Here is a 57,671-nt window from a genome sequence, read left to right as displayed (position 1 = left end):
AATAACCATGATGCCGGAAAGCTATCGGTATAAAACACAAAGATAGTTTGCAGCAGAATAAACAGTGCCTCTAAACCCATAATAGACGGGGTAAGAATTTTGTTATTCGCGATAGTCTGGAACAGAACCGTCGAAACACCTGAGCCAAACGCCACAATAATCATCGTCAGTACGATATAACCACGATGAGGCAGAATGTAAGCTAAATTGCTGCCCAAATTAATGGTCATATACAGAATGATCGACAGCACCGACAGCGCAGCCAAAAGACCAATACGCTGCATGGGTGAGAAGGTTCTCTTCACGGGCAAACTTAATGAATTAACTTTTTCCATAACGCTGATGCTTTAACAAGAGATAAAGGAAGATAACCGCACCCACAACACCTAAAATCACGCTTGCAGGAATTTCAAACGGATAGCGAATTAAGCGACCAATAATGTCGCATAACAGCACCAGTCCACCACCAGCTAAGCAGATCCATGGGATAGTTTTACGAATATTGTCCCCCATCACTAAGCTGATAAGGTTCGGTACGATCAATCCTAAGAAAGGTAATGCGCCAACCACCACCACCACGACACCACTGATCAATGCAATGATAGATAACCCGATGGTCATGACTTTTTGATAATTTAAGCCGACGTTAACAGAAAACTCACGCCCCATACCTGCCACAGTGAAGCTATCTGCGATTAAACAAGCAGCCAGTGTCAAGCCACCAACCAGCCATAGCAGCTCATAGCGACCTTGCAAAATACTAGAGAAATCGCCACTCATCCATGCACTAAGAGACTGAAGCAAGTCAAAATAATACGCGGTAAAAATAGTGAGTGCGCTGATCACAGCCCCAAGCATAATGCCGACTAAAGGGACAATCAGGGCGGACTTCAGAATAATCCGTCGTAAAATCAGCATGAACAATGCGGTACCTAACAACGCAAAACCACTCGCAACCACCATTTTGGTCATGATAGAGGCCGTTGGATAGAGGATCATCACGAACAGTAAGCCAAGGCTTGCGGATTGTGTTGTACCGGCAAGGGAAGGTTCAATAAAGCGGTTTTGCGTGAGTAACTGCATAATGAGCCCCGCGACACTCATGGCGCTCCCAGCGAGGATCAGCGCGGCAGTGCGAGGAATTCGGCTCACAAAAAAGATATCTTGCATCTCGGGATCGGTGAAAAGCGAAACGGGTGACACGTCACCCGCTCCAATAAACAAGCTTAATACCGCTAATACCAATAACGCGAGAATACCAAAAGAAAGATAAAGCGTTTTCATTGATTAATTCGTTTTGTTCTTCTCTAAAGCTTTGTTTACATCATCCATTAACTGGGAATAAGTTTGGATACCACCCGCAATGTAGACTGATGAGGAATCTAAATAAGCTACTTGTCCTTTTTGCCATGCAGACGTTTTTCTCACTAATGCGTTGTCTAATACATCCGCAGCAGGTTGTGCATCTTTTGCACCGATAGCGCCATCACGGTCAATCACAAATAACCAGTCTGGGTTCAGTTTTAATAACAATTCTGAATTCACGATATTACCGTGACGACCAGTATCTTCTGTGAAGACATAAGCTGGTTCAAAACCTAATACATCAAAAATAAAGCCAAAACGAGAACCTGGACCGTAAGCAGAAATTTTACCGCCACTGACTAAGATCACCATGGCTTTACCCGCACTTGGGGCTTTACCTTTGATATCATTAATTTTGTTTTTGAAGTCAGTCACGACTTTATCCGCTTCGGCTTCTTTACCAAATAAAGAACCCAGCAGAGTCGTACGTTCAATCAGGCTATCAATAAAATGTTTGTTATCAATATCCAAAGAAATAGTTGGTGCGATACCGTTTAATTTATCGTAAGCATCACGAGCACGGCTACCACCTAAGATCACATCAGGCTTTGCACTGCTGATCGTTTCATATGCAGGTTCAAATAAGCTTCCACCATTAACATATTCTGAGGTGCTATATTTTTCTAAAAATTTAGGAAAATGGGCGTTAGTTTGTGGGACACCAATTACCGGAATACCTAGCGCATCAATGATATCTAGCGTTTCCATGTTCATCACAAATGCACGTTGTGGGTGGCTAGGAATTTCAGTCTTGCCTTGAGCATGTTCTACGACAATCGTTTGTTTTTCAGTTGATTGCTTTTCTGTTGTTTGCTGCTCAGTTGTTGGTGCCGCACCTTGTGTTTGCTTAGCGTCATCACAGCCAGCTAATGCAACAACAGATAATAAGGCAAACCCTGAAACTAATGATTTTGCGAACATCTAAATTCCTCCACCTTTCAATGTGATTATCGTTAGCCACGTCACTCATGACCCGAAGATGGCGGATATCTTACATGAAACATAGCGCTAATGATATTAGTTTGCATTTGCATTTCGAAAAACAATGATGTATCGCACAAAAACACACATTGCCTATATTTAAATCATCTTACTGTTACCTCGTTTTGATTAAGGAGAACGCAAATGACTCAAGCATGGTGGAAATCCGCTGTGGTATACCAAATCTATCCAAAAAGCTTTTATGACTATAATGGCGATGGCATCGGCGATCTGGCGGGTATCACCGCCAAGCTCGATTACATCCAATCCTTGGGCGCTAACGTCATTTGGTTATGCCCTATTTTTGAATCTCCAATGAAAGACAATGGCTATGACATTGCTAACTATGATTGTGTCGACCCCATTTTTGGCGATAACGACGACCTTGATGAACTGATACGCCAAGCCGCGCAGCGAGGGATTAAAATACTATTAGATTTGGTGCTCAATCACTCTTCTAACCAACACCCGTGGTTTAAAGCCGCACTTGCCGATCCTCAAAGCCCGTATGCAGATTACTATCAATTTATCGAGTGGGATCATCCTACACCTCCGAATAATTTACGGACATATTTTGATTGCCCTGTTTGGACGCAGGTTCCCAATAGCACGCGCTGGTACTTTAATTCGTTTGGTCCTGAGCAGCCTGATCTCAACTGGGAAAATCCACAATTACGCAAAGAAATTATTCAGATGATTAATCGTTGGATAGCTAAAGGTGTTGCTGGGTTCCGTATTGATGCCATTGGAAATATTAAAAAATCCACTGAAGCACTTTCACCTCATCACTTCCCTGCAGATCGCGAAGATGGTTCCGCCTCTTTAGTTCCTTGGGTCGTCAATCAGCCAGGGATCCATGATTTTTTAAAGGAACTCGCCAGCCAAACGTTCCATCCCGCCAATGTCATGACCGTTGCCGAAATTGATGTTCCTCCACATGACTTAGTCGACTATATCGGTGAAGATGGCGCATTTTCCATGGTATTCGACTTTAGTATTGCAGACCTCGATATTGCAAAGCAGCCTCCTTTTTCCATTTCTCCAATCACCGCTGAGCGTTTAAAACCCGTATTTTTCAACAACCAGCTAACAACTCAGCAAGTAGGCTGGGGTGCGCCTTATTTAGAAAATCATGATCAGCCACGCTCACTGAATAAGTTTCTAAACCAGCATGCTAAAAATCCATTTGCGGCGAAAATGTTGGCCACTTTCTTACTGACTCAGCGTGGAACACCATTCATTTATCAGGGGCAAGAAATTGGCATGACTAACTGCCCAATGACTTTAGATGAGCACGATGACCTCCACCTCTTCAAACTTTACCAATGGGGCAAGCATCAAGGGTACAGCGAGCCCACTATGATGAGGTATTTTGACCAACGCAGCCGTGACAACGCACGAACTCCCTTCCAATGGAATAACGCATCACAGGCTGGATTCACGACGGGAACCCCATGGCTAAAAGTCAATCCTAACTACCCTGAAATCAATGCCGCAGCTCAGCAACAGGAGCCGGATTCACTGTTTGCATTTTACCAACAGTTAATTCACCTTCGCCGCCATTCCGTCATTAGCCCCATTTTAGTAGACGGTGAATTTTCAGCGATTGATGCCCCCGCATCCGTGATAGCTTATCGTCGAACGCTAAATTCGCACTCGATTAATATCTATTGTAATTTTAGTGATAAGCCTCAGCCTATTCGCCAAAATTACGCTAAGGTACATTTAAATAACATGGCGACAATTAGCGACCACAATCAGCAAATTATCTTACAACCCTATCAATCAATAATTTTTGAGGTAGAGAAAAGTGAATAATTAAATACCCCACTCATAATCAGTGTAATTAAAGATATATTTTCACCCGTAAATTTGAAATAGCGCATAGTCGGGTGATATATCTAAAATAATAATTTTAATTACGGTGAATATTATTAATTGATAACTTAATAATACTATTAAAAAACAAATTAAATTGTTGTTATTTAAGGAATTAAATTCAACTCAAAGCTAAATATGTGAAGCCTATCAAATACAAATCAAATAATTTAAGTAAAGTCTAAACAGCTCACTTTACTTTTTTAAGGTTATTTATTTGCCAAATAAAAATTATGACGTTATTCCAAGAATAACTTCACGGTGTCGTACTGCGAATATTTCAGACGCAGAGACCCAAACAATTCACAAGCACACTGATGGCTTTGGCACACTCATTCGAGACATAGATGGTTGGCTACTGGCAGAAGGCACCCATCTACGTCCCTATGAATGTCTTGGTGCCCACCCTATCAACTTCGACGGTGTTGATGGGGTGATTTTTTCTGTTTGGGCGCCCAATGCCCAACGTGTTGCTGTTATTGGAGAATTTAACCAATGGGATGGTCATATTCATCCAATGGTATTGCGTCATGAGGTGGGGATTTGGGAACGGTTCATCCCAGAGGCTCAGATTGGGCAATCTTATAAATATGAACTGCAAGATAGCCGAGGCTATCGGCGAATAAAAGCAGACCCTTACGCGATAAAAAGTGTGCTGTTTCCCCATGTAGAATCCGTGGTGACCTCACTGCCTAAAAAATATATTCAGCCACAGTCGACCTTGGCATCAGCACCATTATCAGCACCAATTTCTATTTATGAAGTTCATTTAGGCTCATGGCGTCGACACAAGCACAATAATGGCTGGCTAAGCTATCGACAATTGGCGGAACAACTCATTCCTTATGTCGCCGAAATGGGCTTTACCCATCTTGAGTTTTTGCCCATCAGCGAACATCCCTTTGATGGCTCTTGGGGTTACCAGCCTATTGGATTGTATTCCCCAACTTACCGTTTTGGCAGCGTGGATGATTTTCTCTATCTGATTCAAACTGCTCATCAATATCACCTCAAGGTCATTCTTGATTGGGTACCTGCGCATTTTCCCACGGATGAATATGGATTAGTGCAATTCGATGGCACCGCACTCTATGAATACGCTGATCCTCGTGAAGGCATTCATCAAAATTGGCATACGCTGATTTATAACTACAGCCGCTATGAAGTGGCTAATTTTTTGGCAGGTAATGCCTTGTATTGGATTGAACGTTTTGGGATTGATGGGTTACGTGTTGATGCTGTTAGCTCGATGATTTATCGAGATTACAGCCGCAAAGAGGGAGAATGGATTCCTAATAAATGGGGAGGGAAAGAGAACCTCGAAGCTCTCGATTTTTTACGCTATACCAATCAAATCATCAAAGAAAATTGCCCTCATGCGCTAATGATAGCGGAAGAATCGACGGCATTTCCCCTCGTCACAAGTTCCGTAAAAAAACAGGGCTTAGGTTTTGATTTTAAATGGGATTTAGGTTGGATGCACGATACGCTCAGCTATATGTCCCTTGACCCAATCTACCGCCAATACCACCACCAACAAATGACCTTTGGTATGTTTTACGCCCACAATGAACACTTCGTTTTACCCCTTTCTCACGATGAAGTGGTACATGGAAAAGGGTCACTGCTGAACAAGATGTCCGGTGATACATGGCAAAAGTTTGCCAATCTACGAGCTTATTACGGGTTTATGTGGGGGCATCCGGGTAAAAAGTTGTTGTTTATGGGAGGCGAGTTCGCACAAGAGCGAGAATGGGACCATGACACAGGTCTTGATTGGCACCTATTAGAGCCCGAACATGATGGCTGGCACACGGGTGTACAACGCCTTGTTCGTGATTTAAACCATTGCTATCGCCGCTATCGCGCACTGCACCAGCTCGATTATTCTTCATGGGGTTTTGAATGGTTAGTCGTTGATGATCATCAAAACTCTGTATTTGCTTTCATACGCCGAGATGCCAACAACCATGAAATTCTGGTTGTGGCAAATTTCACCCCGATTGTTCGACATAATTACCGTATTGGCGTGCACCATCCGGGCCATTATCAAGAGATCATCAATACAGATTCCCATTATTATCGCGGCAGTAACGTGGGTAATCGAGGCGCCATTTCAACCCAAGCAATTGCCTCTCATGGCAAAGAATATTCTCTGAATTTAGTTCTCCCTCCTCTCGCCACCTTGTACTTAAAACGGGAGCAGACTAATGACGACATTTAATTTTCACCAAGGTCAGCCTTACCCTCTTGGTAGCCATGTTGATGAGCATGGTGTGAATTTTGCGGTATACAGCGAGCATGCAGAACACATTGATCTTTGTGTATTGAACCCTTTCGGCGACGAAACTCGATATCCTCTCCATCAAGGGGATAACCACATTTGGCACGGTTATTTAGCAGGAGCAAAAACGGGTCTGCATTATGGGTACCGTGCCAGAGGAAAATGGGTGCCGCTAATAGGATTACGTTTCAATCATCATCGCCTACTGGTTGATCCTTACAGCCGAGCCCTAACCGATAAGCAATCCCCTTACTCCATCGTTAATCACGAGCCTTATGACTGGCGAGATGATATTCGCCCCAACACCCCGTGGTCTAACACCGTCATTTATGAGGCTCATGTTCGCGGGCTCACGCAATTACATCCTGATATTCCCTCAACATTGCGTGGTAGCTACGCCGCGATTGCTCAACCTTGCATTATTCAGCATTTAACGAATCTCGGGATCACCGCACTTGAACTACTTCCAGTGCAATTTCATCTTGATGAACCCCATTTACAAGCCCGTCAATTAACGAATTATTGGGGTTATAACACTCTCGCGCCATTTGCCATTGAACCTCAATACTGGTCTGGGCTCGAAGGCTCTACACCCTTAAGTGAATTTCGCAATATGGTTAAGACGTTACACCGCGCAGGTATCGAAGTTATCCTCGATATCGTCTTTAATCATACTGCCGAACTCGATGACTCAGGACCCTGTTTATCTTTTAGGGGATTAGATAATCCCACCTATTATTGGTTAAATCATCGTGGGGAATATCTCGATTGGACGGGCTGCGGCAATACCCTGAAATTAGACCATTCCGCTGCCATTCAATGGGTATTGGATTGCCTGCATTTTTGGGCTATTGAATGCCATGTTGATGGATTTCGCTTTGACTTAGCCAGCGTGCTTGGAAGAACACCAATATTTAACTCACGCGCTTCATTACTCAATGCCATCACTCAAGATCCTATACTCAATCAGCTGAAACTGATTGCTGAGCCGTGGGATCTCACCAGTGATGGCTATCAATTGAGTCAATTTCCCAGCCCTTTTGCTGAATGGAACGACCGCTTTCGCGATGATATCCGACGCATTGTTCTGCATCAGGATGTTCCTATTGGCATCTTGGCAAGCCGATTAGCCGGTTCACGGGATTGCTTTTTTCAACCTCACCATTCTAGTTTTGTCTCCATTAATTACATCACCGCACACGATGGCTTTACGCTACGGGATCTTGTCAGTTTCAATCACAAGCATAACGAGGCTAATCATGAAAACAATCAAGATGGTCACGACCACAACAACAGTCACAATCATGGTTTTGAAGGGCTCAATGCCCCAGAGGAGATTCTTGTTGAGCGCCAACAGAGTCAGCAACATTTGTTAAGCTTGCTTTTATTGTCACTCGGAACCCCCATGTTACGCGCAGGAGATGAACTAGGGCACAGCCAACAAGGCAACAATAACGCCTATTGCCAAGATAACCCAATCAGTTGGATCAATTGGCAAGAAGCCGATAAGAACCTGATGGCATTTACGACTCAATTGATCGCCTTACGTCAACAAATTCCCGCACTTATATCAGGGGAATGGTGGCACTCTTTAGCTCCCAACAAAACCGTTGAATGGCTGAATGCACAAGGTATGCCGGTCACTCTTGAGCAGTGGCAGCACTCGTATCCACTACAAGTATTACTGTCAGGGCAATGGCTGTTACTCATAAATTTTACTGAACAACCTCATGAGATGACGCTTCCCCAAGGGGATTGGCAAATTGTTGCCCCTTTTCATCATCATTCGCTCAGCCCCATTCCCCCAAAAACCTTCGTGGTTATGCAACGCTACAGATTTTTGCCAAGCGCTTATTAAGGAAGTGATATGCCTGAGAATACGCCATTTTATTCCTACCCAAACTCTATACCGCGTCAATGGTTAGCCAAGGAGCTCCCTAACAATACTGTGGCGCTCATATTGGCTGGCGGTAAAGGAACTCGCCTCAAAGCCCTCACGCAAAAACAACCCAAGCCTTCACTTCATTTTGGGGGGAAATTTCGAATTATTGATTTTACTTTATCCAATTGTATTAATTCAGGTATTTATCGAGTGGGTATCCTCACACAATACTATTCCCATTCTTTAATTCAGCATATTCAACACAATTGGTCATTCCTCCATGGCAAACCCAATGAATTTATTGAAATCCTTCCTGCACAGCAAAAACAGCACACCAAAGGTTGGTATCAAGGTACTGCAGATGCCATCTTTCAAAATTTAGATGTGATTAGTCACTACCAAGCCAAATACATCATTGTATTAGCGGGAGATCATATCTATAAAATGGATTATTCTCGCATGCTACTCGACCATGTCGAAAAAGGCAGCCAATGCACCGTTGCCTGTATTGAAATCCCGTGTAGCCAAGCTTCTGAATTTGGCATTATGGATATTAATGACGACGAGCAAATCCTTAATTTTATTGAAAAACCTCAAATTCCCCCTTCTATTCCGGGTAAACCTTATGCCGCGCTAGCTAGCATGGGGATTTATGTCTTTGATGCTCAATATTTGTACCAACTACTCGCTGAAGAGCAAGACCAACAGAACACCGAACATGACTTTGGCAAAAACCTGATCCCAAAAGCGGTACAACAAGGTAAAGCTTGGGCACACCCCTTTAGTCGCTCCTGTGTCTACTCTGATTTTAATGCAGGCACATCCCCCTATTGGCGGGATGTTGGCACTATCGATGCCTATTGGAGAGCCAACATTGATTTAGTCTCTGCCAAACCCGCCCTTGATATGTATGACCCTAATTGGTCTATTCAAACAGGTCATTCTTCCCTTGCCCCTGCTCGATTTATTCAGGGAGAAACACACCATTCCCCCATGCTTATTAACACATTGATTAATGCAGGATCCATTGTGGAGGATGCCAAGATAACTAACTCAGTGATCTTTCAAAATGTCCGCATCAACGCTCACAGCCAACTCGATGCCTGTGTGATCCTGCCTGATGTCTCTATCGGGCATGCTTGCCGCTTACAACGCTGCATTGTCGATAGTGGCTGTATTCTGCCAAATCAGTTAATCGTTGGCGAAGACCCACTATGGGACGCTCAGCATTTCTATCGTTCGGAAGGAGGCGTGGTCCTGATTACCCAAGAAATGCTTGACAATCTTGCAGCCTAAAGGAGGTTTTATGCGCATACTGCATGCTGGCTCAGAACTTTTTCCGCTGCTCAAAACGGGCGGTTTAGCCGATGTGCTCGGTGCACTACCTCAAGCTCAAATCGCCGAGGGCGCCGATGTGCGCCTCGTCTTGCCCGGTTTTCCTGCGTTACTCGATGCCATTCCTCACACAGTAGTGGGTAGTCAAATCCACACGTTTGCTGGTCCTATCACATTACGTTTTGGCACCTATGATGGTGTAGGCATCTATTTAATTGATGCGCCTCATTTATATCAGCGGGCAGGAAGCCCCTACCACGATAACAACCTGCATGAATATCAAGACAACTACTTACGTTTTGCCCTATTAGGTTGGATAAGCAGCGAACTTGCCTGTGGATTTGATGTCACTTGGCGACCTGAACTTATTCATGCTCATGACTGGCATGCAGGGCTTTGTGCGGCTTATCTCGCCGCCAGAAATTACCCTGTGCCCTGTGTCTTCACGGTACATAATCTGGCATACCAAGGGCTATTTTCTGCCAACCATTTTCCAGAATTGCAGCTACCTCATACGTTTTATTCTCCCGAAGGCTTAGAGTTCTATGGGCAAATTTCTTACCTCAAAGCGGGATTGTTCTACGCCTCTAAAATTACCTTTGTTAGCCCCACCTATGCAAAAGAAGTGACGATCCCTGAATATGGTTACGGGCTTGCCAGTTTACTCAAACAAAGACAATCTCAAGAGGGTATCTTGGGGATCTTAAACGGTGTGGATTACCAAGTTTGGGATCCTCAACTTGACCCTCTGATCCCGCACAATTACGGTCGTCAAAACATGCTGGGTAAAGCCATCTGTAAAATGACTCATCAACGTGAAAATCAGCTCAGCGTCACCGACAAAGTGCCACTCTTTGGCGTCGTTAGCCGTCTAAGTACCCAAAAGGGACTTGATCTGTTGCTAGAGGTGATCCCCGACCTATTACACCAAGGCGGGCAACTTTCGGTATTAGGCAGTGGCGATACCAATTTACAACACGCATTTGAACAATTAGCCCGTCAATATCCCAAACAGGTTTCTGTCTTGATTGGCTACGATGAACTTCATGCCCATAAACTGATTGCAGCAGCTGACGTGATGGTGGTTCCCAGCCGCTACGAACCTTGCGGACTCACTCAACTGTACGGCCTGAAATATGGGGCTTTACCACTCGTTCGCCACACAGGTGGGCTGGCTGATACGGTCACAGATTGCTCCCTCGAAAATTTAGCCGACCGGACGGCGACAGGTTTTGTGTTCCATGACTACCACGGTTATCGCTCACACCATGGAAAAACCACTGAACTCCATGATGCTATTCGCCGTGTCTTTGCACTTTGGAATGAACCCACTCGTTGGAAGCGCGTTCGTCGCCAAGGCATGCGGATGAACTTTAGCTGGCACGCTTCTGCCCAAAAATACCTTGCACTGTACCAGAGTTTAATCGCCCCACAGGTAGGAGGATCTGAAAATGAATGACCCATTTATCATCAAAAATCGCGAACAACGAATCAATGCCCTCGTCGATTCAATTCAAACTAAATTAAAGTTTATGATTGGTAAAGATCCGATTATTGCGACACAACATGATTGGCTCAATGCGATTTCCTACGCCATTCGCGATTTAACGGTCGACCGTTGGTTACGTGCCATTCGCCGTTCACTATCCCAATCTGACCGCGCCGTCGCGTATCTATCCATGGAATATCTAATAGGTCGAACCCTCTCTAATACCTTATTAAATTTAGGCATGTATGACGATGTTGCTGGTGCCTTGAAGAAAATGGGCTTTGAACTGAATGCCATTTTGGAAGAGGAAGATGACCCTGGTTTGGGAAATGGCGGTCTAGGACGTCTTGCCGCCTGTTTCTTAGACTCGCTGGCAACCTTAAAGATCCCATCGGTCGGGTTTGGAATTCGCTATGAATATGGCATGTTTCAACAGAACATTATTGATGGACAACAAGTGGAGTCCACCGATCGCTGGTTACAATACGGAAATGCATGGGAATTTCCCCGCTACAACCTTAGCTACAAAGTTCGCTTTGCGGGGCGTCTCCAGCAAGAAGGCAAGGTGACTCGCTGGATAGAAACCGAAGAAGTACTCGCTCGCGCCTATGACCAAATCGTGATGGGCTACGGCTGTGACGCCACAAATACCCTACGGCTGTGGTCAGCCCACGCCACAAATGAAATGAACATCAGCAAATTTAATCAAGGGGAATACTCCGCGGCATTTGAAGATAAAAATTTTTCAGAGAATGTCTCTCGCGTGTTGTACCCCAACGACTCGACAGAATCAGGCAAGATTTTACGCCTTGGGCAAGAGTATTTTTTAGTTTCGGCTACCTTACAAAACATCCTTGATGTTCATTACCGAGTCCATGGCACCTTGCATAATCTTGCGGATAAAATCGCTATCCATCTCAATGATACACATCCTGTTTTAGCCATCCCTGAATTAATGCGCTTACTGATTGATGAACATGAATATACATGGGAAGCCGCATGGCAAATGAGTGAAAAAATCTTTTCTTATACGAATCATACATTGATGAGTGAAGCGCTAGAGCGCTGGTCGGTGGAACTTCTTGGGCGCTTGCTTCCCCGACATTTGCAGATTATTTTTGAAATTAACGACCATTTTCTCACTAAAATTAAACAGCGTTACCCTAATAATCCAGAATTATTAACTCGGCTTTCCTTGATTGATGAATCCCATGGACGCTATGTACGCATGGCATGGCTCGCCGTTGTTGGCAGCTACCGAGTGAATGGCGTTTCTCAACTGCATTCTGAGCTAATGACCCAAGAGATCTTTGCTGATTTTGCCAAAATATTCCCTAAACGTTTTTGTAATATCACCAATGGCATCACCCCGCGCCGTTGGCTGGCGCTATGCAATAAACCGCTTGCCAGCCTGATAGATGAAACCATCGGCGAGCACTGGCGAGAAGATCTCACTTTACTTTCACGCTTACAACAACGTACCGATTTCCCGTTATTTATTGAACGATTAAAAACCTGCAAGTTAGAGAACAAAGTAGCTCTCGCCAGTTATATCGCGAATCACTTAAATATTATCGTTGATCCTCACGCCTTATTTGATGTGCAAATCAAACGTATCCATGAGTATAAACGTCAGCTACTCAATATTTTACAAGTGATCGGGCGCTATCACCGTATGTTGCGACTTCCTGAAAAAAACTGGGTGCCTCGCGTGGTGATCTTTTCGGGAAAAGCAGCCTCATCCTACGTTAACGCTAAAATGATTATTCGATTAATCAACGATGTCGCACAAGTGATTAACCATGATGCTCGCATCAAAAACCGCTTAAAAGTGATTTTTATTCCGAATTATAGCGTGAGCTTAGCCGAACTCATTATTCCCGCGACGGATCTCTCTGAGCAGATATCCCTTGCAGGCACAGAGGCGTCAGGAACCGGCAATATGAAATTTGCCCTTAATGGAGCACTGACGATCGGGACATTAGACGGCGCTAATATTGAGATCCGCGAACATGTCGGCGAAGAAAATATATTTATATTTGGACATACCGCAAAACAAGTTGAAGCACTCCGTGCGCAAGGTTATGACCCTCGTAAAATTTACCAAGAACACGAAGATCTCCATGATGTGCTGAATTCGCTAGTCTCCGGCGTTTTCAGTCCAAATGATCCAAATCGCTATTATGCTCTCTACGATTCTCTTATTAATTTCGGGGATTATTACCAACTTCTCGCCGATTATCATTCCTACGTCCAAGCCCAAGATGCCGTTGATAAGTTATATCAAACACCTAACTTATGGGCTCAAAAAACCCTGTGCAATATTGCCAATATGGGCTATTTCTCTTCCGATAGAACCATCAAAGAATATGTCGAGAAAATATGGGACATGAAACCAAACCCATAAGAAAAGCACCGCCACACGGGAAAATGCGCGGAAATGGTGAAAATATCAACCTTAGCGAGAAGGCAGAAATGGCGGGAATACGAATAGTATTCCCTTGTTGCTATGGTTATTCGCTGTAATCGACTTCCTCGTCATTTAGCTCTACCATCACGTCGAAATGTTCCATGATGTCCATAAAGGGCTCGAAAATACCGGAAGGAATTAATATTTCATGGTAAGCATCGTTACCGGAAGTCAGACCCAATAAATAGTAACCAAGAGCTTGTAGCTGCTGATTAGCACGAACAAAAATTTGGTCTGGTCTTAAATCGTTTTTAGGGTCTTTAACGGCAAAATCTAACTGAATATCCAATCCTTCACACTCAAGCGCGCTGTCCAAAAAACCCACCGCAGACTCGCTGTCTTTCCAGTCGATCCAAAAACTATTTCCCATATTTGATCTAACAATCAGGTCCGCCATTAAATAGCCAACCTCACCCTCTTCAATACTTTCCACAAATCCCTCCTCATCTTCGCTGATCCACTCGTTGAGTTCCTCCTCAAACGAAGAGATATCCGTGGCAGCATTCTCTGCTGAATGGGGATTTAACAGTGCAGCCAACTTGGTGATCATTGGCATAATGTCATTATAGTGGTCGACAGTTTCGGGGTTCATGCCCTGCATAGAGGATCCTTATTTTTAGCGTAATTAGCTGTATTTTCACTAAAATAGGTTATTCAGTATATCGACTAATTCCGATATTTATAGTGAGTTAACCCTGAACTAGCGTGCAGATTTCAATCAAGAAGCCATTAAGGTCGTGCACATAACCGATGGTTTGCCCCCACGGCATGTCTTGCGCATCTTGAACTAACTCCGCACCTGCGTTCACGGCTTGATGCAACGCTTTTGGGACATCATCTGTCTCAAAAGCCAGCTCAAAAACCGGGGCGCTAGGGTTAGGTGCGACCGCGCCTTTACCGAGTTGATTCATCAATGCTAACGAAGAAAAAGAAATTGTCGTGCTGCCAGTATCCAGCTCCCCATAATCACCGCTTTCATGGAGAAACGATTTTTTAAAACCAAAAGCTCGTTGGTAAAAATCGAGGGTTTTCTCAACATTCTCGACATACAAAATAGCGTATTTGAATTTCATGTTTTTTGCTCCGCTAATAGGCTATTCAATCATCAGTTTCGTACTGTGGCATGAATTCCCGTTAACGGCTATACCGCTGCTGAATATATTGTGCGCATAGCATCAAGACCAAGCTTATGAGTACAGCAAGACATGCCATCGCCATGCCGCTACCAATCGAACCTTGCTCAAATTGACGCCACACAAAAATCGATACCGTTTGCATGCCCGCAGGAGCCAGTAACAGCGAGGAAACTAACTCTCGCGATGCCACCGCAAACACCAACATCATCGCAGCCACGAGACTTGGCAAGACTAACGGAAACAAAATTAATCTGAGTGAGCGCATCACTCCCGCGCCATGAACCCGTGCCGCATCGGATAAGCTACCGCTAATTTGCGTCAATGCTGCACTGCAATAACGTACAGGGTAAGGCAATAATAAGCAGCTGTAAGCCAGCAATAAAATCCCCCACGTATGGTATGGAGAGACAGGCCAAAACGGTTGATTCCATGCAAGAATAAGCCCAACAGCAACCACAATTCCTGGAATAGCAATCGGCAGTAACGAAAGCCCATCGAGTAATGAAGCACCGCGAATACGCTGTGCGACCACCAGCCATGCACACAAAAATCCAAGTACGCCTGTCAATATTGCCGTTGCTGTCGCAAGAGACACGCTTGTCAGTAATGCATCAAGTGCTTCTGTGTGGCGATTCAGTAACCCAGAAAAATGTCGTAATGTCAGGTTATCGAATGTTAAGCCCCCCGATACTGTGTTGGAAAATGCCGTGCCCAACATGGCGAGTAATGGCATACCAACCGCACAAAGCGCTACGAAAGAAAACAAACATACAGCGGGAATGCGCCAAATACCCAGAGAGCGTGTCACCAATGCCGCGGCTTTGCCCGTATTAGTCGCCACATTACGCCCAGACACTAAGGCGCGTTGCAGTGTATAGGCCAATAGCGCCAAACTGGCTAACACCAACGACAGCGATGCCGCTCCCGGTAAATCAATCGGCCAATCAGCAAGACGTTGTTCAATATCGGTTGTCAAAACTCGGATACCATTCGGTGAGCCAATTGCTGCGGGGATCCCATATTCTTCAATCGCTAAGGTGAAAACCAGCAATAAACCTGCGGCAATCGAAGGCAAAGAGAGCGGCAATGTCACCCGTAGAAATGCCTGCCATGCGGATGCGCCATGAACTTGTGCCACATCCGCCAGACGGTTGCCATTTGCCGCCATACTGCGGGAGACGGCAAAGTAGAGAACAGGAAATAAATTCAATGACATAATCACCACCATTCCCCCAAGGGAAAACAGTGCGCTACCGGGGCTAATGCCAAACAATTGTTGAAAATAACCATTCGGTTGCAGGGTTAACATCCATGAAAGCCCTGCGATATAAGGCGGAATTAAAAATGGAATCAAAAACAGTAAATCCCAAACACGAGCAAAAGGCAGATTAAATAAGCCACGCACAGCCCCTAATGGGATGGCGATAACAGCACTCACCAGCGCCACGCCTAAACCCAATAAAAAGGTATTTTGTAGCAAGCTTGCCAGTTCCTGCTCATTAAATAGATGGATAATCGGCTGGAAAATCTGGCTGAAATCCCCTTGTCCAAAATGCGGAAATAGCGCTTGTAACACAATAAAAATCAAAGGAATAACCACTAAAATCGCCAAAGCGATTAATACCGAAAATGGCAATAAACGACGTGTAATCATCAGTAAATCAGCTCCTGCTGGGTCGCTCATTGCCACCCAGCGGCGAAGAAGAGAAAACCGTTAGCGGAAAATGCCGCTAAAGTGAGATAACACGCTGCTGCGCTCTGTACTGTCCGTTGTCGGTTCAGGTAACAGTTTTAGTGTCGAGAAATCAGGGCGTTTCCCTGCAATATCCGTTCTTGCTGGCATTAACCATGCATCTGCCACAATTTTCTGACCGTCTGGGGAAAGTACATAATCAATGAATGCTTTCGCTTCTTCTTGCTGCTTGCTGCTCTTTAAAATCATCATTGGACGCGGTGCGATTGCCGTTCCACTACTTGGGAAAATCACCTCGATAGATTCTCCCTCAGCAATACTGCCATAAGCCACATAATCCACGGCTCCAAATACAGCCGCTTTTGCACCTTGTAATACCGGCGTCAATGCCTGAGCGTTCGGTCCTGAAATCACCATGCCATTGGCTTTTAATTCAGAAAATAGTGTCCATGCTGCTTCTGATTTTGCATTTTGTAAGCCCAATAATAGATCTAAAGATGCTCCAGATAACGCAGGATCGGGCATCGTCACTTTATCTTTAAAAGCCGGCTGAGCTAGATCTGCCCAATCTTTTGGTGTTGGCGTACCACTTTTACTGTTCCAAACGATCCCCAATGCGGAGATCCCTTGCGCCACATAGTATGGTGTTTTGAATTGCGCAGGCACCTTTTCGGCATTCGGACTTTCATAGGCCAATAGCCACCCTTTTTGCTGAAGATCCAATGCCGTATCCCATGAGGCAGAAATCAACACATCGGCACGAGGATTAGCTTGTTCTGCCTCTAAGCGCGCCATCACTTTGCCCGTGGTTGCCTGAAAAACATCCACTTTCACGCCTGTTTGTTTTTCATATCCTGCGGCTAGCTGTTTTGCCATCGCCCCCGGACCCGCGGTATAGACGGTCAATGCCTGAGAAGAAACGGAGAATAGTGCACAAGATAATCCTAAACTCATTGCGATACCTTTCATGAAAAAATGGTTTGATAACATCAGCTTTTGCATAACAGAGTCTCTCTTCATAAGGTGGTCAAACTGTCTATTTTGCCGTTTTGCATATGGGCGATTTGATGCGCCAATGCATGGGCTTCAGCGGGATCATGAGTGACATAAACGGCAGTAATTTCTAGTGCACGAAGTAGCTGCGCCATCTCATCACACAGGGCACAGCGTAAGGCAACATCAAGGTTAGAAAGGGGTTCATCAAACAATAAAATTTCGGGTTCCGCGATAATGGCGCGGGCTAACGCGACACGCTGTTGTTGACCACCGGATAAATCCGCAGGTTTACGTTTAGCAAACCCTGCCAATCCAACACGTTCCAGTGCTTGATTAACTCTTTCTTCGATCTCTTGGCGTGTAACTTTACGCATGCGTAAGGGAAAAGCGACGTTTTGAAATACCGTCATATGAGGCCAGAGTGCATAATCCTGAAAGACCATCCCAAGATTACGCTGTTCTGGCGGTACAAGATGCTGAGCACTCGCTACCCGCTTTTCATTCAGGAAAATCTCGCCTGAGCTTGGTTGCAATAACCCTGCTAACAGTTTCAATAACGTGCTTTTACCGCAACCCGATGGACCAAGTAGCGCCAAGATAGTGCCTTTCATCACCGTCAAATCGATGCCGTCCAGTACGGTTTGATGGGCAAAAACCTGAGAAAGTTGATGAATGGAAATCATCGGACGTCGCAGTGCTAATTGTGTACTTGCCACGCTAGCATGTTGAAAAGCATCCGAACTCCCATTCAATGAAGAGAGTGTGTTTAACATACATTGTTATCCTCTTTGGGACTTAATCGTTATCGAGGATGCTACGAAAGGAATGGGTCAGAGAGATGACAAATTTGTGATGGAATAATGACAAGACAAATAATTGGATTGGAATGGATAAAGTCACGAACTCAATAAGAAAGGGTGAGTTTCCCCACCCTCCTCATCAACTTATTCTTCAGTCTACTTGTGGGCTTGGTGTACGGCAATATAACGCTGATAACGCTGCGGTTTCAAGCGACTTAAATCCACCAAAACCAAACCATCAATACAGTCGTTAAAGGCGGGATCAGTCCCGAAATCAATAAACTGTACGCCTCCTGGCTCACACAATTCAGTGTACTGCTTATACAGCGTCGGGATAGAACAGCCAATATTGCTCAGTAAACTTTTTAGCTTCACCAAATCCTCTTGGTAATTATTGCCATCGAACTGCGCTAGCACCTGAGGTAGCGAAGCTGGATATGGCTTGCGGGATTGTGCCATCGCGAGCTCAGATGAAAAATAGAGACGGTAAAACGCAATCAACAAATCACGCGCAGCAACCGGCATGCTGCCAGAGATAGACACAGGACCAAATAGATAACGATATTGAGGGTACTTCGCTAAATACGCACCAATACCTAACCAGAGGTAATCTAAACCACGTTTTCCCCAATAAGTAGGCTGGATAAAACTGCGACCTAATTCAATACCTTGTGCCAAGATAGGCATCATGTCTTGGTTATAGTGAAACAGGCTATTGCTGTAAATTCCCTCTAATCCTTTTTTCGATAACTGCTGCTCTGTCGGCACAAATCGATAAGCGCCAACCACTTCTAAATCATCTTCATCCCATAAAATAAGATGGTAGTAATCATCGTCAAAGCTATCGAGATCGCGGCGTTTACCTGAACCTTCACCAACCGCACGAAACGCGATTTCCCGCAAGCGTCCTAGCTCGCGTAGAATCGGCGTTCGCTCTTCTTGCTGACGCTGGTAGAGATAAATAATTTTGCCATCTGGCGTCACCCCTAGCTTTTCACAAGCGGCTAACGCTTTTTTCAGCTCGATACGATCTTCAGGGAGTGCAATGGGGGCTTCACACGTAAATAACCCCGCTTTACCTTTCCCCAAGAGATAGACATGGCGACGAAAACGCTCTGCCAGTTCATTATCGTTGGTGCGCCCGTCATACCATTGCGAGAAGGGAATTCGCCCGCCGATCCGCAATTTGATGAGGTTATTGCGCTGTTTGAACATTTCGTTCACCAACATCAATGCTGACAATGGCTTATAAACTAAGGAGGTAGTGTAAAACAACAGACTGTTACGCGCTTGGACATGAACAGGAACGATCGGTGCGCGAGATTTGGCGGCTAAACGTAAAAATCCCGTGCGCCAATGGCTATCGCGAATGCCTTTAGTTCCCCATCGAGACACTTCCCCAGCAGGGAAAACCACCAAAGCCCCTTGGTTATCCAAGTGGGATTGCATGCCAACCACTTGCTGGCGGTTGGTGCGATTACCAACATTATCAACAGGAATAAATAAGTTTTGCAGTGGCTCAAGGTAACTGAGCATTTGGTTGGCGACGATTTTAACATCCGGTCTTACCGTTGCAACCGCACGTAAAATCGCGAGTCCATCAAGGGATCCAATGGGATGATTCGCCACGAATAGCACGGGTCCTTGGCTGGGAATATTTTCTAAATCTCCCTCACCGAGTTCGCAACGCACATTTAAATCATTCATAAATTGCTCAACAAGATCGAGCCCTTTTAAGTGCGGGTAATCTTCAGCAAGCTGTTGGAAATCTTTTTCATGTAATAAACGCTTTAATAGCTTCCGTTTCCAAGCGGGCAGTGTTTGCTGCGGAAAAGCACTTTCCAGTAAAGCATCAACACTAAACATAATGAAATCCTCTCACATGCGCGTTATTGGCAAATTTAAGTCACAATAATGACTAATAAATATCCATTTTGTGACAAGATTATGAAATAAATTATTTAAAACCTATGCGACATTGTCCGAGAAATTCTCGACACTTTTGACGATCTCACTTCCATTTAGCTTTTGTTTATTTCTCGATTAAAAATATTTTCTTTTTATTCAGCTAATTACAAATTCATTATAGGCTAAAAAAACTGGCACAAACCCTGCATTAGCTCTTATGAAAGAGCGGGAAACCGCTACACAAAAATAGAGGAGCAATGTTGATGGAAAAAGTCATCACCGTCTGCCCGTATTGCGCCTCAGGCTGTAAAATCAACCTGAAGGTGGAGAACGGGAAGATCATTGGCGCTGAAGGCGCAAATGGTCACACAAATGAAGGAGAACTTTGCCTGAAAGGTTATTATGGCTGGGACTTCATTCATGACACTAAAATTTTAACGCCGCGCTTAAAAAACCCGATGATCCGCCGTCAACGTGGTGGCAAATTAGAGGTTGTTTCTTGGGAGGAAGCCATTGAATTTGCCAGCTCCCGTTTACTAGCCATAAAAGAAAAGTATGGCCCAAAAGCCATCATGACAACAGGTTCTTCCCGCGGTCCGGGTAACGAAGCTAACTTTGTGATGCAAAAATTTGTTCGTGCAGCAGTCGGTAGTAACAATATCGACTGCTGTGCTCGTGTCTGACACGGCCCTTCGGTTGCAGGTCTGCAGCGTTCGGTCGGTAATGGCGCAATGAGCAACTCAATTGTTGAAATTGAGGATACCAAATGTATTTTTGTCTTCGGTTATAACGCCGCGGACTCACACCCTATTGTCGCTCGCCGTATTTTAAAAGCGAAAGAAAAAGGGGCACAAATTATTGTCTGCGACCCGCGTTATATTGAAACCGCGCGTATTGCAGATATTCACTTACCACTGAAAAACGGTTCAAACATTGCGTTATTGAATGCGTTTGCTCATGTAATCATCGAAGAAAATCTGTATGACCAAGCCTTTATCGATGCTCATACCGACAAGTTCGACGAATATCGCGTATTAGTCGCACCGTATACACCTGAATCAGTTGAAGAGATCACCGGCATCAAAGCCGAGGATATTCGTAAAACAGCGCGGATGTATGCAAAAGCGGAAACCGCCACCATTTTATGGGGTATGGGTGTGACTCAGTTCTACCAAGGTGTGGAAACTGTTCAGTCTCTAACTAGCTTGGCATTACTGACGGGTAACCTTGGTAAGCCACATGTGGGCGTAGGTCCTGTACGTGGTCAAAATAACGTGCAAGGTGCCTGCGATATGGGGGCTCTGCCAAATACTTTACCGGGCTACCAGTATGTTTCGGATAAAGCGGCACTGGAGAAATTTGCCAAATTCTGGGGCATTGACGCAATGCCGGATGAAAATGGTATTCCTCTTAGTGAAGTTCCTCACTTTATCGATGAAGGCATTCTGAAAGCACACTATGTCATGGGTGAAGATCCACTACAAACTGAGCCAGATTTAGCGACAATTCGCCGAACCTTCGACAAACTTGAGTTATTGATTGTTCAAGACATCTTTATGACGAAAACCGCATCCATTGCTGACGTCATTTTCCCTGCAACATCTTGGGGAGAACATGAAGGTGTGTATACCGCTGCTGACCGTGGTTTCCAACGTTTTTATAAAGCCGTGGAACCAGTGGGTGATGTGAAAACTGACTGGGAAATCATCAGTTTAATGTCAACAGCAATGGGCTACCCAATGCACTACAACAACACCAAAGAGATTTGGGACGAGCTGCGCGAGCTTTGCCCAATTTATTTTGGTGCGACTTACGAGAAAATGGCAGGCTTGGCGTATATTCAATGGCCATGCCGTACATTAGAAAGTGAAGGCACTGAGTACCTGTATGAAGGTGGAAATTTTGATACGCCAAATGGTCGTGGTCAGTTCTTTACTTGCGAATGGCGTCCACCCATCGATCAAGTGAGTGCGGAATTCCCAATGGTACTGGCAACGGTGCGCGAAGTGGGTCACTACTCTTGCCGCTCGATGACGGGTAACTGTAAAGCTTTAGCCTCCCTTGCTGATGAACCAGGTTTTGTGCAAATCAATACCGCAGATGCAAAAGCGTTAGGGATTAAAGATCAGGAACTGGTCTGGGTGTGTTCACGACAAGGTAAAGTCATCACTCGTGCTAATGTCAGTGATCGCCCAAATAAAGGCGCGGTGTACATGACCTATCAGTGGTGGATTGGCGCGTGTAATGAGCTGGTCGCAGAAAACTTAAGCCCGATAACCAAAACACCGGAATACAAATATTGTGCGGTGCGTGTTGAGCCAATCGCGGATCAACATAAAGCTGAGCATTATGTGGTTCAGGAGTATACGGGGATCAAGCGTAGGCTTCGCGAGGCAGCTGAAGGCTTATAGTTTATTTTGACTCTTTGCACTGTAGGAATGCGTATTTAAAGCAAACCTACAGTGCAAGTTATATTAAAAACTACCTATATTAAAAATCACATAACGATAATAAACATCGCTATTCAACAAGCGATTAAAATAAAATATTAATCGTCATTAAAAACTATTTAATAAAAAAATAACCTTCCAACAAAATAATTAACATCCTTTATTTTCATTATTTAAAAGGTTTTTCTTTTATCTTTATTCCTTTCTAGCAATCTCTAAATAATTCGCGTTGTGGCTAGGCGGCAGACGCAGCTAAGCCCTAGGAGCATACATAAGTATGTGACTAGGGTTAGTAAGGATAGCCAACAACGCCACAGCGTGAAGTATGACGAGATTAAGTATGTGACGAAGGTTAGCAAGGCCAGCCAACAACGCCACAGCGTGAAGTATGACGAGATTATTGGAAGAGGTCTTGAACATTAATCCCTAATCGTTGCATCCTCGACAGTAACGTCGTGCGTTTTAACCCTAAACGAGCTGCCGCCCCTCTTACACCTGCAACCACTCCATTCATCGCTTTCAGCGCTTCAATAATGCGGTTTCGCTCTTCGTCGTCACTCTCTGGCGCATCAGTCTGCATTTTTCTTTCTAAAGAACTCGGCTTTTTTAGCGCGTCTTTAATACGAGATGGCTTAGGAATATTTAACTCATGCAACTGAATATTCAGTGTATTTCCACGGGTTAAAATCACCGCTCGCTCAATTACATTTTCCAATTCCCGCACATTACCGGGCCATGGATACAGTGATAACTGCGCCAGTGCATCACGAGGAATACAATCAATTTTACGGTTCATTCGCTGCGCCATTTTTTGGGTAAAATAGGTCGCAAGTAATGGAATATCTTCAGGTCGGTCTCGTAATGGCGGGATCACGATTGGGAATACATTTAAACGATAATAGAGATCTTCACGAAACTCTCGGTCTTCCGTCATCTGTTTAAGATTACGGTTGGTTGCTGCCACTAAGCGCACATCCACCGGAATCACTTTATTCCCACCAATACGCTCAATTTCACGCTCTTGCAAAACACGCAATAATTTTGGTTGTAAATCCAATGGCATATCGCCAATTTCATCTAGAAATAACGTGCTTTTATCTGCCATTTCAAAACGACCAATATGCGTACAGGTCGCCCCAGTGAATGCGCCTTTATCATGCCCAAACAAGTCACTTTCTAGTAACCCTGTCGGGATTGCGGCACAGTTCATTTTAATCAATGAACGCTGATGGCGGTCGCTTAGCTGATGAACGGCTCGAGCAATTAATTCTTTACCTGTTCCCGTTTCTCCCAAGATCAATACCGTACTATCGCTACGAGCCACTAAATCAACCTGCTCGAGGACTTCACGCATAGCTTGGCTTTGGAAAATAATTTCGCTGAAGTTATTGGTATTTTGGATCTGCTCATTCAGCCATAAATTTTCATTTTTCAGACTATCTTTAAGGCGCGTAATTTCACCGTAAGCCGCGGCGTTATCGACGGCAATGGCAAAACGCGCCGCCACCTGTTTCAGTAAATTGCAGCTATCTTCGGTAAAAAGATGGTCATCTTCATGGGATAACACCAAAACGCCTAATGGCTTATGGTTAAATGCTAACGGTAACAATAACGTTTCCGTCATCCCTTCTGCACACAAATTTTGATATAACAAATCTTGGCTCTGTTGATCCAACGTTAAACGCAAAGGTTTGTTGCTCTCTAATACTTGAGCGAGGTCAGCATGTAATTCATTCAGCGGATATTGGCTTTTTTTAACTGGCTTTGAGCGCTGATAATGGCTTGAATAGCAAAGATAAACCGCTGAACTGACATTATCGCAAAGGGCGACGCTGATTTGGCTAATACCAAAAAAGCGGTATATTTCGCGTGAAACTTCAGCCACTAACCCATCCATTTCAAGGTGAGAAAGCACTGAGTTCGTGATATCTACAAGGATCCTGAATTGGTCTCGTTCATGACGAATTTGTTCGGTGGTTTCGGATATGCTCACAAAATCTCCAATCTCGTCCTAACCTGCTGCATTGCTCAGTTATCATCTTTATTCAAATAACTAACAATAATGAGAATTAGTTAGAGTTTAAAATTTTCATTTATAAACGACTTATTTATCAATAATAAAAATAAAAAAGTTTAATAGTGTGATTAATGCAATTGCTGTTTTAGATTTAATACCAATATTGTAGTCATTATTTGAAAAAATAATATCGTAGTCTGATTTAAGTTTGATCCATTCACCTATTTTAGATATTAGATAATTTAACTCAATATTCGTTTAATATCGTTTTCATGCCTATCGACAATAATGACGAAAACGATGTCGAATATTAAAATCTCATTTCTTCATGATTATTTAATAATAGTTAACAAACTGATTTTTAAGAATTAATTTATTTGGTGGATTTGGCACGATCCATGCTTATCTCTCAGTATTGTCAGCATAAGACGAGGCTACCGGAATAGACCGAATGGAACGCCCGTTTACGATCATTCAGGAGAATATGATGAACCGTTTCATCATTGCAGACCCAAAGAAGTGCATTGGCTGCCACACGTGTGAAGTGGCTTGCGTGGTTTCCCATCAAGAACAAGAAACCGGTATTGCGACCGTGGTAAAAGATGAATTTTTCCCGCGTATTCATGTCTTAAAAGGCTATACCATCAGTACCGCCGTGATATGTCGCCAATGTGAAGACGCTCCGTGTGCCAATGTGTGCCCTAACGGAGCCATCAGCCGCAAAGATGATTTTGTGTATGTGGACCAGTCAAAATGTATTGGTTGTAAAACCTGTGTTATCGCATGCCCTTACGGCACAATGGAGGTTATTATCCGCCCTGTTGCCCAGCAAACCACGGCTCTTAATACCATTCCACAGTATCGTGCCGAAGCGCACAAATGCGATTTATGCCATACCCGAGAAGGCGGACCTGCATGTGTCGAAGTTTGCCCGACGGAAGCCTTAATGATTGTCGACAGAAATAAAATGGATGAAATCATTAAAGAGCGTCGTCGCCGTGCTGCCTTTGAAATGCCAGCAGATATTTTGTCTTAAAGGATAACCCATGCATGAAGTTGCCTTATGCCAAAGCGCATTTGAGATCATTGAGCAACATGCCAAGCAAAACCATGCTCGGCGAGTCACTGGCGTGTGGCTAGAACTCAGTGCCGTATCTTGCGTGGAAGAGTCTGCGGTACATTTTTGCTTCGATATCATTTGCCGCAACACCCTCGCCCAAGGCGCACAGTTACATATCTTAATTTCCCCTGCGCAAGCGCAATGCAGAGATTGTCAGCATCAGGTAAAAATAACTCAATTTGGTGCTGGCTGTCCCCACTGTGGCAGCCAAAATTTAATTGTCGATAGCACCAGTGCCATGCAAGTGAAACAGATTGAAATTGAATAACTCGTTTAGGAGTCAGTTATGTGTTTAGGCATCCCTGGTCAAGTTGTAGCCGTTGGTAAAACCCCAATGGATTGCGCCCAAGTTGATGTTTGTGGTGTAAAACGGGAAGTCAATATTGCCCTCGTTTGTGAAGGGGATACTGAAAGCATGGTTGGTAAATGGGTACTCGTTCACGTCGGTTTTGCCATGAGTATTCTCGATGAAAAAGAAGCGAGAGATACCTTAGAAGCGTTAATGGCAATGGAAGAAGTTGAGGAAGATGTAGGGTATTTTTTACGGGGAAATGCGTGATAGCGCTCATTGATTACAACAACTGATTTCGTCTCCCGTTCTCCAAAGTAAAAGCCTGACACACCACTGTGTGTCAGGCTTAATTAAACCTATCTTACCCAGTTAAATTATCAGTCATCGACCGTAATTAGATAGCTTCAACTGGCACATAAACCGGCCACCACGATTGTGTTCTCACCATTTCGACTTCGGAGTCATTAGCATTAACACCCGATACACCTTGGCTTTTCGCCATACGTAAAACCGCAAGAGCAACGATACTTGAAGTAATTCGCAAGTCTTCATTCGATGGCAATAATGACGCACCTTCTGAGCCTAATGTTGCTTGGCTTGCTACCGCCTGTACAGCAGCAAAAATCATTTCATCTGTGATTTTCGTCGCTTTAGAGACAATGGCACCGAAACCTAGTCCCGGATAAAGTGCCGCGTTATTCGCCTGACCAATCTTGTAGCAAACACCGTTATAAACCACATCATCAAATGGTGCTCCTGTAGCCACAAACACTTTGCCGTCAGTCCATTCAATTAAATGCTGTGGTGTTGCTTCATGCAGTAATGTTGGGTTCGATAATGGGAAAATAATTGGGCGCTCAACATGGCTTGCCATACTGCGAACGATATCCTGAGTGAAAGCACCCGGTGTTGTTGATGTACCAATTAAAATCGTTGGTTTTACATTCTCGACAACCGTAGCTAAATCAATAATACCTTTAGCTTTATTCTGTTTCGCAAGGATATCTGCCATATCCGGCCAGCGGGTTTGTGCTTCAACAGAAACATCAACCATCTTTCTTGGATAATTGGCAACATCTTGGCTGTTTTTCGCATAATCTTTTTGGAAATACAGTAAGCTGTCTACCATGTCGGTTGTCAGTAACCCCGGCAAGTCAATTAACCAAATACGAGAAATGGCTTCTTCACGAGACAGACCACTGCGGATCATTTGGTCACGAATTTGGTCTGCAATACCACAGCCCGCAGTTCCGGCACCAAAGATAACCACTTTTTGCTCAGTCCAAGGCGTTTTACTTAATTTCACCGCATTCAATAAGCCCGACAATACAATGGCACCTGTGCCTTGCACATCATCGTTAAATGTCGCGAAATTCGCTCTGTATTTATCCAAAATGCGACGCGCATTTGTTGAACCGAAATCTTCCCAGTGCATAACCGCATTTGGAAATAGCTTTCTTGCCGCTTTGACATAAGCATCAACAAAATCGTCATAGACTTTGCCTTGAATACGCTCATGACGATTACCCACATAGGATGGGTCATTTAACAGTTTTTCATTGTTAGTCCCGACATCAAGAACCACAGGAATAACACTGTGAGGATCAACACCAGCGGCAGCGGTATAAACAGCCAGCTTACCGACTGAAATATCGATACCATTGGAGCCCCAGTCACCGATGCCTAAAATTTCTTCTGCGTCAGTGGTCACGATCAGTCGAATATCACCACCTTCAGCACCGAATGCACGCAGCTTTTCTTCGATTAATTCAGGTTCATTAATACTGAGAAAGATCCCGCGAGGACGAGTAATAATCTCGCTATAGTTTTCAATGGCATCGCCGACAACTGGGTCATAAACGACTGGCAGCATTTCCAGCATATGACGTTGTAATAACGCATAAAATAATGTCACGTTATTATCATGCAAGCGCCACATATAAATATGCTTATCTAAATCAGAATGGCATCCACGGTAAGCGTGATAAGCGCGGTTTAATTGTGTTTCCATATCCTCAGTCACAACAGGAGGAAGAATACCATTTAAATCCAGCGCTTTTCGTTCTTCTTCAGTAAAAGCGGTTCCTTTATTTAAAGATGGATCGCGTAATACTTCATATCCTCTTGCCGTCGTTTTAATTTTACGAACATTATTTTCCACAACAACTTTAGCTTGTCGATTATACATAATTAATACCTTATAATTTAAATATTCTAATTCAGGGAAAACTACGCGCCAGATAAACCATTTCCGGTCATATCAATCGGATTGACATATTTATTAAAATCTTCTTCACTTATTTTCCCAGAAGCGATTGCGGATTCTTTTAGCGTGATATTTTTAGCGATTGCATTCTCAGCAATATGTGCGGCATTTTGATAACCAATAATTGGAGATAATGCCGTTACTAACATGACACTATTGTCCACATACTCAGTTATTTTCGTATTATTTAATTCAGTGCCTTCTACGGAATATTCCATAAATTTACGACAGCCATCAGAAATAATACGAATAGAATGCAGGAGGTTATTAATAATTACCGGTCTCATCGCATTTAATTCAAAGTTACCTTGGCTACCCGATATTGCAATCGCAGCATCATTACCCATAACCTGAATGCCAATCATGACCATCGCTTCACATTGCGTCGGATTCACTTTGCCCGGCATGATAGATGAACCAGGTTCATTCGATGGCAGTATTAACTCGCTGAAGCCACAACGAGGACCCGAAGCTAACCAGCGCATATCATTCGCAATTTTGATAAGTGCAACGGCAAGCCCACGAATAGCAGCATGTGTACGCACTAACGCATCAAGGGAGCCTTGAGCGGTAAATTTATTGGGCGCAGTAATAAACGGTTTTTGGGTTAATTCAGCTATCTTATCTGCGACATCTTTTGAAAAGCCTTTTGGCGCATTTAACCCCGTGCCAACTGCAGTACCGCCAACGGCGAGTTTATACAGGTCTTGCTGACTGCGTTTAATATCATCGAGCGCATCACGTAATTGACCCGCCCAACCGTGCCACTCTTGCCCGACCGTTAACGGCACCGCATCTTCTAAGTGCGTACGACCAATCTTAACTACCGACATCCATGAGTCAGCTTTCTTTTCAATAAGTTGAATTAAATCTTCAATAGCTGGAATCAGCTGTTCATCAAGTGCAAAAATGGCAGCAATGTGCATAGCGGTGGGGAATGTGTCATTAGACGATTGCCCCATATTGACATCATCATTCGGCCCAACCGGTAATTGAGTTCCTAATGTGCCACCTAATAATTGAATTGCGCGGTTAGAAATGACCTCGTTCACATTCATATTAGATTGTGTACCAGATCCCGTCTGCCATACATAAAGCGGATAATGCTCATCCAATCGACCCTGAATAGTTTCATCAGCGGCGATAACGATCGCCTCTTTTTTCCATTGTGCTAACCGACCTGCTTCGCAGTTAACCAACGCACAGGCTTTTTTTACATAGCCATACGCGTGGTAAACCGATTTTGGCATTAAATCATCGCCAATATTAAAGTGCTGTAATGAACGTTGAGTTTGTGCCCCCCAATAACGATTTGCAGGAACCTTTACTTTTCCCATACTATCGAATTCTTCACGGGAGCCTGTTTCATTAATACCAATAGGGATGCTCTTATTTAGAATATAATCAGTCATTACAATAACTCCCTTATAAATATAAAACACATGACCAATATCCATACTAAATTAAATAGATTAATTAAACATCAAATACTGCAAATACATTAAAATAAGAGATCATCATTATATATATAATTAAAATTCAGTTTAAAATATAAGCGATAAATTAATTTGCAATTTTTTATAAATTTAAATTATCAGAAACAGACGGTCAATTTCATACAGAAAATAGATAAAGACTAAAGTATTAAGATATACTGAAAAACAATATTATATATTGTGAGAATTATCTTTTAATGACAACTCAATTAAATTAAAAATTTAAATACATAAATAAATAATTAAAGCACTGATATCAAAAATAAACAACACATGTATTGAGTGAAAGATTTAAATTAATGAAACTTGAATCTTAAAATAAATTAATAAAACAAAAATAGTCACTAAAATATAAATCAAATAATATCATTTAATATACATAACATTATAAAATAGAGCTAAAACCATGTTATTCATTTAAAATACAAGGCGATATCCCCACTGAGTTTCTCTTTAATTTAATACGCATTAATTCCAAAAAAATCATCCTTAATTATGCTTATACAAAAACAAAAGTCATCACAACTCAATAATACTGAAGAGAAGCACTCGATAATAGTGATCACTCCCACCTTGATTGGTCACTGAACCCAATTCCACGCACAAAACGAGTACTGAGTTTAATAATCATATCGATGCCATATTAAACACTGGGTTTAGACAATTTTGGAGAAATTGCCGAACTTGCAGGGTGCGATACCGTGATTTTTCAGTAAAACCGCACTGCATCCCTGTAGCGCGGTCTATTTATTTCCTTAAAATTTTATCCTTTAACTAAAGGCTTCCAGTCTGTTGTTACTCACCCTCAAATAACCGGAATCCCCCTAATCCTTCCCACGTTGGTAAAGCTTGATAAACCTGCTCGACAGCGGCGATAACTTTGTCATTCATTGGCATGTAAAAACCGACTAAATCAGGTTGAATGCCTAAGAAAATAATCTCTCCAACATCCGCTTTTAACTGGTCGATAAGAAAATTAAGGGGCAGATTGTGCGTGCTCATAATAAACATCTCAGCGATATCATCGGGGTCGATAACCCGAATTTCCCCCGGTGCTAAACCAATATCTGCCGCATCGACAATTAACAAACGTTGAGGTTTTAAGGCTCGAACTTGATGAGAGACACTTTCAGGACTACTTCCCCCATTAATAGCGACCCAACCATCAATCGGGGTCTGTTGCATGAGGTCAAATAGCATCGGACCTGCGCCATCATCCCCCATCATACTATTGCCCACCGCCAACATCAGATTTTGCACGGGTGATGGGTTTTCTGAAAGTAATAAATTTTCTGTTGAAGACTCTGTTTCCATTGAAAAAGACGGTTGAGTTTGTCTGGCGACATCGCTCATCGGCTGCCTTTTCACGATCAAATAAATTGCGGGTTCTTGCTCAATTTCCCCGAGCAATTGAATTAGTGTGGCGCTCCATGCCTGATAGGGCGAGTCACTGTCTTTAGCAAAATCATCTAATGCTAACGCCAACATATTGGTGTGGGTGGAATCGATATTAATCTCGCCAAAGGTGATCAAGCCCTGTAATTTGCGCCGCGCCTCCCCTTCAGGAAGCGCATTCACCCATGCTTGGTAGCCATCCAATGGACATTCCAATTCCGTTTTTAAGCAGTCAATCATGCCGACATGGTGCCCAATGGCCAGCGAGTAATACATCACCTGCTGCGCGTCTTCGGGAATATCATCATCGCTATCGACGAACTTTTGGCGTAGTGACCAAAATATCACTTTGCCCGTTTCTATGGATGATTCACTCATTTATGCCCCCTTGTTGCAGCACGGTCACCAAGCGGTTCACAATCTCACGCAACCGTGGGTCTTGCTCCTCGTCCATCCATGCTTGCATGGTGACTTTCACTTGGCTTGGGGTTGCCCCATCCAATAGCGTCAAGAAGCGATCACTGATTTCACGACCTTGGAAATACCCTGCTTGGCGGCGAGCTTCACGCTCGATCATCACGCGAGTAGCCAGAGGGATTGATGGCAACAACAGCTCCACTTTTTCCCCGTCGGCTTCACGGTGATCCTGTCCCACCAATTTCTGTTTCAATAACCCTAATGCCACCGCAAAACCATAAATCGTGGCAGCTGGAGTTGGTGGGCAGCCAGGGATCCACACATCGATCGGCACGATATGTTCACTGCCTCCCCACACACAGTACAAATCATGGAAAATCCCACCACCACAGCCGCAAGCGCCATACGAAATACAGATTTTAGGATCTGGTGCTGACTCATACGCTCGCAGTGCAGGCATGCGCATCGCACGGGTGACCGCACCAGTAAACAGCAAAATATCCGCATGGCGCGGAGAGGCAACAACCTTGATACCGAAACGCTCCGCATCAAAAACGGGTGTAATCGCCGAGAAAATTTCAATTTCACATCCGTTGCAGCCACCACAGTCCACACGGTACACATATGCCGAACGTTTAATATCTTTCAGCAAGGTGCTTTTCAGTTTTGCCACCTGCTCATCAAGAACGATAGGTTGGCTAACATGATGATTAACGGGGATATCTGGCAAACTCATGATTTATCTCCCTGAATATGCAAACGGAAGTTCTGACGATCATTATTCAATAAGTTGTTTTTTTGCTTACAGGATGGGCAGGTTTCATACATCGGACGCAATGCCTCAATACTAGCTTCTTCTATGCCCGATGCCGCCAGCAATGCCATGGCGTATTCCACCGATTTTTTCGGTGCAAATGCTTCACCACATTGGCGACAATGCTGTAAGCGAAACGTCCCTTTCATATAGAGATCCGCTTTATTCATCACTGCGGTTTCAAACTCTTCCGTCAGATGAATAGCACGAGTCGGGCACACTTCTTCACAGCGCGCGCAATAGATACAGCGCCCTAAAAACAGCTGCCAGCGGCGTTCACCACTTTCTAAGTCCGTTTCCATGGTTAACGCATTGGCAGGGCAAGCGGAAATACACGCGCCACACGCGATACATTGTTGCGGATCGTATTCGGGTTTTCCGCGAAAACCATGCGCCACTTCTAGCGGTTTGAACGGGTATTTCACCGTTGCAGTACCCGCATTACGAAGGGTTTTGAAAAGTTTAAACATGATGTCCCTCCGTTATTTCATAATCGAGTGTTTACGCTCGATGCTGTACTGTTCGAGCTCTTTGTACGCCACGGTTTTGGCTTTGCGTTTTTTCACATCCACCAGCGTGACGCGGTCTGTACAGGAGTAACAAGGGTCAAGGCTACCGATGATCAGCGGTGCATCGGACACAGTATTGCCTTGCAGCATATAACGCAGCACTGGCCAATTCGCGTAAGTGGCAGCGCGGCAGCGCCAGCGATACAGTTTTTGGTTATCGCCGAGCATGCTCCAGTGAACATCTTCACCTCGCGGCGCTTCGGTATAGCCTAGTGCAAATTTATGAGGCTGATAGGTAAAGCCTTCGGTCAGAATTGGGCCTTCTGGCATATTGTCGAGGGCATATTCAATCATCGACAGGGAATCCAACGTCTCTTTGATACGCACCATCACGCGGGAATAAACATCGCAACCATCTAAGGTGAATAATGTTTTTGGTAAATTGCCATAATCCGCAAATGGGTGGTCGAAACGCACATCGCGCTTGAAGCCGCTGGCACGGATCATCGGTCCCACAGGGCTGTAATCACGGGCAACTTGTGGATCAAGGCGACCGACACCGACGGTGCGTTGCTCCATATTTGGTGTACTGAGCAACATATCCACCAGCTGGGTTACATCTTGGCGCATCTCTTTAACCAGCTGAATAGTTTTGACGCGCTGCTCTTTTAAGAAGTCACGGCGAACCCCGCCAATTAAGTTGGTACCGTAGGTTTTACGGGCGCCTGTCAGTAATTCCGCCATGGTCATGGATTTTTCACGCACACGGAAAAATTGCATGAAACCAGTATCAAAACCGGTGAAGTGGCTCGCTAAACCGATATTCAGCAAATGGCTGTGTAAACGTTCCACTTCCAGTAACACACTGCGAATGGTATGAGCGCGCTGAGGCACATAAATACCGAGCGCATTTTCCACGGAGGTGGTATATGCCACGCTATGAGTGAATCCGCAAATACCGCAAACACGGTCAGATAAGAAAGTGACTTCGTTGTAACCCATGCGGGTTTCCGCTAATTTCTCCATCCCACGGTGAACATAGAACATACGGTAATCTGCATCCACAATGCGCTCGCCGTCAACAAACAGACGAAAATGTCCCGGTTCATCCGACGTGATATGCAAAGGACCAATTGGCACCACGCGGCTTTGGGTTTTGCTATCATTAATAAACTCGTAGGTTTCTGTATCGGTAGTCGGTGCTGGGCGCTGGCGGTAATCCATGGTGTCTTTGCGCAGTGGATACAGGTCTTCCGGCCAGTCATCCGGCAATACTAAACGACGCTCATCCGGCAAGCCCACTGGGCGTAAACCGTACATATCACGGATTTCACGCTCACCCCACACAGCCGCAGGCACCCGTGGCGTTACAGATGGGAACTCTTGAGTGATTGGGCTGACATACGCTTTCACCGTCACCCAACATTTTTCCCCCTCTTCCATCGACAGCGCATAATACACTGCAAACTGCCCATTGAGAGGACGCTCATCGTTCCCCCACAGCACCGGCAACCAACCGCCGCAGCCGTAATAAAGAAACTCCACCACTTCCGGTAGCATCTCGGTTTTTACTGTGATGGTGACTTGGTTAGCGGTTTGCCACTCCTCTTCCAGCATGGCATGAGGAAATTTCTCGCGCACTTTTGCCAGATAGCCCGCGCCTTTGCGAACGCCCTGAAGGGTATCTGTATAATTCTGATAGCTCACGTTATTTCTCCTGCAATGAAGGTTCGGAGGTGCTAACACCCCACGGCCATTGGTAATGTAAAGTGGTAATTTGATGGTCGAATGTCGCGCTATCTTTCAGCACAATCGTGGCGGCATTTTCCAGTAAGCGACTAACCGGTTGAGGAATATAGGTTCCCATTACCAACATGAGGACAATCAAGATTGCCATGGGTAACGTGGTTAAAATACTTAACTCACCCCGTGCTACACACTCAGGCTGTTCACCGAATAAAGTTTTTGAGATCATGCGGATCAAACCACCCAGTACGATCGTAATCAGGATCAGCACCAGCAAGGTTAACCAGAAATGATTAGCAACCAGCCCTGCCACCACAATCATGAATTCACTCAAAAATACGTTGAAAGGAGGCATGCCACCCAGCGCTAATGCACCACCGGCAAACACAACCGCAGTGAATGGCATTGTACGCAGTAACCCTTTCACGACAGTGATATCGCGCGTGCCATATTTCAGAAGAACGTTACCGGAACCGCAAAACAGTAAGGTTTTACCCAAACTGTGGTTCAAGGTGTGCAGTAATGCCGCCAACACGCCTAAAGGTCCGCCAATCCCTAATGCGACTGCAATTAGCCCCATGTTTTCCACACTGGAGTACGCCAGCAAACGCTTCATATCTTTTTGTACCAAGATAAAGAATGCAGCCACCGCTACGGACATTAATCCGAACACCAGCAATAAGGTTTGAGTGAATTCGCCGCCAATCGATGACGTGACGATAATGTAGTAACGGATGATAATCAGCAGTGCGCAGTTCAGCAGCACCGCAGACAGCAACGCCGATGTTGGGCTTGGTGCCTCACTGTGCGCATCCGGTAACCATGCATGCATTGGGAACAGGCCGGTTTTGGTACCAAAACCGATTAACACAAAGACAAAGGCAAGATGCATCAAGGTTGGGTCAAGAAGGTCAGTGTATTTTAGGACTTCCGTCCAGAAGATCGCCATTTCCGGATTCGGCATCACGTTCACCGCATTGGCATACACGAGAATGGTGCCGAAAAGACCAAATGCCACACCGACGCTACAGATAATTATGTATTTCCACGCAGCTTCTAGCGAAGAGCGTTGACCATAAATCCCCACCAAGAAAGCCGAGCTTAATGTCGTGGCCTCTACCGCAGCCCACATCAGGATCAGGTTATTACTGGTGATCACCAGTAGCATGGTAAAGAGAAATAAATGGAAGAAACCGTAGTAATTACATAAGGTTCCTACGCTAATTTCACCTTCATGCACTTCATGATTCATATAACCGATGGAGTACAGCCCAGTCAGGAAACCGACAATACCTAAAATGGCGAGGAATAATCCGGCGAGGCTATCAAGGTGAACCCAGTTACCTGCCATGAGTAGATCACCGACCTGATCAATGGTGCTAACCATCCACAAAGAAAGTACGAGCAGCACCACAATACCCACGAAGTGGATCACCGTGACGAGGGCTTTCGCCCCATTACCCAGTAAACGGCACGCGAACGCCAGCAGTGAAATCACCAACGGAGTTGCCATTAATAGTGTTAATAACATTGTTTGACTCATCTCATCACCCCTTCAGCGCGGTCAGTTGATCCACGTTCAGTGTGTTGAGCGTGCGATAAATTTTGCGAGCCAATACCGCCATAATAATCACTGCAAAAATGGCGTCTGTGGCAATACCAATTTCCACCAGCTCAGGGGCTTTATACGCCAGCAGAGCTAAGGTCAGATGAGAGCCGTTTTCCATTAAACAGTAACCGAAGGCTTGCTTGAGAATATTGCGCTGCGTAACAATGCACAGCAGCCCCAGCATAAAGTGCCCCAAAGAAACTGCTAAAGCGGGTTTTAAATCCGCCGCCAGTGGCAGTTTTATTGGCTCGACTACGAACCAACACAGCACCACGATTACTGCTGCGGCAAGCATCAACCATGCTGGGCTAATCACCCCGCCGTTAGCGGTTGGGTCAGATAATTTACGGAAGGCGTACCCCATAATCAGCGGCACTAAAACCACTTTGGTGGCAAACGCTGTCCCTGCCCACATTGCCAATTCAGGGGCGTTGAGGGTGTACGATAACGTGCCGAAAATCGCCACTAACACCAGCGACTGCAACGCATAGAACCAACAAGACACCACCGGCTTTTTCGCGCCGATCACCAGCAGCGACGTGATCATCATCAGCCCTGCCAAATTATTCACTATCATTGAACCAGTCATTCTTTCTCTCCCTTAACCGAGCCAGATGACGGCAATAACACTAGAACAGAAGGACATCACTATCAGTAAGCCAATCACCCACTGCATTGCCCATGGAACTGCGCTGCCGTTTGCCACCTCTTCACTTGGTTCACCTGGAACCACTTTACCGAACCAGTACAGCAACCATGCAAAGCTCGCCACAGATTCAATCAGCACTAACACCATGATTGGCGTTAATATCCAGAAATGTTCTGAAAGGGCGAAACCCGCTGCAAAGATAGGGAATTTACTGAAGAAACCGTTCAGTGGAGGAACACCCGCAATTGCCAGTGCCGCCACGCAAAAGCCAACACCCAGTAGAGGATAACGTTTTGCCAAACCACGTAAGCGCGGTAGCATGCGTGTTCCACAGCTATAACTCAGTGCGCCCGCGACTAAGAAGAACAAACTTTTGGCGAAAGCATGGTTAAAGATGTAAGCAATCCCGCCGTCGAACGCCTCTTTCGAACCAAAGACTGACAGCGATAACGCTAAGAAGATGTATGCCAGTTGTGTGATGGTTGACCATGCCAATAGACGTTTCATGTCTTTTTGCGGCAGGTACATCATAAATCCATACACCAGTGTGATGACTGCCATCACCACACCCACCCAACCAATAATTTCTGGCACATGGGTAGAGGACATCAAGCCACGCGCAAAGATATATACACCGACCTTCACCATGGAGGCCGCATGTAAGTAAGCACTAACTGGGGTTGGGGCTTCCATCGCATCGGGAAGCCAGGCTTGTAGTGGTAACTGCGCTGATTTACCCCATGCGGCAAACAAAATGCCACCAAACACAATCAAGCTTTGCGATTCACTTAGACGGTCGATGGCACTCAGTGCGAACGTTCCTGTACTAATAAATAACGTTGCCGCCGCCATGTATAAGCCGAGTGAACCCACATGGGTGATCAATAGCGCCTTCATCGCCGAACGCTGCGACTTTTCAGTTTGGTAGTAACCAATCAGCGCCCAAGAGCAGCCGCCAGTAATTTCGAAAAACACTAACTGCCCTAAAATGGTTGAGGAGAGAACAACACCCGCCATCGCCCCAATAAAGATCAGTAAAAAGGCGTAGTAACGACGAGTCGGTCCATGAGCGTGTTCACGATTGCCTTCAGTGAGATACCCCGTTGAGTAGAGGCAAATCAAGAAGCCGAGGAACACCACCGCAAACGCAATCAGCGTACTCACGCCATCCACGGTAAAACCGAATAGCGCCACATCACCTGTCTGGATTAACTCCAGTGTGGTGGCGACCTTACCACCGTCTAAATAGAGCCAGCCCAGTGCCGCTGTTCCCAAAGACGCTAGCAACGCCACTAAGGTACTTAGCCACGGTGCTAGACGGGTGGGTAGCACACTGACCAGCAACGCCCCGATGAACGGGATTACCAAGGTTGCTAGTGCAATATTTTCTAACATGCTTCGTCGCTCCTTATAGACCGGTGAGGTAGAAGACGAATCCAAGTGCCGCAACACCGAATCCTAACCAAGTCACATGGTGCGTTAATAAAAAACGACCACGAGCCAGACTGTTTTCGACCAGCGACGCCAGCACGAAAATCACCAATAATTTCACTAGCAGTAATCCCATCGCTAACAACACGCTGCCAACGGTAAAGGCACTTGCATTACCAAATGGGAAGAAAATCGACAGGAATAGCACTGCCACAATCACTTGTTTGAGCCCTATTCCCCATTTCACTAACGCCAGTCCAGAACCAGAGTATTCCGTCAAAGGACCTTCTTGCAGCTCTTGCTCTGCTTCCGCTACGTCGAATGGGATCTTGCCCATTTCAATAAAGGTGGCGAAGCCACAAGCAATTAATGCTAATAACGTGGCAGTTGGGGATACCCAGCCTTCACTCATCGTGGCGCTAATAGTGCCAATGTTGGTGGAACCTGCTATCAGAGCAACGACCAACAGACCGAGGAATAACGTCGGCTCTACCAGTACGCCAAGCGTTAATTCACGGCTTGCGCCGATACCGGCAAATGGGCTTCCGGTATCGAGACCGGAAAGTGAAAAGAAGAAGCGGAATAGTGCAAAGATATACAGCACGATGATGATGTCGGCTGCGCCACTAAACAGCGATGTGTGAGTCACCACTGGCAATGCCATCGCTAATAACAACATACTGCCGAGCAGCACGTACGGCATGATGCGAAAGATAATGCCAGAATCACGGGGAGCAACCGACTGGCGAGTCAGCAGCTTGGCAATATCCCGATAATCTTGCCAAACGCCAGGTCCTTGGCGGGAATGCATTTTGGCGCGAATTTGACGAGAGATCCCCGTAAATAACGGTGTTAGCAATAACAATACAACCGCTTGAATGATGGCGAAGATCCCTGTCATCAATGTGGGTGTTTCTTGAATCGACATGGTTTCTCTCCTTACGCCGCAATCACAACAAGCAGCACGATCAAGGCCGCAACAACATATAGGCAGTAGAGTCTAAAGTCCCCACCTTGTAGGCATTGCATGCGTTTTGCTATTCGGTTAATCACGCGAACCAATGGATAAATAATCTTGTCATCCCAGAACGGTTCAACCTTCCCTGCCCCCTCTTTGGTGACTTCGAGGGCTTGCGCTAGACGAGCAGACGGATCGAGCTGAGTACGCAGGCGATATAACGGTGCGAACATAGAACGTAGCGGTTGAGTAAAACCACCCGCTGACACCGACATATCTTTTTCCCATGCATAGCCACACGCCCATGCATCGCCTTTACGACGCGCTTCCAACTGTTTGCCTTTGAACACCATGTAAATAATCAGCGGGATGATTGGCAGAGCCAGCAATAAAATCAGCGTCATGGCTGGGGAGATCATCGCTTGAGAGGCGCTGTTTGGTATGAGCATTGCACCTTGTGCCACGGTGATATCTGTCGCATGCGTCAGGGACATTGCCACATTGGCCAGAACGGGTGCGATGTAAGTCGCACCAACCCCTAAAATCACACAGATAACGGCAAGGATCAGCATTGCAGCGGTCATCGTCCAAGGGACTTCACGAGCATGCGTCGCTTGTTCGCTACGCGCACCACCGCAGAAACTCACACCGTAGACTTTCACAAAGCACATCGCTGCCAACGCCCCGGTGATGGCTAACATCACAATGGCAATTGGACCGCTGATGCGCATCATAAAGGTGCCTTCATGACTCATGGAGAAGAGAGATTGGTAGGTGTACCACTCACTAACGAAGCCGTTGAGTGGTGGCAGTGCGGAAATCGCCATACAGCCGATTAAAAACGCGGTTGCGGTGAGTGGCATTAACTTCGCCAAGCCCCCCATTTTTTCCATATCTCGGGTATGCACACGGTAAATCACTGCGCCCGCGCCGAGGAATAATAAGCCTTTGAACACCGCATGATTGAGTAAGTGATATATCGCACCGAGCAGACCGATGGTTGCCAACACTGGCATATTGTTCGCCATGCCAACCATCGCGACCCCCACCCCCATCAGGATGATCCCGATATTTTCGACGGTATGCCATGCGAGTAAGCGTTTGATATCATGCTCAGCCAACGCATACATAACGCCCAAGACGGAAGACACTGCCCCGAATGCCAAGACCACGATCCCCCACCAGCCTTGAGTCGCACCCAGTAGGTCGATACCCACTTTGATGATCCCAAAAATACCGATTTTTACCATCACGCCAGACATTAAAGCCGATGCATGAGACGGTGCTGCGGGGTGAGCTTGCGGTAACCAGCTGTGCAATGGGAGCATCCCTGCTTTGGCACCAAAGCCAAAAAATCCCAATAAAAACACCACCGATGCCATCGCCGGTGAGAGCGAGAGCTGGCGGAATGAATCAAAATCTAAGCTGCCACTTTCACGCCACATTAAGAAGAAGGCGATCATAATTAAAATCGAACCGGCGTGGGCAATAAAGAAGTACAGCAGACCCGCACGGATGGATTTGTCATCTTGGTCGGCAATGACTAAGAACCAAGAGGCCAGCGACATCATTTCAAACAGGATGATGAAATAAAAGGCGTTGTCCATCACGACCAAGGCGACCATCGAGGCGATAAACAGGTTCAGGAAGAATCCCATGCTCCACGCGCCACGACCGCAATATTCCTGAACATAATTCAAGGAGTACAAGGCGCTAACCGTCACCAGCAAGGAGATAACCATCACCATAAAAGCGGCAAGGCTATCGAATCTGACAGCAAAATTGGCGAATGGGAACGGACCTTGTGATAGGTAAGTGAGAACATCTCCACTCATTAAGACAGGGATAGCACTGCATAATCCAAGCACGCCCCCGATCATGGCAGTAATTCCCGCGACATAGATGGCGAGCTTTTCTTGTCGTTTAAAGAGCAACGAGACAAAACCCCCTACCGCATAGAAAATGACTGACCATAAAAGTAACTGAAGAGGTGTCATGTTATGGGTTCTCCCGATCAGCAACAAAAATGTCGAACTCTGGCGGCATGACATCGACAGAGGCATTACGGCGTTTGGCACTTTCGTTTTCGAGTTGATTTTCTTCCACCAGATGGAGGGCATCGGTCGGGCAGACTTTGACGCAAGCCGGTCCTTCGTCACTGAAATCACATAGATCACATTTCACAGCAACGTTGCGAATTCCGGCGTTCCACGCAAGGAAGGGATTCATGGTTGGGAGGCTATCGGGCACATCTAACAGCATCTCTTTCGGTACATATTGTTCAAAGAAATCAGGCGTATCCACCGGTTTGCTACCTGATGGCGTGATAGCCCCAAATGGGCAAACCAGTCCACACAGTTTGCACCCGATACACAGGCTTTCGTTCAGCACAATCATGCCATTTTCGTGTGTGATGGCATTGACCGGACACACGCGCGCACACGGAGCATCGTCACATTGACGACAGAGCATCGGTGCGGTGAGCTCGCCAACTTTGACCACCTTTAGTCGCGGATGTGTTTGTAATCCTTGGGCTTTATGCGTTTCTGAGCACGCTGCCATGCAGGTATTACATCCGATACACAGTTGTGGGTCTGCAATTACAAAGCGATTCATTCGCTTTCCCCTCCAATCAAATCGATCGAATTATTAATATTGATGGAGTTGTATTAGCATATTTCATGCCATGATTATTTTTGTTATTTATCAAATGGTTAATTTGATTACATGGAAAAATCGACACTAATGACGATAAATTAGGACGGCAAATAGCCATTATCGACACGAATCTACATCACAAAATATTTTCAGAAGAAATGAATTTCAAAGGGGAATTACTAACTGAATTGTTTTTAATAAGTTTCTCGGTAATAAAATAAAAATAATTCGCTATTTTTACATTATTATTTTTAATTTACGCTTTGTTTATTTTTTCTATTTTAAAAATGCATTTATTTTTTAATAAACATAAATATTGACTTAACTTATATAGAAATTTTCTAAATTTATTTTAATTAACGGCGAAATCATCATTACTGACCAATCATTAATAAATAATAATTTCAAGTAAAAAACAACAATAACCAAATAAAATCATATGATTATGAAAACAAAAAAAAACGATAAAAATAAATTTCACTCTTATTAATAGGCAAATCTTATTTCAGCAATCGATTAAACCGATGGTTATCATTGATAAAAATCAAAAACCATTGTGCTTTATTTAACCATAATAGCCCGTCCATAGAATTATATTAACTAAAAATATTTAATTATATTTGACCGCAATCTTCCAAGGATAGTGTAATGAAAAAATTTACTCGCATTACGGTCGCTACCATATTTTTGCTTTTACTCGGTTATTTTGGGTTATCTGGATATGTGTGGTACCACGATAATCAACGAAGACAAAATAGTGACATTCAGACATCTAGAATTGCAGAAAATAATCAAGTCCTCCAATTCTTTGCCGAAAAAGGATGCGATTACTGTCACACGCCGTCAACTGACTTACCTGCTTATGCCTCATTTCCAATTGCTAAACAACTGATGGAGTACGATATTCAACTGGGTTATAAGTCCTTTAACCTTGAAGCCGCTCGCGCTGCGTTAATTGCTGGAGAACCAGTTCCTCAGAGCGAATTAAATAAAATTGAGTGGGTGATGCAGAATCACACCATGCCACCAACACGTTATGTAGCACTGCACTGGGCAAGTAGTGTGAGTGACGAAGAACGCGATAAATTACTCGGTTGGATTGCGAAGCAGCGCGCAGAGCATTATGCCACCGAGGACACTGCGGTAGAGCACCGCAATGAGCCAATCCAGCCAATTCCAAAATCACTGGAAGTGGATGATAAGAAAGTGGCGTTAGGCTTTCGCCTGTACCATGACGCTCGCTTATCTGGAGACAGCACCATCTCTTGTGCTCACTGCCATGCGCTAAATGCTGGTGGGGTTGATGGTCGTAAAACCTCCATCGGTGTTGGCGGTGCCGTTGGCCCAATCAATGCACCCACTGTGTTCAACTCTGTGTTTAACGTCGAGCAATTCTGGGATGGTCGTGCCCCTGACTTACAAGCACAAGCAGGCGGTCCGCCATTAAATCCAATCGAAATGGCATCCAAATCATGGGATGAAATCATTGTAAAACTGGATAAAGACCCGGTATTAAAACAGGATTTCAATGCGGTTTACCCTGAAGGGTTTACAGGCGACAGCATCACTGATGCTATCGCAGAATTCGAAAAAACCCTAATCACCCCAGATTCACCATTCGATAATTGGTTACGCGGCGATAGTGCTGCACTCACAGCGCAACAGCAGCATGGTTATCAATTATTTAAAGAGAATAAATGTGCAACTTGCCATGGCGGCGTGATCCTCGGTGGTCGTTCTTTCGAGCCGTTAGGTTTGAAGAAAGACTATGAATTCGGTGAAGTCACCGCACAAGACATCGGACGTATGAATGTCACCTCTGAAGAACGCGATAAACTGCGCCAAAAAGTCCCAACTCTGCGCAATGTTGAGTTAACCGCACCGTATTTTCACCGTGGTGATGTGGCTACCTTAGATGAAGCAGTCAAACAAATGTTGCGTTATCAAGTGGGTAAAGAGTTACCACAAAAAGATGTCGACGATATTGTCGCCTTCCTGAAGAGCTTAACGGGTGTTTACACGCCGTATGTCTCACAGAACGAAGCACAATAATGATTGATTGAGTTATCTTTGCATAGCACCACTGACTTAGGTCGTGGTGCTATTTTATGTACCTCTCCCGCCATTTTTACTATATTTCGAACTGTGCATCTACCATGCATCCATTCGCAGAAAAAGCCTTGCTCAGGCTAACTCACTTGTTCATTTATCTTATGGCTCTACCTGAATGCAAATATTGGTAATGAAGGCGCTAGTATGCCAAAATTTTCTGTTGATAACGGGTTAATCAACCTGAATTTTTTCGTAAAAAAGCCCAAAAACTGCTACAGCAAATGAAGGCATTATTGCAAATAAAGTCTCTTCAATTGTTGGTGATTTTAATAGAGTAGGTGTTGATGAAATAGAATGTGTTCGGCGACGAAAATCTCCTGCCATGCATAGATAAAGCCACCATTTTTAAGTAAATATGCCACTTAAAAAAGTAAAAATTATGAAAAGAATCATTCTTATACTCATCAATATAGGAATTACTTATTCTATTAACTTGCAGGTGGTTCAAATGTCTCTGTAGTTCAATTTACTGTACCGAAAAATAGCATTTTACTTAGCTATCCTTATCTTTTACCTAGTAATGATCGAACAAATATTCTTTAGGCTTTTCTGACAAATTGAGAGTGTTGTATTGATCTATAATAGTTTAAAAATGTTAATATTTATTGGATTAATAATTCTTATATCTATATTTTTTCTTTCATAAAATAATCAATAGATATTATATTTTTAAAAAAATAGATCCTTTAGGCTAAATAATAACGCAAATATTGAGTCAAAAACGTTGTTCCCCAAGCATCCATATTTTTATCCATGAACATGTACAGAAGTCTTTTCTTCTTTTTCTATATTCTGTAAAGTAGCAAACAAACCTGGCCTTTTATACAGTGTTTTGCTATACTTTGAGATACTTTAACGAACTGGTGAACTACAAAAATATGTCTAATAGAATCGTTTCATTTTTTGCCGGCGCAGGTGGGCTAGATCTTGGATTCGAACAAGCTGGCTTTAATGTGATTTGGGCCAATGAATTTGACAAAGATATTTGGGCTACTTACAAGAAAAACCACCCGCACACTGAGTTAGATCAGCGTAGTATCACCAATATTACTTCTGATGAAGTTCCTGAATGTGATGGAATTATTGGAGGGCCTCCATGCCAAAGTTGGAGTGAAGCTGGCGCTCAAAGAGGCATTAATGATAAGCGAGGTCAGCTTTTCTTTGATTTTATTAGAATCTTAGAAGCCAAAAAGCCAAAGTTTTTTCTTGCTGAAAATGTTAGTGGTATGGAGCATGCCAGACATAAAGATGCTCTTGATAACATAAAGAAAATGTTTAAAGACGCAGGCTATGATCTATATTACAAAATGCTTAATGCAGTAGACTATGGCGTAGCTCAAGATAGAAAACGTGTGATTTTCGTTGGTTTCAGAAGTGATCTGAATATTCCTTATACTTTTCCAGAACCCATTGAAAAAGACAAAAGGAAAGTTCTCAAAGATATCATTAAAGATCTTGATGGTTTAGCAGTCCCTGCCCTTAGTGGACAAAAACCAAATCCAAATGTTCAGGTCGTGAACCATGAGTATATGATCGGCGACTTCTCATCAATCTTTATGTCACGAAATAGAGTTAGAGCATGGGATGAACCATCATTTACAATACAAGCAGGTGGACGGCACGCTCCAATTCACCCAAGTGCACCCAAAATGGAAAAAGTTGAAACTGACAAATTTGCATTTATTACGGGTCATGAATATAGACGGTTAAGTGTCCGAGAATGTGCTCGTATACAGGGATTTCCTGATAATTTTGAATTTTTATATAACAACGTTGCTGTAGGTTACAAAATGATTGGGAATGCAGTTGCAGTTCCTTTCGCTAAAATATTAGCTACTAGTATTCGTAAACATCTTGACCATATTAATTGATACAACAAAGGGGCTCCAAATGCCCCTTTTTGCTTTAATTTAAACTTCAAGGATAGGTATTACCAAAATAGTATTCTTTTAATTCATCAAAATTATCGCTGGTAATATTCAACTCGTTTAAAATCTCTCTTACCCTATTACCAACAACATTACCCTTAACTTGAAGAGGCTGGTCATAACATATAGAGCTTTTAAGCTCACCTTGATGTAAATACCAATCTACATATACCGCTAGAGGTCGATCTCCATCCCATTTATCCACCAAGGAACGATAGTTCAATGCCTTACAAGCAAAATAGATAGTTTGTTGCCTAGAAAAATCCCAAATAGGCTTAAGCTTATTAATATAAAACTGAAGGTCATGACCACTAACTTCATCAATTTCAAGTATATAGTCGGCGACTCCAGAATCAGCTATTACTTGTCCATCAACTGATGCATTCCGTTTATCACTTGATAGTAAATGACCGGAATAAACATTTAGCTTTTGCTCGTCAGTTAACTGAAGAACGCCTGATTTATCGCCACCTTTTTTATTCAATAGCTCAAATTTCCAACCTAATAGAATCGTTTTTTCTTCCGTTCTTCCCATTTTTTTAAAGCATATTAAAGGATGGTTTTGAAAACTTTGCTCAATAGTTCCAATACTGCTACGTAAAATAGAATCTGTATCATCTCCAAAAATTTGCTTTGCACGCTCATAAGATATTTTATTCTCTAAAAAATCTGCATTGGATTGCTTTATTGATATTTTGAAGTTTCCTTGCAGAGTTTTAATAAATACATCTGTTTTACATTCACCTCTACTTGTTGCGGGTTTACTTGCTTTTATAACATCATAAATACAATTATTCCATGTAAACTGTGATGTACTATTAATTAAGTTAATAAGGTTTTTTTCTGTTTGAGAAAACAGTGGTGATGGATAAGACATAAAACTTTCACCTAATCGAAATAAAATTAATGAATAATGTTATCATGTTCAAGACCGCCTTTCCATTTTCTTGCAAAAAATCCTAATCAATCATTGTATTATAGTAAAAAACCATCATTATATCTTTACATTAACTAATATAGTTATGATGAAAATCATTTTAATACATAGTATTACGTTATTTATATATATTTTTTACTTAATCGATAGCTCAGGATTCTATATGCTAAAAACAATAATTACTTTCAATAACGTTAGAATTAATTTGGATATTTTATATCCTTAGAGTTTATATAGTTCAAAAAATGGAAAAAATCGTGATAAGAAACTGGTAAATCTGAAATTTCAGACATAAAAAAGACGCTTTAAGCGTCTGATTTTTGGTAAGGACAGACTCGTTTTTAATATTCAATGCATTATTTTTATTTGGGATAAATTTATAGGTAATTTTTTATATACTTAAATATATGCTCAGTGGTTTGGGGTTTGAAAATTGGGTTAATCAATTTTTATTTCATAAATTTTATGGAATTCTTTACCTGCATACATGGTTCAATGAGTGAAGCCCGATATCTTAATTTGGATCATCCCTTTCTTTAATGGGGTCCCTGATACTGTAATTGTGTGAAAATCTACATCTTTTTGAACTTTACCCTGAAAATTTCGGTATCAAATCATTGGGATCCATGACAGTCCAGAATTGCAGGGGATCATATTAAAAGAAATACTTTTCTCACTTATATAACTATCTGAAATATTAATAACCGTGTTATATTCCTCACCAGCAATAGCAGACGGTAGATTATTGGGTGTTACTTTGGGTGTGGGGTTGCCACATCCCATTAACGTTAATACTGCCATCAATTCAATTTTAATTATAAATTTCGTTATAAAGTGGAAGTAACCCCAATGCGGTTAGCTGAATTTCGATTTCATTGGCTTTTTTGATATCGTCTTTATTTGAACCATCAAACACATGATCGGTACTGATAATCAACGTACCGCTATTTTTTTTATTTTCAATATCAATAAGTTCAGCCGCCATAGGTAATTGTTGTTGCGTGATTTTTTTATTGAGATAAAGCATCCAACCAACGGGAAGTCTGTCAGGGAACACGTTATTTTGATTATATGAATAATTATTTGTATCTATTCTAATATCTATTAAATTAAATTTAATCGTACTTTCAGATATAAAATCTATCAACATGTCAAAATTAAAATTGACAACCCTCCTTAAGTCAAATTCAAGTTTATAAACAGAGCTAATTCCATTGTTAACTATGACTAATGCGTTATCATCCCCAGCCCAAATAGCTTCCATATTATTGAAATTATATTCATTCTTAAAAAAATCAGTTGGTACACCATTTTCAAATGCTTTGAAATTCATCGCCTCTTCTTGTGAATCCCCACAAAAATACCAAACTTTAGGATCGGCATGTGCTATTTTCTTTGAAAACTCAATCATAAATTGAAATATTTCAATAATAGTACTATTCGTCACATTGTCATTTAACTTAATATCTACTTCAATATTTAAATTCATCATTTAGCCCTATATTAAATTGTATGATGTGTTCTAATTTGAGATAGCTGTTGGAATATTTTAGTACAAAATCTATACATTTTTTGCTGGGAAAAATGCCAGTCAGAATACGATTTCCCTTTGAATGGAACTCTACATAACCAATTTTGTTCTGAAGCTTGCTTAAATGGCTTTCCCCCGCCTTTAAAAAAGGGCTTCACATTTCCATCTTTATCAAACGCAAAGTCGAAGTTATCTTTCGTTTCAATAAAATTACACTCTTCGGGCACCCAGCCATCAAATTCAACACAAGGAAATTTAGTTCTAGTAGGAACAGGGACTGTACATTGCCATTCGTCAATATATTTTAATTGTCCACTAGGAGTATCAACCGTCCTTATTGGGCTTTTACATATTTTTGATTGATATTCAAAAGCTGCTATTGTCTTTGTTTTTGTTATTTCTCTTTCATGAGGAATAACATAAGGAATAGCAGGACAATCTTTACACCCTTTACTTGCTTCAATTGCGGCTACTCCTGCTGATGAACCTGCCACAGCGCCTGCGGCTGCTCCTTGGCTACCTCTGCGCTTATCATCGGGATCTTCATCACCAAGTTCACCGCCAATCGCTATACTTTCATACTCTCGAATTTTATCACCATAACTTATGTTATCTCCCCACTCATCATCGCTACTACCTGACGAAGAGGGAAAACCAATTTTTGAGGCTTCTTGTGTCACTGCGGCTAGGCCGCCCAGAGTCATTAAACCTGCGCCTGCAACTATTAATGGAATTGGCATGCTAAGTTCTCCATTCAATTAATTTCATGGCTATCCGTAAAAAATCTTGATACTGCTGCTCTGGCACGCGATTTTTTTCCTCAAGCATATTTCTAATTTCTGGCTTTAAATGAAAGTCAGGGCTGCAAGCTTCGTAAAATAAAAATGACCGAATTAACGGTTCTTGAGTGAAACCGAGGGAGAGAACATATTGAAATGCGGATTCTAAGCGCCTATCTAATGTTCCGAGATTCTTTAGTTTATCTAAATGGTGTTTATAAAAATCAGCACTCACTTGAGTCACATAATCACTCTGTTCAATATTTTGAATTTTCTTTAATTGTTCTTCGCTAAACTGCATTTAACCCACCTCCTTGTAATGCATAAAATCGTCCTTTAAAGCGGTAATACCATGCAATAAGCGGCGTGGTTATTTCATGGAATTGTTCGGTTGTTAGAACTTGAGGCATATTGTGGGTTACACGAGGATCATAAAAGCGAAATAAAGTGGTTTTACCATCAGGTAAACTCACATTAAGCCGTTCAGAGAAGTGAGTCGATAATTTCTCAATTGATGAGTCACTGACTAGCCATGATAGTGCCGGCGATTCAGTTTCTAATTGAATTAAATCGGTCAGGAAATCACTTCGTTTGGTCACGTCAATTAGCCATGGACCCGCCCATGCGATTTCCGAATCTGGACGTTGTTTAAAAAGTGGACTTGCGGTTCCATAACGACTCTGAAGTTCTTGATCAAAGTAACGTTCATATTGCAGACCACAGATTAAACAATAATGCTTTGCATCAGGATAGCGTTCAAAATAGTTAAAAATAGGATGCAGATTATGCATTTATGATTATCCTTCTCGAACAACTAGCATTTGCCCAGACTCAGCTGCTTTCATTAAGCAACTAATACAAATTTTATTTGTTAAAGCTGGAAAGATAGTTGAAGCTGTTTCTGGAGAGGCTGACCCACTTTCATCGCTATAGCAATCATGAATTGAATTAATAAATCGTGCATGGCAGGGACATGAGCTCATACTTTCAAGCGTACCCGCAACTTTTCGTCCTTCATCCCAAACACTATTACATCCACCGATAATATAAAAACGCCCTGAGTGTTTGCCACAACTGACGAGATCGCCTTCGCGAGCACCTGCAACACCATACCATTGCATGGTATTGTCTCCCGTTAGTATTTGACCTCCACAAGTGGTTCTATCACCAACCCGTAAAAAATATCCTATTGTCATAATCTATCCTCATCCATAACTGAGGATAGATTATTTTACACTTAAGCCAAACTCACAATACTTAAATCAAACTCATGCTTATTTATGCGACTAAATACATTATCTTCCAGAAAAATGTTCGTGCATCTTTTCAGTCATCACTATAGTGGTATATACACGCTTTCAGCTACTGCATCGTAAGTATAAGAGAGTCTGATAAATGTGAAGTGAAGTGAAGTGAAGTGAAGTGTATTGAGATAAATCGAAGATATAGGAAAAATGAAAAAGTTACTAATTCCAGACATAAAAAAAGACGCTCTAAGCGTCTGATTTTTGGTGCCGAAGGCCGGACTCGAACCGGCACACCCGAAGGCGGTTGATTTTGAATCAACTGCGTCTACCAATTCCGCCACTCCGGCACGAAGTGATGTGTTTCTTGGAAAACGCTGCCATTATACTTGCCTTATGCCTAGTGGCAACATTTATCTTGAAGAATCAGATTGTTCGATTAAAAAAAAAGCACCTACAAAAATCCTCCAATGAAAAACACAATATCCCCAGTTATGTTCAACAAGATTTGAATATCTATGCTAATTTTCCTATAACTATTTTCATAGCCTTAACCTTTGTGTGACTGGCGATAAAGCGTAATTTTTGTTAGTTTATCCGCACTCTTATGTAAAATTATAAAGGCATATTTTATGGGCTTTGTTGGATGGATAGCCACTGGTCTGGTTATTGGCATCTTAATTGGTGTCATAATGAAAATTTTCTCGAAGAGAAAATAAATATTGGCTGAAAAGCCTTTTATAAACAATCATATCGGCTGGCTTCAAACATGAAGAAAACGTTTCTTAAAATTTTGTCGGTATCCGCATTGTCTGCGGCATTGATGGCGTGCTCCTCAACGACAGAAAGAACCTCGCAAACCCCACAAAGTGGCATGCTTGCAGGTAATTCCGAATGGCAAATATTCGAAGGTGATAGACGAACTTACGAACGAGTCACCAAAATTGTCGATATGTATGCGAACCGCATTTATAACGAAAGCGATGCCCGTGGCATGGCGATTATCGTTATTGATAATAACCAAACCTTATCCCGCTATTATGGGGAAACTGCGCCGGGTAGCAGACAAAAACCGGGTCCTAATTCCCTGATCCGTATCGCTTCTGTTAGCAAATTAATGACCAGTGAAATCTTAATTAAACTGGAGCTAGATAAAAAATTAGCGATTACCGACCCGCTACAGCAATACAGCTACAACGGCGTTACTGTTCCAGATAACAACAGCGGACAGCCTATCCGACTGTATCATTTAGCGAGCCATACCAGTGGCTTACCTCGTGAGCAACCTGGTGGAAAATGGGGGCGTCCGGTGTTTATTTGGCCAACCCAAGAGAACCGTTGGACATGGCTGAAAACCGGTAAACTCGACTTTACACCGGGCACTGAAGCGGCTTATTCCAACCTCGCCTATGATTTACTTGCTGATGCCATGGTTAAAGCAACGGGGCAGTCATACCCGCAATTGTTCAGCAAATACGTGACCTCTCCGGCGAAAATGACGGATACCACCTATACGCCAAGTAAAAATCAGTGTGCCCGATTAATGGAAGGCACCAAGCCAAGCCCATGCCACAACACCCTTGCGGCGGCAGGTAGCGGCGGCGTGTACTCAACCCCTGCTGATATGCAGAAGTGGATGCAGCAATTTTTATCCACAGATAATAACTTACGTAAAGCCACCGCAGCTCGCGAACAAGGTATTTTCTTCCCACGTGAAAAACTTATTGATGCCAAGGGAATGGATGTAGCCGGTTACGCAGATGGGCTGGGTCTAGGCTGGGTTTATATGAAGCCTAAAAACGGTATTCCGGGGATCTACCAGAAAACCGGCGGCGGCGGCGGATTTAATACCTATATGGCGATGATCCCACAGCAAAATATTGCGGTATTCGTGGTGATGACCCGTAAAGAGGGTAGCAAGTTCAGTAAGTTAACTGCCGGTGTTAACGATATGGTCGCTTCGTTGTCCTCTAACCATGCGTATGGGAAAAATTGAAAGGGTACCGCCGACGCGATTAATGCACTGGCGAGTTATACCCCTACCCTAAAACGCGGATTTGTGCGCCTACTGACATTTATCGTGACAACTGCCTAAGCCCTTCAGGCAGTTTTTTATTCGCCGCTCTTTCTGATAGATGGCTGTTTTTCATGCAATATTTTAGGATGACCTTTCGCTACTCTTAGACCTTCTTACTCATAATTAGCAAAGGAACTAAGATGAAAATTATCCCGTTTTTCGCTCATAACATATTACTTCCCAGCTCCATATAATCAGGAACGAACACTGTTTCTGAATGAGTACAGCAACTCAGAAATGTATTTAATCATCAAAAAGCCTTTCCACAGCCTAAAAAACCAGACTATGTCGAAATAGATCTTTCAAGATCTGGTTAATGAGAAAGCGGATGATCCGAACATTGAAGCCACCGCCGAGTATAAAAAACTATTCGCAGATACCATGATCGAAGCAAAGCAATCATTCATTCATTCAAGCGACCTGGAAAAATGCTTATAGAATTAGAAAATCATACAGTGCAAATGGCGGTTCTTTCTCCTATGCACAACAGATTGCCAACAAAAGTGGGAAAAACGTGATAGGCATTATCGGTGAATATACATCTCAGACGGAACAAAAAAGGTCCAGCATGAATTATTTAAGCTACAAGGAAAAATTCAATCGATGCTGAGTAATTTCGGTAATTTTATCTTCAGCATAAAATGAGTGTGTTCTTAAAATGGAGACTTGCCATCAGCAATAAAAAAGGCTGTAAAATCATTCGATTCTACAGCCTTTTTTCAATTTAAAGGGAATGAACTATTTTCGTTTAACTAACAAGAAGATACTCACACCCAAGAACAAGACACTCGGCAGCGCTGCTGCAACCACAGGCGGAATGGAGTAAACCAAACTCCAGTTACCAAAACCTTGGTTTAAGATGTAGAACAAGAAGCCGCCAACAATCCCTGAAACCACACGTACCCCCATTGGAACAGTACGCAGAGGTCCGAAGATAAAGGAAACCGCCATCAACATCATTACCGCCGCAGACAATGGCGCCAGAATTTTTTGCCACATACTCAGCTGATACACCGAAGCCACTTGCCCACTCTCTTTCAAATACGTGATGTACTGATATAGCCCACGAATCGAGAGGGAATCCGCATTCAGGGAAACAATCCCTAATTTTTCCGGTGTTAGATTGGTTTTCCAGTCATAGGTTAAACGCTGTGAACCCGTGATTTTTTGCTGGCTACCTAAGATAGATTCCTGAACTTGGGATAATACCCACAATTTTTTATCTGCATCGTAAGTTCCACGTGCCGCAAACATCACTGACTCTAATTTGCGATGATCATCGAAGCGATAAATAGAAACATCTTGGATGGTGCTTGCATCTTTAATGCGCTGGATATAGATAAAGTCATGGGCATCTTTCGCCCACATACCTGAATCTGTTACGACCAAAGAGCTACCCACAATTTTTTCTGCGCGGTAATTACGCGCCCATTGTTCGCCCGCAGGTGCAATCCACTCCCCCATGATCATCGTAACGATAACCAATGGAATCGCTGTTTTCATCACCGACATCGCAATTTGCAAACGGGTAAAACCCGACGCTTGCATCACCACCAGTTCACTGCGGGAAGCTAACGCTCCTAATCCCAACAATGCCCCCAATAATGCCGCCATTGGGAAGAAAATATCGATATCTTTGGGAACAGTTAATAAGGTGAAAACCCCTGCGCTCATCGCCGTGTAATCACCGTCACCCACTTTGCGAAGCTGCTCGACAAATTTGATGATCCCTGAAAGGGAAACCAATAAAAACAGCGTCATCAAAATCGAATTGAGGATAGTTCGACCGATATACCTATCTAAAACACCAAACATCAGGCAACCCCTCTGGTCAACTTAGCGCGTACTTTGCGCATTGGTACGGTATCCCATAAATTCAGAATCACTGCTAATAGCAAGTAACCCAAGTTAACCGCCCACATCGCATATTTAGGATCGATGTCTCCCTTATCGGCGCTATTACGTAACGTACTTTGTAATAAGAAGAAAATCAGGTACAGCAGCATGGCTGGGATCATGCTGAGCACACGCCCTTGACGAGGGTTCACTTCACTCAGCGGCACTACCATCAACGCCATCACGACCACAGAGAACACAATGGTTAGACGCCAGTGGAATTCAGCATTGACCTCAGGGTTATCTTCATTCCACAGCTGCATCATGGTTTTTTGTTCCACTTTGTCAGTGCTCACATCCGTGGCTTTATGATCAACAACTGCTTGGTAATTCACAAAATCAGTGATACGGAAATCGCGTAACATCGCAGTACCTTCGTAGCGTGTTCCTTGGTCCAACACCACCATTTGGCGACCATATTCATCTTCTTTCATATAACCGCTATCTGCCACAACAACGGATGGACGTTGCTCATTGGCTGTACGCAGCTGTGCTAAGAAAACATTTTTAAAATCATTGCCTTTGACTTCACCGATGTACAACACAAAGTTGCCATCTTTGGTGGTTTTAAACTGCCCTTCCACCATTGCGGCTAAGCCAGGGTTGGCTTTCGCATCGGCCAATACTTGCTCTTGATACTGAGACGACCAAGGCAGCATCCACGTAATATTGGCAACCGCAACTAAAGCGGTTAATGCAGCGAGTACCAGTGCCGCTTTCACAAGCACACTTTTACCCAGACCGCAGGCATGCATCACAGTAATTTCGCTTTCTGTGTACAATTTGCTGTAAGTCATCAATAGCCCAAGAAATAGGCTTAAAGGTAAGATGAGCTGAGCCATTTCCGGCACACCTAATCCTAATAATGGAAGAACTAAATTCGAAGGAATATTCCCTTGAACAGCGGCACCTAAGATGTCGATGGACTTTTGACTAAAAAAGATCAGCAAAAGGACAAAAAGTATCGCCAGCTGACTTTTTAGGGTTTCCCGAACCAAATATCGAATAATGATCACGCTTATTACGCCTGTGAAAACTTGTCTTTTGGGATGAAAATGGCTAAGTTCGTTCTATGACAGCCATTTACTAAAATATACTCTGGTTTATTGTTTGGCTAGAATGATATAAAAGCATTATCTATACTACGTACTATATCGGAATATGCTTAATATAAGCAAAACTAGGTATTTGCTCAATTTAACACAAAGAGTTCATTCTCTATAAGCCAGATCATGCGAAAGGCTAATTTTAACTGGAGCATCGACCTTTGTCTTTAAGATTCAGGAGAACGCATGGAGTTTAGTGTAAAAAGTGGTAGCCCGGAAAAACAACGTAGCGCTTGTATCGTTGTCGGAGTCTTTGAACCACGCCGTCTGTCCCCTATCGCTGAACAGCTGGACAAAATCAGTGACGGATATATCAGCGCCCTGCTGCGCCGTGGTGAGCTTGAAGGTAAAGTAGGTCAATCCTTACTGCTGCATCATGTGCCTAACGTTCTATCTGAGCGTATTTTATTGATCGGTTGCGGAAAAGAACGTGAACTCGATGAGCGTCAATTCAAACAAATCATTCAGAAAACCATTAGCACTCTGAATGAAACTGGCTCAATGGAAGCCGTTTGTTTCTTGACTGAGTTACATGTAAAAGGTCGCAATAACTACTGGAAAGTTCGCCAAGCAGTGGAAACAGCGAAAGAATCCTTATACGTGTTTGATCAACTGAAAAGTAATAAAACAGAGCATCGTCGTCCACTGCGTAAATTGGTATTCAACGTACCAACGCGCCGTGAACTGACCAGCGGTGAGCGCGCAATCGCCCACGGTTTAGCGATCGCCTCTGGCGTTAAAGCCGCTAAAGATTTGGGTAATATGCCACCAAATATCTGTAACGCTGGCTATTTAGCATCGCAAGCTCGCCAACTGGCTGATATTTCGGACAGCAAACTGACCACCCGCGTGATCGGTGAAGAGCAGATGAAAGAGCTGGGTATGAACGCATACTTAGCGGTAGGTCAGGGTTCACAAAACGAATCCCTGATGTCCATCATGGAATACAAAGGCAGCCCAGATCCAGAGTGCAAACCAATTGTGCTGGTCGGTAAAGGCTTAACCTTCGACTCAGGCGGTATTTCCATCAAGCCAGCTGATGGCATGGATGAAATGAAATACGACATGTGCGGCGCAGCGACCGTTTATGGCGTAATGCGCTTTATTACTGAGCTGCAACTGCCAATTAACGTAGTCGGTGTATTGGCTGGCTGTGAAAACATGCCAGGCGGACACGCTTATCGCCCTGGTGACGTTCTGACAACGATGTCTGGTCAGACTGTTGAAGTGCTGAATACTGACGCTGAAGGTCGTTTAGTGCTGTGCGATACTCTGACTTACGTGGAGCGTTTCGAGCCTGAACTGGTTATCGATATCGCGACATTAACAGGCGCGTGCGTCATTGCCTTAGGTAGCCACTACACTGGATTGATGTCTAACCATAACCCACTGGCTCATGAACTGTTAAATGCCTCTGAGCAAGCGGGTGACCGTGCTTGGCGTTTACCATTAGCAGATGAGTATTATGAGCAAATCAGCTCTAACTTTGCTGATTTAGCAAACACCGGTGGTCGTCCGGGTGGCGCAATCACTGCTGGCTGCTTCTTAGCGCGTTTCACTGGTAAGTATAACTGGGCGCACTTGGATATCGCAGGTACAGCATGGCGTTCAGGTAAAGCCAAAGGGGCTACTGGTCGTCCGGTTTCCATGTTGGCTCAGTTCTTACTGAACCGTGCAGGCTTAAATGGCGACGAGTAATTTCGATTACGATTGATAATCGCGATTCACTAAGTTGTTATTATAATATCCCGATGAGCAAACTCTGCGATTCGGGATATTGTTTTTAAGCAACAAGCAGTTAGGTCACACTCACCACACCATTTTGAGGCTGTGGTAAAAACGAGTATAATTCAGCGCAGATTTAATCTTGCTTTAGGTCAGCGAAAGAATACAACCAACACTCCTGCAAATTGAAGGATGGCGATCCACGCTATACCCTAGATAATTCAGTTTGTAGGTAGGCGGCAAGTGATTGAGACCTTAGGCACATACATAAGTCTGTGACTAAGGCGAAAGA

The 57,671-nt window shown here is 43.6% G+C and carries 45 protein-coding genes, 1 tRNA gene and 1 pseudogene (1 of these 47 running past the window's edge); 14 read left to right on the top strand and 33 right to left on the bottom strand.

Annotated elements, in window-relative coordinates; all coding sequences use genetic code 11:
• The 3 genes in view from PROVALCAL_RS07005 to PROVALCAL_RS06995 are tightly spaced (at most 3 nt apart) and all read right to left on the bottom strand, a layout consistent with a single transcriptional unit that may run on beyond the window.
• Positions 1-335, bottom strand: the beginning of a protein-coding gene (locus PROVALCAL_RS07005) for an iron chelate uptake ABC transporter family permease subunit (RefSeq protein ID WP_006658472.1). The gene continues 649 nt to the left of window position 1, outside the view; the window shows 335 of its 984 coding nt (coding positions 1-335); its start codon is at positions 333-335; its stop codon lies beyond the left edge, outside the window.
• Positions 322-1,284 carry an ABC transporter permease gene (locus PROVALCAL_RS07000; RefSeq protein WP_006658471.1) on the bottom strand — a complete coding sequence of 321 codons (963 nt, stop codon included), beginning with the start codon at positions 1,282-1,284 and terminating at the stop codon, positions 322-324. Before PROVALCAL_RS07000 ends, PROVALCAL_RS07005 begins: the two co-directional genes overlap by 14 nt.
• 3 nt (positions 1,285-1,287) lie before the next feature.
• A complete protein-coding gene (locus tag PROVALCAL_RS06995) occupies positions 1,288-2,286 on the bottom strand; it encodes a siderophore ABC transporter substrate-binding protein (protein WP_006658470.1) in 999 nt (332 codons plus the stop codon).
• Between the two features lie 204 nt (positions 2,287-2,490).
• Between PROVALCAL_RS06995 and PROVALCAL_RS06990 the strand changes: the two genes are divergently transcribed.
• The 6 genes from PROVALCAL_RS06990 to glgP all read left to right on the top strand — a co-directional run bounded on the left by PROVALCAL_RS06990 (position 2,491) and on the right by glgP (position 13,621).
• The gene (locus tag PROVALCAL_RS06990) at positions 2,491-4,164 is read left to right on the top strand and encodes an alpha-glucosidase (protein WP_006658469.1); all 1,674 of its coding nucleotides are present in this window, start codon (positions 2,491-2,493) and stop codon (positions 4,162-4,164) included.
• Positions 4,165-4,441: 277 nt separating this feature from the next.
• Entirely contained in the window at positions 4,442-6,448 is a 2,007-nt protein-coding gene (gene glgB, locus PROVALCAL_RS06985; protein WP_006658468.1) for a 1,4-alpha-glucan branching protein GlgB, read from the top strand.
• On the top strand, positions 6,435-8,366 hold the full coding sequence (gene glgX, locus PROVALCAL_RS06980; protein WP_006658467.1) for a glycogen debranching protein GlgX: 1,932 nt from the start codon (positions 6,435-6,437) through the stop codon (positions 8,364-8,366). The genes glgB and glgX overlap by 14 nt, the downstream gene beginning before the upstream one ends.
• Before the next feature lie 9 nt (positions 8,367-8,375).
• Positions 8,376-9,686, top strand: coding sequence for a glucose-1-phosphate adenylyltransferase (gene glgC, locus PROVALCAL_RS06975; protein ID WP_006658466.1), 1,311 nt, complete (start codon positions 8,376-8,378; stop codon positions 9,684-9,686).
• A gap of 10 nt (positions 9,687-9,696) precedes the next feature.
• Positions 9,697-11,184 carry a glycogen synthase GlgA gene (gene glgA / locus PROVALCAL_RS06970; protein WP_039861727.1) on the top strand — a complete coding sequence of 496 codons (1,488 nt, stop codon included), beginning with the start codon at positions 9,697-9,699 and terminating at the stop codon, positions 11,182-11,184.
• Positions 11,177-13,621, top strand: coding sequence for a glycogen/starch/alpha-glucan family phosphorylase (gene glgP, locus PROVALCAL_RS06965; protein ID WP_006658464.1), 2,445 nt, complete (start codon positions 11,177-11,179; stop codon positions 13,619-13,621). The genes glgA and glgP overlap by 8 nt, the downstream gene beginning before the upstream one ends.
• A gap of 106 nt (positions 13,622-13,727) precedes the next feature.
• On the opposite strand, the gene PROVALCAL_RS06960 is transcribed toward glgP, so the two are convergent.
• The 6 genes from PROVALCAL_RS06960 to olsF all read right to left on the bottom strand — a co-directional run bounded on the left by PROVALCAL_RS06960 (position 13,728) and on the right by olsF (position 20,175).
• Entirely contained in the window at positions 13,728-14,285 is a 558-nt protein-coding gene (locus tag PROVALCAL_RS06960; protein ID WP_006658463.1) for a DUF6630 family protein, read from the bottom strand.
• Positions 14,286-14,373: 88 nt separating this feature from the next.
• Positions 14,374-14,757, bottom strand: coding sequence for a VOC family protein (locus PROVALCAL_RS06955; RefSeq protein WP_006658462.1), 384 nt, complete (start codon positions 14,755-14,757; stop codon positions 14,374-14,376).
• Positions 14,758-14,818: 61 nt separating this feature from the next.
• Complete coding sequence (locus PROVALCAL_RS06950; protein ID WP_006658461.1) at positions 14,819-16,504, bottom strand: ABC transporter permease; 1,686 nt, start codon at positions 16,502-16,504, stop codon at positions 14,819-14,821.
• 30 nt (positions 16,505-16,534) lie between these two features.
• On the bottom strand, positions 16,535-17,515 hold the full coding sequence (locus tag PROVALCAL_RS06945) for an ABC transporter substrate-binding protein (protein ID WP_096759617.1): 981 nt from the start codon (positions 17,513-17,515) through the stop codon (positions 16,535-16,537).
• 14 nt (positions 17,516-17,529) lie between these two features.
• Positions 17,530-18,282, bottom strand: a complete 753-nt coding sequence (locus PROVALCAL_RS06940; protein WP_006658459.1) for an ABC transporter ATP-binding protein — start codon at positions 18,280-18,282, stop codon at positions 17,530-17,532.
• A 183-nt stretch (positions 18,283-18,465) separates the two neighbouring features.
• Positions 18,466-20,175, bottom strand: a complete 1,710-nt coding sequence (gene olsF, locus PROVALCAL_RS06935) for a bifunctional ornithine lipid synthase OlsF (RefSeq protein WP_006658458.1) — start codon at positions 20,173-20,175, stop codon at positions 18,466-18,468.
• A gap of 305 nt (positions 20,176-20,480) precedes the next feature.
• Here olsF and fdhF point away from each other — a divergent pair, with 305 nt between their 5' ends.
• Positions 20,481-22,628, top strand: a complete 2,148-nt coding sequence (fdhF, locus tag PROVALCAL_RS06925; RefSeq protein WP_080547033.1) for a formate dehydrogenase subunit alpha — start codon at positions 20,481-20,483, stop codon at positions 22,626-22,628.
• A gap of 436 nt (positions 22,629-23,064) precedes the next feature.
• On the opposite strand, the gene PROVALCAL_RS06920 is transcribed toward fdhF, so the two are convergent.
• A complete protein-coding gene (locus tag PROVALCAL_RS06920; RefSeq protein ID WP_006658455.1) occupies positions 23,065-24,660 on the bottom strand; it encodes a sigma 54-interacting transcriptional regulator in 1,596 nt (531 codons plus the stop codon).
• Between the two features lie 511 nt (positions 24,661-25,171).
• Here PROVALCAL_RS06920 and hydN point away from each other — a divergent pair.
• From hydN to hybG, 3 genes are read left to right on the top strand one after another with little or no spacing between them, the layout of a single operon-like run.
• The gene (hydN, locus tag PROVALCAL_RS06915) at positions 25,172-25,720 is read left to right on the top strand and encodes an electron transport protein HydN (protein WP_039861725.1); all 549 of its coding nucleotides are present in this window, start codon (positions 25,172-25,174) and stop codon (positions 25,718-25,720) included.
• 10 nt (positions 25,721-25,730) lie between these two features.
• Positions 25,731-26,072 (top strand): hydrogenase maturation nickel metallochaperone HypA, encoded by a 342-nt coding sequence (gene hypA, locus PROVALCAL_RS06910; RefSeq protein ID WP_006658453.1) that lies wholly within the window; start codon positions 25,731-25,733, stop codon positions 26,070-26,072.
• Positions 26,073-26,090: 18 nt separating this feature from the next.
• Positions 26,091-26,363, top strand: coding sequence for a hydrogenase maturation factor HybG (gene hybG / locus PROVALCAL_RS06905; RefSeq protein WP_006658452.1), 273 nt, complete (start codon positions 26,091-26,093; stop codon positions 26,361-26,363).
• Between the two features lie 127 nt (positions 26,364-26,490).
• On the opposite strand, the gene PROVALCAL_RS06900 is transcribed toward hybG, so the two are convergent.
• From PROVALCAL_RS06900 to PROVALCAL_RS06845, 13 genes and pseudogenes are all read right to left on the bottom strand, one after another.
• Entirely contained in the window at positions 26,491-28,284 is a 1,794-nt protein-coding gene (locus PROVALCAL_RS06900; protein ID WP_006658451.1) for an NAD-dependent malic enzyme, read from the bottom strand.
• 41 nt (positions 28,285-28,325) lie between these two features.
• Positions 28,326-29,774, bottom strand: a complete 1,449-nt coding sequence (gene fumC / locus PROVALCAL_RS06895) for a class II fumarate hydratase (protein WP_039861724.1) — start codon at positions 29,772-29,774, stop codon at positions 28,326-28,328.
• A gap of 879 nt (positions 29,775-30,653) precedes the next feature.
• The gene (hycI, locus tag PROVALCAL_RS20005; protein WP_226890348.1) at positions 30,654-31,106 is read right to left on the bottom strand and encodes a hydrogenase maturation peptidase HycI; all 453 of its coding nucleotides are present in this window, start codon (positions 31,104-31,106) and stop codon (positions 30,654-30,656) included.
• Between the two features lie 120 nt (positions 31,107-31,226).
• Positions 31,227-31,631 (bottom strand): annotated as a pseudogene (locus PROVALCAL_RS20000) (formate hydrogenlyase maturation HycH family protein); the annotation flags it as partial.
• Positions 31,624-32,406 carry an NADH-quinone oxidoreductase subunit B family protein gene (locus tag PROVALCAL_RS06885; protein WP_006658448.1) on the bottom strand — a complete coding sequence of 261 codons (783 nt, stop codon included), beginning with the start codon at positions 32,404-32,406 and terminating at the stop codon, positions 31,624-31,626. The gene PROVALCAL_RS06885 and the pseudogene PROVALCAL_RS20000, both read right to left, overlap by 8 nt.
• Complete coding sequence (gene hyfH, locus PROVALCAL_RS06880; protein ID WP_006658447.1) at positions 32,403-32,954, bottom strand: hydrogenase 4 subunit H; 552 nt, start codon at positions 32,952-32,954, stop codon at positions 32,403-32,405. Before hyfH ends, PROVALCAL_RS06885 begins: the two co-directional genes overlap by 4 nt.
• Positions 32,955-32,966: 12 nt before the next feature.
• On the bottom strand, positions 32,967-34,700 hold the full coding sequence (locus PROVALCAL_RS06875; RefSeq protein ID WP_006658446.1) for a hydrogenase large subunit: 1,734 nt from the start codon (positions 34,698-34,700) through the stop codon (positions 32,967-32,969).
• A gap of 1 nt (position 34,701) precedes the next feature.
• Positions 34,702-36,282 (bottom strand): hydrogenase 4 subunit F, encoded by a 1,581-nt coding sequence (locus tag PROVALCAL_RS06870; protein WP_039861723.1) that lies wholly within the window; start codon positions 36,280-36,282, stop codon positions 34,702-34,704.
• A 4-nt stretch (positions 36,283-36,286) separates the two neighbouring features.
• Positions 36,287-36,937 carry a hydrogenase 4 membrane subunit gene (gene hyfE / locus PROVALCAL_RS06865; protein WP_006658444.1) on the bottom strand — a complete coding sequence of 217 codons (651 nt, stop codon included), beginning with the start codon at positions 36,935-36,937 and terminating at the stop codon, positions 36,287-36,289.
• 12 nt (positions 36,938-36,949) lie between these two features.
• Positions 36,950-38,392, bottom strand: coding sequence for a hydrogenase 4 subunit D (locus PROVALCAL_RS06860; protein ID WP_006658443.1), 1,443 nt, complete (start codon positions 38,390-38,392; stop codon positions 36,950-36,952).
• Between the two features lie 13 nt (positions 38,393-38,405).
• On the bottom strand, positions 38,406-39,356 hold the full coding sequence (locus PROVALCAL_RS06855) for a respiratory chain complex I subunit 1 family protein (protein ID WP_006658442.1): 951 nt from the start codon (positions 39,354-39,356) through the stop codon (positions 38,406-38,408).
• 11 nt (positions 39,357-39,367) lie between these two features.
• The gene (gene hyfB / locus PROVALCAL_RS06850) at positions 39,368-41,383 is read right to left on the bottom strand and encodes a hydrogenase 4 subunit B (RefSeq protein ID WP_006658441.1); all 2,016 of its coding nucleotides are present in this window, start codon (positions 41,381-41,383) and stop codon (positions 39,368-39,370) included.
• 1 nt (position 41,384) lies between these two features.
• Positions 41,385-42,002 (bottom strand): 4Fe-4S dicluster domain-containing protein, encoded by a 618-nt coding sequence (locus tag PROVALCAL_RS06845; RefSeq protein ID WP_006662469.1) that lies wholly within the window; start codon positions 42,000-42,002, stop codon positions 41,385-41,387.
• Positions 42,003-42,692: 690 nt separating this feature from the next.
• Here PROVALCAL_RS06845 and PROVALCAL_RS06840 point away from each other — a divergent pair.
• Positions 42,693-44,096, top strand: a complete 1,404-nt coding sequence (locus PROVALCAL_RS06840; protein ID WP_006658439.1) for a cytochrome c peroxidase — start codon at positions 42,693-42,695, stop codon at positions 44,094-44,096.
• A gap of 231 nt (positions 44,097-44,327) precedes the next feature.
• On the opposite strand, the gene PROVALCAL_RS19745 is transcribed toward PROVALCAL_RS06840, so the two are convergent.
• Positions 44,328-44,480: a hypothetical protein gene (locus tag PROVALCAL_RS19745; protein ID WP_006658437.1), complete on the bottom strand. Its 153-nt coding sequence runs from the start codon at positions 44,478-44,480 to the stop codon at positions 44,328-44,330.
• A gap of 554 nt (positions 44,481-45,034) precedes the next feature.
• Here PROVALCAL_RS19745 and PROVALCAL_RS06835 point away from each other — a divergent pair.
• On the top strand, positions 45,035-46,027 hold the full coding sequence (locus PROVALCAL_RS06835; protein WP_006658436.1) for a DNA cytosine methyltransferase: 993 nt from the start codon (positions 45,035-45,037) through the stop codon (positions 46,025-46,027).
• A 46-nt stretch (positions 46,028-46,073) separates the two neighbouring features.
• On the opposite strand, the gene PROVALCAL_RS06830 is transcribed toward PROVALCAL_RS06835, so the two are convergent.
• From PROVALCAL_RS06830 to PROVALCAL_RS06800, 7 genes are all read right to left on the bottom strand, one after another.
• Positions 46,074-46,961: a hypothetical protein gene (locus PROVALCAL_RS06830; RefSeq protein ID WP_006658435.1), complete on the bottom strand. Its 888-nt coding sequence runs from the start codon at positions 46,959-46,961 to the stop codon at positions 46,074-46,076.
• Between the two features lie 871 nt (positions 46,962-47,832).
• A complete protein-coding gene (locus PROVALCAL_RS06825; RefSeq protein ID WP_117584511.1) occupies positions 47,833-48,510 on the bottom strand; it encodes an Imm52 family immunity protein in 678 nt (225 codons plus the stop codon).
• Between the two features lie 14 nt (positions 48,511-48,524).
• Positions 48,525-49,292 carry a Tox-REase-5 domain-containing protein gene (locus tag PROVALCAL_RS06820; protein WP_006658432.1) on the bottom strand — a complete coding sequence of 256 codons (768 nt, stop codon included), beginning with the start codon at positions 49,290-49,292 and terminating at the stop codon, positions 48,525-48,527.
• A gap of 1 nt (position 49,293) precedes the next feature.
• On the bottom strand, positions 49,294-49,632 hold the full coding sequence (locus PROVALCAL_RS06815) for a hypothetical protein (protein ID WP_006658431.1): 339 nt from the start codon (positions 49,630-49,632) through the stop codon (positions 49,294-49,296).
• Positions 49,622-50,122 carry a DUF4123 domain-containing protein gene (locus PROVALCAL_RS06810; protein WP_006658430.1) on the bottom strand — a complete coding sequence of 167 codons (501 nt, stop codon included), beginning with the start codon at positions 50,120-50,122 and terminating at the stop codon, positions 49,622-49,624. Before PROVALCAL_RS06810 ends, PROVALCAL_RS06815 begins: the two co-directional genes overlap by 11 nt.
• 6 nt (positions 50,123-50,128) lie before the next feature.
• A complete protein-coding gene (locus PROVALCAL_RS06805) occupies positions 50,129-50,527 on the bottom strand; it encodes a PAAR domain-containing protein (protein WP_006658429.1) in 399 nt (132 codons plus the stop codon).
• A 313-nt stretch (positions 50,528-50,840) separates the two neighbouring features.
• Positions 50,841-50,925: transfer RNA gene (locus PROVALCAL_RS06800), tRNA-Leu, on the bottom strand.
• A 419-nt stretch (positions 50,926-51,344) separates the two neighbouring features.
• On the opposite strand from PROVALCAL_RS06800, the gene ampH reads away from it, so the two are divergent.
• Positions 51,345-52,571 (top strand): D-alanyl-D-alanine-carboxypeptidase/endopeptidase AmpH, encoded by a 1,227-nt coding sequence (ampH, locus tag PROVALCAL_RS06790; protein WP_006658426.1) that lies wholly within the window; start codon positions 51,345-51,347, stop codon positions 52,569-52,571.
• An 819-nt stretch (positions 52,572-53,390) separates the two neighbouring features.
• Here the strand turns inward: ampH and lptG are convergent.
• Both lptG and lptF read right to left on the bottom strand, forming a co-directional pair.
• On the bottom strand, positions 53,391-54,467 hold the full coding sequence (lptG, locus tag PROVALCAL_RS06785) for an LPS export ABC transporter permease LptG (protein ID WP_006658425.1): 1,077 nt from the start codon (positions 54,465-54,467) through the stop codon (positions 53,391-53,393).
• The gene (gene lptF, locus PROVALCAL_RS06780) at positions 54,467-55,564 is read right to left on the bottom strand and encodes an LPS export ABC transporter permease LptF (RefSeq protein ID WP_006658424.1); all 1,098 of its coding nucleotides are present in this window, start codon (positions 55,562-55,564) and stop codon (positions 54,467-54,469) included. Before lptF ends, lptG begins: the two co-directional genes overlap by 1 nt.
• A gap of 276 nt (positions 55,565-55,840) precedes the next feature.
• Between lptF and pepA the strand changes: the two genes are divergently transcribed.
• Positions 55,841-57,352, top strand: coding sequence for a leucyl aminopeptidase (gene pepA, locus PROVALCAL_RS06775; RefSeq protein ID WP_006658423.1), 1,512 nt, complete (start codon positions 55,841-55,843; stop codon positions 57,350-57,352).
• Positions 57,353-57,671 lie beyond the last annotated feature (319 nt).

It is taken from the genome of Providencia alcalifaciens DSM 30120, from assembly GCF_000173415.1.
GTDB lineage: Bacteria > Pseudomonadota > Gammaproteobacteria > Enterobacterales > Enterobacteriaceae > Providencia > Providencia alcalifaciens.
The sequence above is the reverse complement of the archived record's forward strand: the minus strand, read 5'-3'. Positions and strand labels throughout refer to the sequence as shown.

Excerpts from the sequence above, each read along its gene's own strand:
- PROVALCAL_RS06860 (WP_006658443.1), bottom strand. The coding sequence starts at position 38,392 with ATGTTAGAAAATATTGCACTAGCAACCTTGGTAATCCCGTTCATCGGG.
- PROVALCAL_RS19745 (WP_006658437.1), bottom strand. The coding sequence starts at position 44,480 with ATGGCAGGAGATTTTCGTCGCCGAACACATTCTATTTCATCAACACCT.
- PROVALCAL_RS06955 (WP_006658462.1), bottom strand. The coding sequence starts at position 14,757 with ATGAAATTCAAATACGCTATTTTGTATGTCGAGAATGTTGAGAAAACC.
- PROVALCAL_RS06825 (WP_117584511.1), bottom strand. The coding sequence starts at position 48,510 with ATGAATTTAAATATTGAAGTAGATATTAAGTTAAATGACAATGTGACG.
- PROVALCAL_RS06805 (WP_006658429.1), bottom strand. The coding sequence starts at position 50,527 with ATGACAATAGGATATTTTTTACGGGTTGGTGATAGAACCACTTGTGGA.
- hyfB (WP_006658441.1), bottom strand. The coding sequence starts at position 41,383 with ATGACACCTCTTCAGTTACTTTTATGGTCAGTCATTTTCTATGCGGTA.
- PROVALCAL_RS06845 (WP_006662469.1), bottom strand. The coding sequence starts at position 42,002 with ATGAATCGCTTTGTAATTGCAGACCCACAACTGTGTATCGGATGTAAT.
- hypA (WP_006658453.1), top strand. The coding sequence starts at position 25,731 with ATGCATGAAGTTGCCTTATGCCAAAGCGCATTTGAGATCATTGAGCAA.
- glgP (WP_006658464.1), top strand. The coding sequence starts at position 11,177 with ATGAATGACCCATTTATCATCAAAAATCGCGAACAACGAATCAATGCC.
- hybG (WP_006658452.1), top strand. The coding sequence starts at position 26,091 with ATGTGTTTAGGCATCCCTGGTCAAGTTGTAGCCGTTGGTAAAACCCCA.
- PROVALCAL_RS06885 (WP_006658448.1), bottom strand. The coding sequence starts at position 32,406 with ATGAGTTTGCCAGATATCCCCGTTAATCATCATGTTAGCCAACCTATC.
- ampH (WP_006658426.1), top strand. The coding sequence starts at position 51,345 with ATGAAGAAAACGTTTCTTAAAATTTTGTCGGTATCCGCATTGTCTGCG.
- PROVALCAL_RS06870 (WP_039861723.1), bottom strand. The coding sequence starts at position 36,282 with ATGAGTCAAACAATGTTATTAACACTATTAATGGCAACTCCGTTGGTG.
- PROVALCAL_RS06810 (WP_006658430.1), bottom strand. The coding sequence starts at position 50,122 with ATGCATAATCTGCATCCTATTTTTAACTATTTTGAACGCTATCCTGAT.
- hyfH (WP_006658447.1), bottom strand. The coding sequence starts at position 32,954 with ATGTTTAAACTTTTCAAAACCCTTCGTAATGCGGGTACTGCAACGGTG.
- hyfE (WP_006658444.1), bottom strand. The coding sequence starts at position 36,937 with ATGACTGGTTCAATGATAGTGAATAATTTGGCAGGGCTGATGATGATC.
- PROVALCAL_RS06820 (WP_006658432.1), bottom strand. The coding sequence starts at position 49,292 with ATGCCAATTCCATTAATAGTTGCAGGCGCAGGTTTAATGACTCTGGGC.
- PROVALCAL_RS07000 (WP_006658471.1), bottom strand. The coding sequence starts at position 1,284 with ATGAAAACGCTTTATCTTTCTTTTGGTATTCTCGCGTTATTGGTATTA.
- glgA (WP_039861727.1), top strand. The coding sequence starts at position 9,697 with ATGCGCATACTGCATGCTGGCTCAGAACTTTTTCCGCTGCTCAAAACG.
- hycI (WP_226890348.1), bottom strand. The coding sequence starts at position 31,106 with ATGTTGGCGGTGGGCAATAGTATGATGGGGGATGATGGCGCAGGTCCG.
- PROVALCAL_RS06815 (WP_006658431.1), bottom strand. The coding sequence starts at position 49,632 with ATGCAGTTTAGCGAAGAACAATTAAAGAAAATTCAAAATATTGAACAG.
- PROVALCAL_RS06835 (WP_006658436.1), top strand. The coding sequence starts at position 45,035 with ATGTCTAATAGAATCGTTTCATTTTTTGCCGGCGCAGGTGGGCTAGAT.
- PROVALCAL_RS06830 (WP_006658435.1), bottom strand. The coding sequence starts at position 46,961 with ATGTCTTATCCATCACCACTGTTTTCTCAAACAGAAAAAAACCTTATT.
- olsF (WP_006658458.1), bottom strand. The coding sequence starts at position 20,175 with ATGTTTAGTGTTGATGCTTTACTGGAAAGTGCTTTTCCGCAGCAAACA.
- pepA (WP_006658423.1), top strand. The coding sequence starts at position 55,841 with ATGGAGTTTAGTGTAAAAAGTGGTAGCCCGGAAAAACAACGTAGCGCT.
- glgX (WP_006658467.1), top strand. The coding sequence starts at position 6,435 with ATGACGACATTTAATTTTCACCAAGGTCAGCCTTACCCTCTTGGTAGC.
- hydN (WP_039861725.1), top strand. The coding sequence starts at position 25,172 with ATGAACCGTTTCATCATTGCAGACCCAAAGAAGTGCATTGGCTGCCAC.
- fumC (WP_039861724.1), bottom strand. The coding sequence starts at position 29,774 with ATGACTGATTATATTCTAAATAAGAGCATCCCTATTGGTATTAATGAA.
- PROVALCAL_RS06940 (WP_006658459.1), bottom strand. The coding sequence starts at position 18,282 with ATGTTAAACACACTCTCTTCATTGAATGGGAGTTCGGATGCTTTTCAA.
- PROVALCAL_RS06950 (WP_006658461.1), bottom strand. The coding sequence starts at position 16,504 with ATGAGCGACCCAGCAGGAGCTGATTTACTGATGATTACACGTCGTTTA.
- PROVALCAL_RS06995 (WP_006658470.1), bottom strand. The coding sequence starts at position 2,286 with ATGTTCGCAAAATCATTAGTTTCAGGGTTTGCCTTATTATCTGTTGTT.
- PROVALCAL_RS06900 (WP_006658451.1), bottom strand. The coding sequence starts at position 28,284 with ATGTATAATCGACAAGCTAAAGTTGTTGTGGAAAATAATGTTCGTAAA.
- PROVALCAL_RS06960 (WP_006658463.1), bottom strand. The coding sequence starts at position 14,285 with ATGCAGGGCATGAACCCCGAAACTGTCGACCACTATAATGACATTATG.
- PROVALCAL_RS06945 (WP_096759617.1), bottom strand. The coding sequence starts at position 17,515 with ATGCAAAAGCTGATGTTATCAAACCATTTTTTCATGAAAGGTATCGCA.
- lptG (WP_006658425.1), bottom strand. The coding sequence starts at position 54,467 with ATGTTTGGTGTTTTAGATAGGTATATCGGTCGAACTATCCTCAATTCG.
- PROVALCAL_RS06840 (WP_006658439.1), top strand. The coding sequence starts at position 42,693 with ATGAAAAAATTTACTCGCATTACGGTCGCTACCATATTTTTGCTTTTA.
- glgC (WP_006658466.1), top strand. The coding sequence starts at position 8,376 with ATGCCTGAGAATACGCCATTTTATTCCTACCCAAACTCTATACCGCGT.
- PROVALCAL_RS06990 (WP_006658469.1), top strand. The coding sequence starts at position 2,491 with ATGACTCAAGCATGGTGGAAATCCGCTGTGGTATACCAAATCTATCCA.
- PROVALCAL_RS06855 (WP_006658442.1), bottom strand. The coding sequence starts at position 39,356 with ATGTCGATTCAAGAAACACCCACATTGATGACAGGGATCTTCGCCATC.